This window comes from Planktothricoides sp. SR001, from assembly GCF_001276715.1.
Classification (GTDB): Bacteria; Cyanobacteriota; Cyanobacteriia; order Cyanobacteriales; family Laspinemataceae; genus Planktothricoides; species Planktothricoides raciborskii.
On sequence record NZ_LIUQ01000022.1, the window covers coordinates 1 to 57,671 of the forward strand.

Sequence of the window (57,671 nt, forward strand, 5' to 3'; positions counted from 1 at the left end):
GGTAAAATCGTCAATTTTTATCCGCGAATGCTTCGCCCAAATATTTGCCGATTGATTCCGAAATTTTCTGCCCGGTTTACCCATTGTAGGGGCAAAGCATTCGCGCCCAAATTTCTCGGTAAAATCGTCAATTTTTATCCGCGAATGCTTCGCCCAAATATTTGCCGATTGATTCCGAAATTTTATTTATGGGTTACAGGGCGAAGCATTCGGGTAGATAAATTGTCGGTTTTTCCCGGATATTTTTAGCCCGAATGCTTCGCCCCTACCCAAACAACAAACAACCAACAACAAACAACCAACAACCAACAACAACCAACAACCAACAACCAACAACCAACTAATCAACCACATCCACTGGGGCATTATTGACCAGGAGGTTTTTGCCGTCGGTGACAAGACGATCGCCCGGTTTTATTCCCTCCAGAATTTCTTGTTGAGAAATGCCTTTAATACCAATAGTAACTGGGCGCTGTTCGACAAATTGTTTGCCGTCTTTTTCTTGGACAACAAAGACGAATGGTTTTTGATCCCGGTAAACGATGACATTTGCAGGAATCACGGTGGTATTTGCCGCTTCTTTTACGGCAATCCAGGCGGAAACACGGGCGCCGTTGCGGAGGCGAGATTGCATCCGCAACGCTCCGCGATCGCGTTTTTCTGGGTTAATACGGTTAATTCTGACTTTAACATTCACCGCCCGACCCCCAGGAGTCACCGAAGGACTAACAGAAAACACCTCGCCTTCAGCACTGGCAACACTAATCAGAGTTTCGTTATTCAAAGAATCGCGATATGCGCTATTTAAGTCCTCATCCAAGACCACAAAAGCGGTTTGACCGGGGCTGACCTGGGTGCCGTCAAAAGCGGGCAGTTCGATTTGGACTTCAAACTCGTTGGGGTCAATCAAAATAATTGGCACCGTTTCCACCACATTTTGCGCCGTCTGGCTGCTTAACTGTTGCGGCGACCAATAATCCCCTTCCCGAATATTCAAAAAAGCCACCATGCCGTCAAAGGGCGCTCTAATTTCCGTATCTTCTAAGGTGACATTAGCGCGATTTGACTGCGCCCGGGCTGATTCAATTCCCGCGCTGGTGGCATCAACTTGGGCAGCAGCGGCGGCAATACTGCCCTGCACGGCTTCCACCTGGCTTTCCGCTGCCCGCACCTGGCTTTCCGCTGCCCGCACTTGGCTTTCCGCTGCGGCGATATCTTGTTCGGTGGCTTGAATGTTACTCTCCGCTGCGGTTACTTCCTCTTCAGCGGCTTGAATGCGGCTTTGGGTGGCATTGACCGCAGATTTAGCGTTGTCGAGTTTGTTTTGGTAAACGTCGCGATCGCTGGCGGAAATCACCCCTTCATCATAAAGTTCTTGTCGTCGCCGCAGTTCCACCTCTGCTAAGTCGCGATCGGCCATTCTCGCTTCCAGATTAGCTTTCGCTTCCCGAACATTGGCGATGCTGGCTTGTTTTCTGGCCTCTGCTTGAGCCAAACCCGCCCGAACTTGCCCTAATTTTGCCTTTGCTTGAGCCACATTCGCTTGTAGTTGTTCCACCGTGGCTTGGGCTTGGCCTAAATTAGCCTTCGTTTGAGCTAAATTTGCCATCGCCACGCTTTGTTGTTCTTGGGCTTGCCAGATAGCAGCATTGGACTGAACCAAATCCGCTTGGAGTTTGCGATCGTCGATTTGGGCCAAGAGTTCGCCCTCATAAACATAATCTCCCTCCCGCAAATCCCGGCCATCGACCTTTTTAATATAAGTAATCGTTCCTGGCACTTCAAAGCGCAAATGTTTGCCCCGGACAGCAGACACAGACCCATCACTATGCACCCATTCCTGAATCGCCCCTGACTTAGCTTGCACCACCCGCACAGGTAGGGGCGATCCGTTGCCGTTGCTTGCCCCTGCGGGAATGGTGACTGGGGTGGGTTCTGGGACTGCCACTGGGTCGGAAATGCGCCGAGACGCAAACACGCCAATACCCAGGGCGATCGCTAATAATGGCAAAGCCCAGAGCATTATTTTGAATACAGAAAACTTTTTAGCCGCTGGTTTTTCTGATACTTCAAAGGGGCGATCGTCAACAGTAAAAGTCTCTTCTATATTGACTGGATCGTCGGTTAAATCTGTAGGAAATTCGCTACTTTTTGTAATCAATTCAGTGGGATAAGTCGCAATTTTACCCGAACCATTTCTCTCATGGCGGGCTTCATCCACCATCAGATAATTATGGATATTTTTGCTGGAACCATTCGATGATAATTTTGGGGGTGATTTGTGGTTGTTCATAGTTTTGATGATTGTTCACTTTAGTCTATTGATAATTGATAATTGATAATTGATAATTAATAATTAATAATTGTTTTGCCTGCTCGATTGGCGGCCCCTCCGCTCCTCTGCTCCTCTGCCGACGGCGGGTCCCTCTGCCCCCCCGCTCCTCTGCTCCTCTGCCGACGGCGGGCTCCCTGTTGCCTCGTTGCCAAAAATGACCGAACCGTTCAGTCATTTTTTTAATCATAAGCGAAAAACTGGGTACTGTCAAGATTTCCCGAACCGTTTAGTATAGGAAATGACAAGAGTCAGAGAAAAAACATGGAAAGTTTACAATCACTCGATTTAACCAGCCCCAAGGCTTGTCAAATTCTGGAAGGGGCAAGAAGCGCCTTCTTGGAACTCGGCTATGAGGGCACAAGCGTCGAAGAAATTGCTCGCCGCGCCCAAGTCTCTAAAGGCACAATCTATAATTATTTCCCAGATAAGCAGACGTTGTTTATCGCCGTGGTACATGGGGAATGCCAAAAGCAAACCCAACGGATTTTTAAGGTAGATCAAGATACGGAAGACATAGAAACTTTATTGCGTGATATTGCCCTTCATTTTGTGGAATTACTCCTGTCTCCTTTTGCCCAAAATATATTTAGAATTGCGATCGCGGAAACCCCGCGATTTCCTGAACTCGGTCGGGCATTTTATAATTCTGGTTCAGAGGTGGGCAGAAAGCGTTTAATGGATGTGATGGCAGGGGCAATGGCCAAGGGAGAATTGGCGATCGCGGATTTAGAATTAGCCGCTGACCAATTTATTGAACTCTGTAAAGCCGACCTCTTTTATAAACAATTGCTGGGCATCAAAACCAATCCGACAACAGCGGAAATTCAGCGAGTTGCGGACGGGGCGGTAACAACTTTTCTTAAAGCCTTTGGCAAATAAAAATCCATATATCACCAAGCAAGCGCTGTAATGGCGAATTTGGGTTTACACCGTTGTCAAAATTACCAAAATTACGGCTATTTTCGATTAAATTGAATAAATTACAGATATTGGTCGTTTTTAACGCAGCAGATTGTAGGGGCGATAGCCGTCTCGCTTTCAGATAATTTATGAGTTAGAAACGTAAATTTTTTACGGAAAAGCTTCGCCCCTACAAAACCCTACAAATATTTGTGGTTTTCTAATCAGAAAAAGGCTGCTAAAAACCAGTCTTTACTTTTATTTAAGTGGTTTTAAGACTGGTTTCTGCTGTTTCTGCTTCTCCGGGAACTGGTAGGTCTAAATTTGGGCCTTTGCGAATAATTCGGCTACCAAAAAATAAGGCGCAAACAAACAAAATCGAATAGACCACCGCAAAGAGAGTTAAAGAGGTTAAAACATTCGTTGGGGGCAAATTGCTGGCCGCATCTACGGTGCGGATTTGCTCGTAAAGTGTCCAAGGTTGGCGTCCCACACAGCGAACAATCCAGCCAGATTCTACGGCAATATATCCTAAAGGTGCGGCAAAAATCCAGGTTGCCATTAACCAACGTTGTTGACCAATTTTATCTTCAGCTAATTGACCGCGTATCCACTGCACTACAGTCCAAAACATTAACCCGACTAAGAAAAAACCGATCGCCACCATAATCCGAAAAGAATAATAGATTAATCCCACCATGTGCGGGCGATCTTCCGGCGGCCATTCTTTCAAACCCCTTACAGGTTCTGAGAGGGTTGGTTTCAGTTCCAAAATATAGCCCAAAGCGTTAGGAATGGCGATTTCCCAATCATTTTTTTCAGCGGTTTCATTGGGGAGAGAAATCATACTCCAAGGGGCAGCATTGCCAGCGGGAATTGTTTCCCATTGGGCTTCCATTGCGGCGAGTTTTGCCGGTTGATGTTGATAGACTTGTTCGGCACTTAAATGGCCAATATAAATTTGCAATGGGGCAACAGCGATCGCGGCAGCTAAAACAATTTTGAAAGACTTACTGAAAAACCCTTGATGGCGACCTTTGAGAATATACCAAGCGCTAATTCCGCCAATCACAAATAACGAAGTCTCCAAGGTGGCAAAAAACATATGGAGGACGCTATTCAGCATAAAAGGATTAAAAATTGCTTGAAAATAATCGCTAACCACAAATTTGCCATTCACCAGTTCGCCACCAGCGGGAGTTTGTAGCCAAGAATTCGCCGCAATAATCCAAAATGTTGAGAGATTAGCGCCAAAAGCTACCATAATTGTAGCAAAATAATGAATCGCTGGATTGACTTTTTCCCAGCCAAATAGCATAATGCCTAGAAAGCCCGCTTCTAGCATAAATGCCATAGAAGCTTCAAAGCCCAAAACACTGCCAAAAAAGTCCCCAACTGCTTCAGAAAACGGCGCCCAATTCGTGCCAAATTGAAATTCCATCGGGACTCCAGAAGCTACCCCAATGCCAAAGTTGAGCACATATAGTTTTGCCCAAAAACGGGCATGATGATAGTAGTCAGGATTCCGAGTTTTTAACCAGAGTCCTTCGACAATTACCAAATAAATGGCCATACCTGTAGTCAATACAGGCCATAGCATATGAAAGATAGCCGTGAGTGCAAATTGCATCCGCGAAAGCACTACGGTGTCTGAGAGAAAGTCCATAATTGCCTTGATGATTTAGATCAACATTTATGGATTATACTACATATATAAGGAAATGGGAAATTAACAGAAAATTTGTCTGACCGAATTTGTGGGCAATGGGGTTTAGGTTCGCCATTTTCTGCCCAAAGCTTTGGGTAAAGGGAAAGGGGACAGGCTATAAATAATAATAGATAATATATAGATATACTAGAGATATATTTTGTTAGCCATGTAATTTTCTGGGATATTTTTTATAGGCTTTGAATTTATTTTTTTGATTTAAATAAATTTAATATTTTTTTAATGATTTAATAAATCGCAAATTGCTAGAATTATTATAGCATTCACGACTAAATACGCGATCGCCCACCATGCAGACATTCACAAACTACATCAAAGCCATTGAAACTTCACTTCAGTCAGGAAACGCCACTGAACATACTTATCGCCCTGGGTTGAAAACTTTACTGGAGTCTTTTAATTCGGGGATTATAGCGGTTAATGAACCGAAGCGGATTAAATGCGGTGCCCCGGATTTTGTCATTACCGCTGGACAAATTACCCAAGGACATATCGAAGCCAAAGATATTGGGGTGTCGTTGACTAAAGAAGCGAAAAGTCAGCAACTTAAGCGCTATTTTAACGCCTTACCTAACCTAATTTTAACCGACTATTTAGAATTTCGCTGGTATGTGAACGGAGAATTGAGGTTAACGGCAAAAATTGCTGAAGTTGGCAAAAAAAATCAACTGCAACCCAACCCAGCAGAAATCAATAAATTGGCGCAACTTTTGACCCAATTTTTGCAAATCACTACGCCTCAAGTTAGCAGTCCCAAAGAGTTAGCCAAACGGATGGCTAGTTTAGCCCAACTAATTCGCGATGCGATTAATACCGCATTGGCAGAAACAGAGAAAGGGGGAATGTTGCGGGATCAATTAGAGTCTTTTCAGAAAGTTTTGATTAAAGATTTAACTTCGAGTCAGTTTGCGGATATGTACGCGCAGACCATTTGTTATGGGCTATTTGCCGCACGGTGTAATATTGATAATCCGGCAACTTTTTCGCGAGAGACTGCCGCGTTTCAGCTACCGAAAACTAATCCTTTTCTGCGGAGTATTTTTGGCCAAATTGCCGGACCAGATTTAGATGACAGAATTGTTTGGGCGGTGGATGATTTGGCGACGATTTTGCGATTAACGGATATGGCGGAAATTCTGAAAAATTTTGGTCAGCGAACTCGGCAAGAAGACCCGGTGGTGCATTTTTATGAGACGTTTCTGGCAGAATACGACCCAACAATGCGGGAGTCACGCGGGGTTTATTATACTCCTGAACCTGTGGTGTCTTATATTATTCGTAGTGTTGACTATGTTCTGAAACAAAAGTTTGGCATTAGTCGGGGATTAGCAGATGCGCGGAAAATTAAAGTATCTAATGCTAATGGAGAAAATCCTACAGAAATCCATCAAGTATTAATTCTGGATCCGGCAGTGGGAACGGGGACATTTTTACATGGGGCGATCGACCATATTTATGAGAGTTTTAAACAGCAAAAGGGGATGTGGTCGAGTTATGTGAGTCAGCATTTATTACCTCGGTTATTTGGGTTTGAGTTGTTGATGGCACCCTATACGGTTGCTCACATGAAATTGGGGTTGCAGTTGCAGGATTTGGGTTATGATTTTAGTTCTGATGAACGGTTAAGAATTTATTTGACCAATACTCTGCAAGAAGCGTTTCAATTATCAGACCAGGTAATTAATTTTGGTTCCCGCATCAAAGAGGAAGCTGAAGCGGCGAAAGAAGTTAAACAAGAGCATCCCGTGATGGTGATTATCGGTAATCCTCCTTATTCGGGACATTCGGTGAATAAGGGAGAATGGATTAAACAGCTTTTGAGAGGAAAAGATATTACCTCTAATACACCGACCGAGAATTATTTTGAAGTTGATGGCGAACCTTTAAAAGAACACAATCCAAAATTTTTGAATGATGATTATGTGAAATTTATTCGGTTTAGTCAATGGCGGATTGAGCAAACTGGTTATGGAGTGTTAGCATTCATTACCAATCATAGTTATTTAGATAATCCTACATTTAAAGGAATGCGTCAAAGTTTGATGCAAACCTTTGATGAGATTTATCTGTTAGACCTACATGGAAATAGTAAGAAGAAAGAAGTTTGTCCCGATGGTTCCCCCGACCAGAATGTGTTTGATATTCAGCAAGGGGTGGCAATTGGTATTTTTATTAAATCTGCCAATAACCCCGAAAAACTGGCAAAGGTTTATCATGCTGATTTATGGGGAACGCGAGAAATTTATCGAGAAATAGAGGAAGGGAAAGAACCGATCGGGGGAAAATACCACTGGTTAGCGGAAAATGATATTAGTTCCACAGCATGGAAAACAATAAAACCCAAATCACCCTTTTATCTCTTTAAAGTGCAAAATGCTGAATTATTACCAGAATATGAAACCGGATGGAAAATAAATGAAGTGATGTCAATTCACTCTAATGGATTTAAAACTCATCGCGATAATTTTGCTATTGAATTTGATGCAAAAGTGATTTATCAAAGATTTCTGGAAATGCGTGATTATAATCTTAATGATAGAGAGTATGCAGAAAAATACCAAATTAAAGATACTAATAGTTGGAAATTAAATACGGCACGCACAAGCATTCGTAATGATGAGGATTGGGACTCAAAAATCATATCTTGTTTATATCGACCATTTGATACTCGTTATTGCTACTTTAGTACAGTAGCAATGGATAGACCTAGACGAGAGTTGCTCGATCATGTCGCAGGAAAAGACAATTTATGTTTATTACTGATTCGGCAAATGCAAGATGCTACCCCATACTCTCATGTGTTAGCTTGTACATCTCCTGCAATTGATCGGGCTTTTGCTTGTTCAAGAGGTGCATCTACTTCTTTCCCTCTCTATTTATATCCGACAAATCAAACCACCCTTTTCGACCTAGAAACCTCTAATGCACCAGGGCGACGCTATCCTAACTTGGCAGAGAACTTTACCCAAGACTTCGCAACTCGCTTAGGATTAGCATTTATCCCTGATGGTAAAGGAGACAAGCTAAAAACTTTTGGGCCTGAAGATATTTTTCACTATATTTATGGGGTGTTTCACTCTCCAACTTACCGCGAACGTTACGCCGAATTCCTGAAAATAGACTTTCCTCGCGTTCCATTAACTTCCCAAATTGGTCTATTTCAAGGACTATGTGAAAAAGGTGATCGCTTAGTCAATTTGCATTTAATGAAAGCAACGGGTTCTTTACGGGTGACATATCCCGAACCGGGAGATAATCAAGTAGAAAAAGTCTTTTATACTGACCCGAAAAACAATCAGCCCGGACGAGTTTACCTTAACAAAACTCAATACTTTGAGGGAATACCCCCAGCAGTTTGGCATTTCTATATCGGTGGCTACCAAGTTTGTCAGAAATGGCTGAAAGACCGCCAAGGCAAAATCTTAGATTATGACGATTTAACCCATTATCAAAATATCGTCGCGGCTTTGGCAGAAACCATAACTTTGATGCAAGAAATTGATGCGCTAATTAACGAATATGGCGGTTTTCCGATTAATTAATAATATAGTCATTTCAATTTAACGTGCTTGATACAAAACATTAGGGGCGCTTGGACGTAGCCAGGGGCGCAAGCATTGCCACGAAAAAGCCCCTAAGATCGCCCCTGATGCTTTCTCTCAAGTATTATTGAAATAGCTATATCAGGGGAAAAATTAATCGGCTTGAATGGGTAATATAATCGTAAATTCAGCCCCATTTCCAGGGGAGGAATGACAAATTAGTTGCCCGTGGTGTTTTTCTACGATAATTTGGTGGCTAATTGATAAACCTAATCCTTTGCCGCTGCCCACAGGTTTGGTAGTAAAAAATGGTTCAAAAATTTTCTCACATAAGGCTTGTGGGATGCCCGGGCCATTATCCCGAATTTTGATGGAAATCGAGTCTCGATCGATTTGTTCAGTGGCGACCAAAATTGTTGGCATGGTTACTGTCTGGTTTTCGGAGTTAATCTTCTGGTTATTGGTTGGAGATGCGGCTAAACTTAAAGCATAGATAGAATTGTCTAGAATATTGAAAAATACTTGATTTAAGTCTCCAGCGTAACACTGGACTAAAGGCAGTTTGCCATATTGCTTAATTAAGTTAATATTATTTAATCGATGCTGTAAAATCATCAAGGTGCTGTCTAGACCTGTGTGAATGTCAATCCGTTTTATTTCCGCTTCGTCTAACCGAGAAAATGTGCGTAGCCCCAGGACTACATCACGAATGCGATCGCTCCCGTTTTTCATAGAAGACAAAATTTTGGTCAAGTCTTCACTTAAATATTCCAGGTCAATATCTTCGATTTTTGCTTCAATTTCCGGTGGAACTTTGGGGAACTTGGTTTGATAAAGGTCTAAAAGTTCTAACAAGTCTTGGATGTAATCATTGGCTGGGTCTAAATTAGCGGCAATGAAATTAATGGGATTATTAATTTCGTGAGCAATTCCGGCCACCATTTGACCGAGAGAAGACATTTTTTCTGTCTGAATGAGTTGAGCTTCAGTTTTTTGCAGTTGCTTCAAAGTGGCTTGTAACTCCTGGGTTCTCTGCTCGACTTTTTGTTCTAAGTTATTGTTATAATCTTCTAACTGCTGATTGGCATTGGCTAAATTGCTATAGAGGCGAGCATTTTCTAAGGAAATCGCGGCTTGAGATGATAACAATTGTAAAACTTCTAGGCGATCGCTGGTAAAAGCCCCGGTGGTTAGGTTGTTTTCTAAGTAAAGTAAACCGATCGCCTGTCCTCTGGCACTAATCGGAATACATAATACAGACTTGGGTTGGTGCTTGAGAATATAGGTATCATTGGCAAGTATTTCTTCATCAATGGCATTATTGACCACCAAACTTTGCTGCGTTCTTTGCACATAATTTAAGGCTGACATTGGTACAGTGTCACTCATTTCTTTTGGGCAAGACTGCAACACCCTGATGCGATCGCCATCCACTTCCCCCATAACGGCGATCGTCAAGTTATTGTTGTCATTGAGCATGAGAACCCCTTTTTGAGCGCCACTATTTTGTAAAAGAATTGTCATCAATTTTTCCAGCAAATTACTCAGGACAATTTCACTGGATATCGCCTGGGCTGCTTTCATCACCGTGGGTAAATCTAGCAGATTTAAACCTGTAGGCGCTGTGGTTCTGGTGCGAGTGATTTCAGCGCTTTGACTGGGGGAGATAGCAATTTGTCCCAGTATTTCTGGATATTGAGTTTCCAGTTGTTTAACTTTGGCGATCGCCCCCCAGCGAAGATAACCTTGATGGGCTTCGGTTATATAAAAACGTCCCATATTTTCCCGACCGCGAGACAGATGAAATTCCCCGGCTAGTTCATTAGCGAGGGCTTCTTCTTGGACATAACCTTGCTGACGGGCTCCAGCGATCGCCTTTTCATAATGAGCGATCGCCTGAGTATCTCTCCCCCGGAATTTAGCCCTTTCTGCCTCCACTAAATCATACTTATGCTGAAAATTTTCCGGGCAATGTGCAGCCCACAACTTCATTTGTTTTTGATTGGCTGATATGGTTTTCAAATAGCGTTGTTTGCTCGGTACATCAATCCGCTTTAAATTAGCCAACAGTGCCAAAGAATAGTAAAAATTGTGAGCATAGTATTGAAACAATCCTACCCCACCTTTTTTATATTTATCGGTTAATTCGCCAAATTTAGCCGCTGGCTCATAAATTTTAAATAAATAAGCCAGTATGGTTTTATAATGATTAAATATTAGCAATAAACTAATGTTATTTTCTCGCTCAAATACCTGAACAATTTCGGCTTCTTTATGGCTTGATTCGCCTAAACAAAACGGTGATTCTGAAGCATGAATTAAATTAAACACCATTTGATAAGATAACTGGCCATAAGAACCATGAAACTCTAGCTTATATTTTTTAATTAATTCTAAGTAATGCTTTTGTTGGATGATTAATAAATTGAGCGTATGGCCGCTAAAAAACATATAATTTGTGTGATGGACAATGCAATAAAAGCCATATTCTAAATCTCCGTCATTCATGCCAATTTCCCAGGCTTTAAACAACGGTGCTATAGTTTCTTTAAGATGCACATGAACGGGAAGTATCAAGGCATAAATAATGTCCATCACTTTACAGCGAATTTTCGACTGAGAATCCTGGTATCGCTCCATCACAGCGAGGGATACCCGAGCAAATTCATAAGCTTTTTCCAGTTGCCCGTAAAATCCCGACAATATCATGGCATAACCGACATAAGCATAAGTCGCTAATGGTGAATTACCGTTAACAACACAAAGCTTAACCATTGTCAAAATCGCTAACTCTAAGAGCAAAGAATTCACATGAAAAGCTGCTCCAGTAACACTTTGGAGAATTCTTATGGCTGCTAACTGATAAGGATCGGTCATTTCTGGCAAGTTGATTAAATCAGAAGTTGCCGGAAGTCTACTGGATAATTCTTGCTTTAGCGACCGAATCTCTTTTAAAATCTGTGATTTACTATTGGGAAATTGAATTTTTAATTGAGCCAAAATATCCTCAGCAGTTTCTAGGGCTTTTTGTTCCTGAGACTGATTCACATAGAACTGCATTTTTACTTCATAAATCGGAATGATATCTAAAATTGACTTAGCTTCCGCGATCGCTACTGCCGCTAAAAAATTTCCTCGCTCTGGATTCGCACTTAAGTATTCGATTTCCCCCGCTTGCACATAAAGATTTAAAGTTAAATCGTAATACCGATCCCAGCTATCTGCTTCTAATAAATTTAAGCCAATATTTAAATAGTTCAAAGCCGCTTTATATGCCGTGGCTGACTTAGCCTTTTTAGCCGCCATGATATTTAAAGCAGCTAACTCGTATTTTTCTGATGAATTTTCTATTAAGTCAATGGCCAAATTTAGTTGAGTGACTAAAAGAAAAATCTGATTTTTTTGCGTCTCAGGAGGTAAATTTTCCAGCAGCAAACGACCGATTTTTAAATGAGTGAGTTGTTTTTCCGATTCAGGAATCAGAGAATAAGCGGCTTGCTGTACTCGGTCATGTAAAAATTTGTAATCAATGTTTAAGCTATTTTGGCGATCGCCCAGGATTGTTTCTCGATAATTTTCTGCCCACTGGTGCTCTGGAATTAACGGACTATCACTGTCTAAAAGCATGGTAATTTTATATGCATCACTCAAAGGCAGGACTAGCCCCAACTCCAGCGCATTCCACAGCTTTAAAGCGGTTTCAGTGGTTGATTGCTCATTGACAATGGCCAGAATATCTAAATTAAACTGGTTGCCAATACAAGCCGCAAACTTTAAAACTTTTTGGGTATCTTCGGGCAGTTTACTTAAGTTACGGGCAATCAGTTGGACGACATTATAATCGGTAATGCCAATCCCTTGAATTTTCGCAATATCCCACTGCCATTTGGCTAAGGTTAAGTCATAATTTAATAATTTTTCTGTCGCGAGAGTTTTCAATATTTGAGTTAAAAAGAAAGGATTTCCTTGGGTTTTATTCTCAATCAGTAATGCCAACTGACAAATATGGTGATTTTCTGGATCGGCCTTGAGGGTATCCGCAATCAATTCGCGAATATGCTGATGAGATAAGGGTTTTAATTCAATATTATGAATGAATGTTCCAGAAGCCTTGATGGTTTCCAAGGTTTGCATAGTTAAATGCGTGGGACTGACTTCATTTTCTCGATAAGCCCCAATCACAAATAGATATTGATGGTCTGGGTCAGTCATCAAAAATTCGAGTAATTTTAAAGTAGCGGGGTCTGCCCATTGTAAATCATCTAAAAAAATCACCAAAGGGTGTTCGGATTGACAAAATACATTAATAAATTCTCGAAAAACCCGATGAAATCGATTTTGCGCTTCATAAATACCCAATTGAGGGACGGGAGGTTGTTCCCCTAAAATGAGTTCGAGTTCGGGAATGACATCAATAATGACTTGAGCATTTTGCTTGAGACTACCTAAGATTTTTTGTTGCCAATTCTTCAGATTTTGCGAAGGTTCCGTTAACAGTTGTCGAATTAATTTTTGAAAAGCTTGAATAATTGCTGCATAAGGAATGTTGCTGTCGTATTGATCGAATTTACCGGCGATAAAATAGCCTCTGGTTTTGACGATGGGTTTATGAATTTCATAAACTACTGAGGTTTTACCGACCCCAGAATACCCACTCACAAGCATTATTTCGCTGGTCCGTTTGCTGACTCGTTCAAATGCATCTAATAGAGTCTGAACTTCTGCTTCTCTTCCGTATAGTTTTTGCGGGATGAGGAGGACGCTGGCTCGATCGCGCATTCCTGGGGGGAACGAATTAATCATCCCGGTAGTTTGTAACTCAGATAAACAAGTTTCTAAATCCGCTTGCAGTCCCGCTGCGGTTTGATATCTATCTTCTGCGGTTTTACTTAAAAGTTTCAGTATAATCGCCGCAATAGTGGCATCAAGTTCGGGTCGATGTTGCTGTGGAGAAATCGCTTCAACGGCTAAATGGCAGTGAACCATTTCCATCGGATCCGTGGTGTTAAAAGGCAATTTACCTGTGAATAGTTGATAAAATGTCACCCCCAAAGAATAGAAATCCGTGCGATAATCTAAAAAACGATTCATTCTGCCCGTTTGTTCTGGGGACATATACGCCAGAGTGCCTTCTAATAAATTGCCATTAGTCAAGTCAGTGTTTTCTCGATCTAGGCGTGAGGCTATACTAAAGTCTGTGAGTTTGACTTCTTTATTGTCCGGGTTAATAATAATGTTAGACGGGTTAATATCTTTATGAATAATCCGGGCTTGATGTAGCTGTCCGACAATTTTAACCAGGGCGATCGCAATTTCTAACCCTTGCTGAATTGTCACCGATTGATTAGCGATCCATTCTTGCAAGGATTGTCCGCCAAAATCCTCTAAAATTAACGCATAACTATTTTGGTAGCGTTTCAGTTCATAGGCTTGAACAATTCCGGGAATATTCACGGAATGCATCAAGGTATATTCTTGTTTGAGTCGGGTAATTTCTTCTAAAGTGGGATTGCTAGAGGCTAATGTTTTAATAATCACCGGGATTTGACTGCTTTGTTCACTGCTTTGTTGACTGATTTGTTGAATTCCTCGATAAATGAGATTTTTTTCGTTGGCGCTAATGGCCTCGGTAATCTGATATCCACTTAAAGAAATCATCATCGTCAACTCCTGTGAATTGGGGCTAATATTGAGGCTAAGAATTTGTCATCAGGGTAATTTTAGGTTAAATTATGAAATCCAACCACTTTCAGGCAGTTACTAAGTTATAATACCTTGTATCCTTAAACCATGTTCCATTAGTAAAAAATCTTAATAATTGATCCAATCAACAATCAACAATCAAAGAATCCCTACCCAACAATCAAAGAATCCCTACCCAACAATCAACAATCAACAATCAACCAACAATAAAATTATGGCAGAATTTCCTGATTTTAGCAAATACGGCTATCAAATAAAGCGCGAATTGGGTCGGAATGTGGCCGGAGGGCGGATTACCTATTTGGCCAACCAGATTTTAACCCAGAATTTATCAACTATTCAAGACAATTCAGAAAACTGGGTAGTGATTAAGCAATTTCAGTTTGCCACAACGAGCGCCAATTGGTCAGATTTTAAAGCCCATGAGCGAGAAATTAAAGTTTTGCAAAGCCTCGATCATCCAGGAATTCCTAAATATTTGGATTCTTTCGAGACGCCCACGGGTTTTTGTATGGTGCAGGAATATAAAGAAGCAAATTCTCTGGGGATATTACGCAGTTTTGAGCCAGAACAGATTAAACAAATTGCCCTAGACTTGTTAGTAATTTTAGTTTATTTACAAAGTTTAAACCCGTTGGTGATTCATCGGGATATCAAACCAGAAAATATTTTAGTGGCGGAAGATGCGGCAGGTTCATTAAAGGTTTATCTGGTTGATTTTGGCTTTGCTCAAATGGGCGGAGGCGAAGTGGCGATGAGTAGTATGGTGAAAGGTACTCTGGGCTTTATGGCACCGGAACAGTTGTTTAATCGCACCTTAACTCCCGCATCGGATCTTTATGGTTTGGGGGCGTCTTTAATTTGTTTGCTGACGGCAACTAAATCGATGGAAGTGGGTAAGTTATTGGATGAAAACTATCATTTTGAATTTAGAGAATTGCTGCCTAAATTGAGTCGGCGTTGGATTTCTTGGCTGGAAAAAATGGTCGAGCCAGATCCGAAAAATCGCTATGGAAATGCGGCGGAAGCTTTGGCGGCATTGCAACCAATTTATGTTAACCGAACCCCAGAGGTTAAGCTGAGTCCGTCTCCCATTGAGTTAGCCGCGTCCAAGGTTGGGGAAATGTTGCGGGTGCAGGTGCTAATAAAAAATTATGTGCCAGAAACCTTGCTGACGGGATGCTGGGAGGTGGCACCGCATCCGAACGATCCCCCCCAGCCCCCCTTATTAAAGGGGGAGAATGATCCCCCCCAGCCCCCCTTAAAAAAGGGGGAGAATGATCTCCCCCAGCCCCCTTTATTAAGTCATTCTTGGATTAGTTTTAGTCCGTCAAAATTTGCAGATAATCGCGTGGTTTGTGAGATTTTGATTAATACGCGCAAGCTGAGAACGGGTCAGGTTTACGATCGCCAATTGTTGTTACATACGAATGGGGTGCCGGAAACTCAGACGGTCAGCTTGACGGTGCAGACGGCGCCAGTGCCGATCGCGGTGCGAAAATTGCCTCGTCGGTTTTTGGGATTACTGTTTTTGGTGGCTGCCGGTGGTTCTGTGGTGGCTTTGGAGTCCATGATGACTTTGGTGACGGTGGCGATCGCGGGTTTTGTGACTTGGGCGGGTCTTTCGCGGATTTTGGGCAGTCGAAACCATTGGCTGAAAGTGCTTGTAGCTTTTTTGACTACAATGGTGGTGGCGGGAATTGCCGGATTTGGGATTGGGGTTGCACTTGGGGCGACTGCGACCGGGTTGTGGACAACGGCGATCGCTGCTGCGGTGACGGTGGCAACAGCGGCAACCTTGCTGGCAACTGCCACGGGAGTGCGAAAAAATTTCGGTACTGGGTGGGCGATCGCCCTTTGTTTGCTCACAGCAATTTGCGGCATTACTTTCGGTCTGGGTTTAAAATTACAATTACTAGCCTCTCCCTGGCTGTTAGCACTTGCCACCACTGCCCCGGTGCTCGCTTTAATTCTAATTTTGCCCGCGAGCGATCGGCGACGCCTTGCCAAATATCGGCAATCGGAGCAACATTTAATTGAATCTTAGTTATTTGTTATTTCTTATTTATTATGCATTTATTATGCAAATCTGCAAATAACAAATAAAGAATAACCCAAATATACAAGCTATTCATAATGAACTTCCCTGATTTTTCCCAAAAAGGCTACCACATTATCGAAGAACTAGGCCATAATCATGCCGGTGGTCGAGTCACCTATTTAGCATCAACTTTAGCATCAACTGATACTGAAGAAAAAGTCGTCATCAAAGAATTTCAATTTGCTAAAAATGCTGTAAATTCTTGGGCTGACTATGACGCTTACCAAAGAGAAATAGAAGTATTGCAGGGATTAAATCATCCGGGTATTCCTCGGTATTTAGACTCTTTTGAAACCGCCCAAGGTTTTTGTTTAGTGCAAGAATATAAGAATGCCCAACCTTTATCGCTTGAGAATGCTTGGGTAGCCAAAGATATTAAAAAAATTGCGATCGCTATCTTAGAAATATTAGCCTATTTGCAAAATAGAATACCTCCGGTATTTCATCGGGATATCAAGCCAGAAAATATCCTAGTAGATGGGGAACTAAATGTTTATTTAGTCGATTTTGGGTTTGCCCATATTGGTCAGGGAGAAGTGGCCATGAGTAGCATGGTTAAGGGCACCTTGGGCTTTATGCCACCGGAACAGTTATTTAACCAAGAATTGACCCTGGGGTCAGACCTTTATGGAGTCGGGGCAACCCTGATTTGTTTGTTAACTAAGACCAAATCTGTGGATATTGGCAATTTAATTGATGCTTACTATCGGATTAATTTTAAATCTAAAATTAAATCTAAAATTCGGCGGATTAATCCAGATTTAATTAACTGGCTAGAAAAAATGGTGGATCCGAAACCGAAAGAGCGTTTTCCTGATGCTAATACTGCCTTAGAAGCCCTGAAGCCCCTAGAAGTGCGGCCAACGCCAAAAGTTAATTGTAGTGTTCAAATTGTTGAAGTCACCGCTCGTGAATTTTCAGAGCAATTGAACTCTCAGATCGTGATTCAGAATCCGATTCGGGGGACGATGCTCACGGGTCGATTACAAATCGCGCCCCATCCTAACGACCCAAAAGTAAAGCCCCCCGGTCATGCTTGGATTCACATCAGTCCTCGTCATTTTAAACAGAATCAAGTTGAGTGTAATCTTACCATATCTACGAAAAAATTACAAGCAGATTCAACTTATGAACGAGAAATTTTATTAATCACTAATGCTAGTAATGAACCATACCGAATTCCCCTGAGAGTGAATACGGCGTCATTGCCCAAACAAAGTCAGCTACCCTACGGCCATATCGCCACATTATTTGGCTTGAGTTTTCTTTTCTGTGGGCGAAGTTTCTTGGATCTGTTCGGGGCTATGATATTTTATGGAATTTTTCGTACTTCTGGCTTTTTATTGGTATTAATTATGATGGTATGGCTGACCCTGGAACAAAGATTAAGTCAAGAAAGACAGGGGAGAAAAATTGGTGCATTGACCGGATTAGTAATGGCCGCCGCGATCGCCTTGGTGACAGGTAATCTTGCTTTGAATAACCTTAATCAAGGTATGGTAATGATGGTATTGGCAGGTTATTTGGGTGCTAATTCCGGGGCAATTACAGAAATAGTTAGTTGGCGGTTTAACCAAACTCCAGCCCCGAAAATCGCCAAGGTATTAGCTGGGGCGATCGCCGGTACAATGGCGGCACTTACTGTGTTTTTCTCTGACATAAAACATGACACATATTACATTCCAGTAGATATCGGAATTCCACTCTGGTTAATTCTGGGAATGTTGGTGAGCGCGTTTGCGGGGATAGTGGTGTGTGATTTGCTCCTAGACGACTTTACTCCTCCCTGGTCTGTGATTTTTTCTTTGTTAACTATTGGTCTGGGAATAACACTGGGTATGGTCTTCCTCTGGGGCTGGTGGTCGATGTTATTTTCGGCAATCATTATCGCCGTTTGTTTGGGTAAAATGATTTCTCCCACCACTAAGCGATCGCGCTTAATTAGAACCTATCAAAAAAATATATTGCAGTTGATTAAACCCTAGGGTAAAACCTGATATAATCAATAGTCATTCAAATCTGCCGTCCATAAGTTTATTTCAAATAAAACCCTAGAAGGAGAATTTTGATCTATGAAAAACCGCGCAACTTTTTGGCTTGTTTTTCCCTTAATGCTTGGCTTATTTGCCTGTTCAAATTCCGGGGAAAGCGATCGCACGGATGCATCAACTTCGCCCCCTCCAGCCGCAGAAAATCCGGTCAGTAACCCATTACCCGTTCCCACAACTCCCCCGGCAGATATGGCCAATCAGCGATCGGCAACTTCCGGAGCAACTTCCGGGGAATCCGCAGCAGTGTCCCCGGAAATTCGCCAGCAAATTTTAACGGAACTTTATAGTCAGCAAAAGGCATTAAATCTCTGCGATGGTTTCTTGGATCAAAACTATTCCCAAACCGAATCACAAGTCTTTGCTTTAGACGCAGAAACTTATTTAGTGCATTTACAATGTAGTTTAGCCGCTTATCAAGCTAGTTTTGAATTTTTGACCTATCAGAAAAAAGCATCGGGGGGTGAATTTAAGCCAATGACTCTGACTGTATTTAACGAAAACCCATCGGGAAAACCGACTCAAGAGAATGTGAGAACTGTAGGGGGAATGCCGACCTATAATCCAGAAACGCGATCGCTGACTATTTTTACCAAATTTAGAGGAGTGGGTGACTGTGGATCTTTGGCCAACTATCAACTAAAAGACGGTGAATTTCAACTGGTAAAATATCAAGCGAAATTTGCCTGTGATGGCAATGCGATCGACCCAGAAAAATATCCGCAAATTTTTCCGTAAATTTTTCCGTAAAGGCAGATAGTCACGGGATATTTTCGGAAATCAAGGGCGGCGTTGCATTCCGGCATATGAATTATTGCGAGAAACCCGGAATTTATTGCGGTCATGCAACGCCCCTACAAAATTCGGATAGAAAACGGGGCAAAAATTATCGCCCAAACCCGGTTTCTGGCGTAGCAATTTAAATATCCCATTTAAATATCAATTTTCACTTCAACCTGTGAATTGGTTAACCCAGAAACCTTTTCGCTATCTTCTGGATCTAAGCGAATTTTTACCTCGACCACGCGCACATCCACATCAGCGGTGGGGTCTGTATCTAAAATATCTCGTTTGCCAATTTTCCAGCCAATTTCAGCTACAGTTCCCTCCAATTCAGAGGCGATCGCACCACTGGTAATTGTCCCCCGTTGACCCAGACGTACTTGGGAAATATCTGTCTCATAAATTTCCGCCACCACATACATTTGATCGGTTTCCCCAATCTCAACAATCCCATCATTACTAATTAACTCACCGGGACGAGTAAAAATATCCAAAACCCGGCCATTAATCGGGGATTTAATATAGGTTTGATCCAGGTCTACTTGCGCTTGGGAAACAGCGGCGATCGCTCGATCCACTTCCGCTTGCGCCACGGTGACATCCACGGGGCGAACTTCCATTAAACTATTCAAAATCGAACTAGCCTGATTAACTTGCTGATTGCCGGTTTCTAAAATTCGTTTAAAGTTGGTTTGGGCTTGAGCGATTTCGGCGTTAGACGTGGTTTTAATTCGTTCTAAATTTGCTTTAGCTTCTTCGATTTGTTTATTACCCGTTTGCATAATCCGGGTTAAGGTAACTTGTGCTTCATTAATTTTTTCCCGACCTGTGGTGAGCATTTCCTGGAGTACGGCATCAGCTTCTTTTAGTCTTTCCTCACCCGTTTGGACTGCTAGTCGTTTCGTATCAAATAATGACTGACTAATAGCCCCTTCTCGATACAGTTGTTCGTGACGCCAATATTCGGTTTGAGCATTTTCTAATTCAGCATTTAAGCGGTCTAGGGTCGCTTGTTGGGCCTGAACATTTCCCTCTAGTTCCGCTTCTAAACGTTGAATTGTCGCTTCTTGGGCGGCGATATCGCCTTTGAGTTGGGCTTCTAAGCGAGCGATCGCCGCTTCCTGGGTCAGATCATCTCCTCGTCGTTGGGCTTGGAGACGAGCGATCGCCGCTTGTTGCGCTTCCAACTCCCTGGGAATTTGAGCTTTCAGTCGGGCAATTTCTGCTTGTTGGGCATCAATGTCACCAGTTCTTGTCCCCGCTTTTACTTTGTCTAAATTTGCTTGGGCAATTTTTACTTGCTGTTTGGCTACTTCCAAAGCTTGTAAAAGGCGATCGCGACTATCCAAAATAGCGATTACTTGCCCTTCTCGGACGCGATCGCCCACTTCCACAAATAATTCTTGTAACTTATCGGAAGGTTGACCCATTCCTTGACCCCCTCGCGCTGACAATTTGATCGTTTCTCCCTTGGGTTCAATTCGCCCCAAACCAGAAACGGATTTGTCAGAGATTAAAGGAGGTAAAGTTTCTGGGGTGGAAAAGAACTTTTCTCCCAGAGTTGATCGGGAATTGATCAGAATATAAAGAGAAAAAGCGCCAGTGGCGATCGCACCCAAGACCACCAATACAATCAGCCAGGTGGGGATTAAACTTCTGCGCTTTGTTCCGTTAAACAAAACTCCTAAAGTTTTACCAGCATCGGATTGGCTGGATGACCAAGCAGTTGAACTCGGCTGTTCCTGAGTTTCTGGTGTTTCTGGCCGATTGCTATTAAATCCCTCACCCATAAAATCTTAAATATGATTGAATTTATTACTTTAGTTTGTCATAGGCGGCCATAATCAGTTTTTCCGTTTCCTCCCAGCCAATACATTTATCCGTCACCGACACCCCATATTTTAAATCCTTCAAATCCTTGGGAATACTTTGATTGCCTTCAAACAAATTTGATTCTAACATCATGCCCACAATTGAATCATGGCCATCTAAAATTTGCTCGATCGCATTCTCAAACACGGCTGTTTGTTTCCGGTGGTCTTTATTAGAATTGCCGTGGCTACAATCAATCACAATTCTTTGCGGTAAATCCGCCGCTTTTAAGCGTTCTTCCGCAAACTTGACCCAAGCCGCATCATAATTAGGCTTGCCACCGCCGCCCCGTAAAATAATATGACAGTAAGGATTACCCTTAGTTTTAAACAAGCTAACTTGTCCTTGTTGATTAATCCCTAAAAAACTGTGGGGTTCTTTAGCAGATTGCATCGCATTAATCGCCACTTCAATGCTGCCATCGGTGCTATTTTTTAAGCCTACCGGCATGGAAAGTCCGCTAGTCATTTCCCGGTGAGTTTGTGATTCAATGGTACGAGCGCCAATGGCCGCCCAAGAAATCAGTTCACCAATATATTGTGGCACAATCGGATCCAGGGCTTCCGTGCCAGCGGGTAATCCTAACTCAGCAATTTTTAGCAACAATGTCCGCGCCAGAATCAAGCCTTTATCAATATGGAAAGAATCGTCCATATCTGGGTCATTAATTAATCCTTTCCAGCCCACGGTTGTCCGAGGTTTTTCAAAGTAAACCCGCATAATTAGCAGCATTTTATCCCGGACGTGATCGGCTAATACTTTGAGTTTTTGCGCGTAGGTTTCTGCCGCATCAATATCGTGAATAGAACAAGGGCCAACTACAATAAATTTGCGGTAATCTTGGCCGGAAATAATTTTTTTCAGTTCCGAACGATAGGCTAAGACTGTTTTTTCCGCCGCCAGAGTTAACGGTAACTTTTCTTTAATTTGTTGGGGAGTGAGTAAAACTCGTGAACTTTCAATATGTGTGTTGAATATTTCTTTAAGCATAACATAAGGCGTTTTTGTACTTCGGTCAACTTATCATTATATCGTCTATGGGCTAGTATGGGCTAATATGAGCTAAATTTTGGCCGGATAGCCGATCGCTTTCTGGTTCCGGTTCGCTTCTCCGCGATCGCCCACCACTGAAGACCGAGAGTTGAACATACTTTCAATTGCCTGTGGATCTACCCCCCGGTGGGCGATCGCTTATCCTGCCAAAATTTTAGCCACCTTTTCGTTAAGGTTTCTTGACAATTTCCCAGAGGACGAGGGGCTGATGCCTAGGGAATCGCTATTGAATCAATATTGCATCAAGTGACCACAAAATAAATCCGCCTCTGTCCGCCTCTGACTGAATTTTTCTGATTAAATTTTTCCGACTTTTTCTTTTCTTTTCAATTGATTTTTTCAATGATATCTCGGTTATTTTTATATCCTACGGACTCGATATGAAAATGTTATATTAACTTTACCATTATATAGTTATTATTTTGCATAAAAAATCCAAATTTTTAAATATTAATTTTAAAAAATTTTGCTAGAATTACGAATTTAATTTAGTCGCAATTTTTGCGAACAAAAAGCATGGCAAAAAAATTAAAATCAAGATATAAAATAAGGATTTTTACCACAAAAAAACTCACGACAAAATTAGCTTTTTTAGGGGGTTTTGTGGGATCAAAACGGAGCCATTAGGCCAACCACCGCTTCACCTTGCTTTTCTTTTTCAGCTAGTTCTTGATTCAGGTTTAATAATTTCTCTAAAATATTATCCTCGGCAGTAAAGCGGTATGCTTCCATGACTAAGTTATCCAGGTTTTGGTGCAGTTTATAAAGTTGACTGGCGGGTTCATTAAAATAGGTGTTGTAAAGTTTGGTAATCCCCCATTGTTTTTGCTCCATAATTTGACGGCGATATTCATGGAGGCTGACGGCAGCAGCGCGGATTTTTTCTACCAGTTTAAGTTTAGGGGATGGTGTTTGCGGAAAGGGAAAGGTTTCAAAGCAAGTATTATGGGTGTAGCGAGTTGTTTCTCCTAAAGTAGAACTTTGCGCTTTTACCCAAAGTCTGTGAACTTGAGATGTGAGAATCCCTAGTATATAAAAGTCATCGGAGGCACAAACAATATTTAAATCACCCGGTAGCCAGTCGATCGGGGCAGGAATAAATATTGCCCATTTGGAAACTCTGGGAACGGTGAAATAATGAGAAAGAGGGGCGATCGCTTTTCTCATTGAGGGTCGTTCTTCTCCATATTTCCACCAGTTTAATTGAGTAACTTTTCGCCGATTTTTATCTCGTTCTGGCTTAACATAAGTTTTTACCCATGCAAAGGGTAAAGTATAATCACTAGCATCCTCAAGACTCATCTCATTAAAATCTATAATCCAACGATCTGGTAATCCGTGAGGATATTGGGCTAAATTTGCCCCCATTGAAAATAACTTTAAAACTTCCTGATTTTTCGGGTCAGCCTCAATCCATTTTTCTACCTGTTCTGCGGTGATAATAAAATCTTTGCCTACCGGAATCACTCCCTGAAAACACTTATTCTGATTTGCCAATAGTCTCACTGCCTTAGAAACATCTGTTAAAGAAGTTAATGCAGAATTAATCTGTTTCACGGGTTTATTATCTAAATAATAAGCCGTCGGTTCCTGATAAATCCAATTGACAATACTCACATGAACTTTTGCTTCCCCAGACCAAGGCTGAGTGGAGATGGCTTCGTGAATATATCCGCCATTTTGGGTAATATAATCTAAACTGGCGATTCTACTTTTCCCTTGGCTAATGGAATTTGTGCCGACTAAACCAGCCCGACCTTTTTGTTGAATGTGATCGTGGGCTTTTCTAAACCAATAAGTACAAAAATCTACGGAATCTTTTACTTCTGGATATTGCTGAAAAATGCGATCGACGTAATCATCGCCGAGGTTTAATCGGATATGCTTGCCTCCCAAAAATGGCGGATTGCCAATAATCGCATCGGCTTCTGGCCATTCGGTGAATAATGCATCTTTACAGACAATATTTTGATCTAATATATCCAATGGTAACGCCGGGTCTTTTAACCCTAAGCGGTCGATCGCTACTTTGCGGGCAATCATTAATGTTACTCGCGCTAATTCCACCGCAAAAGGATTACTATCAATTCCATAAAATTGTAACGGTGTGACAAATCCGATCTGCATTTGTTCCCGAGGCGATCGCCGCCGTTCGGCTATTTTATCCAGCAGTTTTTGTTCAATTTGCTTTAACTCTTGATAGGCGATATAAAGAAAATTACCGGAACCACAAGCGGGATCTAAAACTCGATAATTTTGTAATTCTAGGGTTAGCGAATTTAGTTCAGCAATGGTATTTGCCGCCTCAATTCGTTCTTCCCAATACCGAGAAATGGTCGGGCGAACGATTTTCATAATATCCGCTTCTGAGGTGTAGTGTATGCCATAACTATGCCGTTCCTTAGATGCGATCGCTGCCTCAAAAATATTGCCAAAAATTGCGGGGCGAATCTGACTCCAGTCTAGTAATGCCGAAGTTTCCAGAATTTTCAACTCTTCTTTATTCAGTTCCAACGAATCGACCGTAGCAAACAATCCCCCATTAAAATATTCCACCACTTTAAATCGTCCGGATTGGGTCTGACCGTGACGATTCATTTCTTGAAACAAACCCCGCCCAATTACATCATAAGAACTTTCCCCATTTAAACAATCTTGGACACAGCGAATAAATAAACTATCGGGCAAAAGTCCCCGGTCTTCGGCAAACATTGCCAGAACACATTGCAACACAAACCGTTGCGCCACCAAATCATCAATCTTGCGTTTTTTTAGGGATAGCAAAAGTTCACCCATGCGCCGCGCTGCTTTCTCAGTGACTTCCACTTGATTATTCTGGAAAATCGGGTTTTGCTGCCGCTTTTCCATAAACCCAAACGCACTAACTTGATCGGGCAAATTTTTCAGTAAAATTGTAGCGATCGGGGTATCAATTTGGGTATCAAAATCGTAAATCCAAAACTGGTCAAAATTGCATAGCAACACATAGCGGGGACGGTTGGGGACAGCCCGTTGCCAATAGTCAAAAGCTTGAGAATAATGCTTACTGAGATCCGTTCCGCGCTTTTTCATTTCAATTAATACGCGAGGTTTCCACACCAGATCCGCAAATCCGGTTTTTCCTTTTTTACTGCCTTTTTGAATCCTTTCTTCAAAAGTTGCCCCAGCTTCTAATACTCCTTCGTGACCAAATGCCCGAAAAAAGCGATCTAAAAATGTCTGGGTCTCTCCTTTTTCATCCCCTTTAATATGTTGCTGACAAAACTGGACAAAAATTTGCAGGCTTTCTGAGGTGGAGGACATAGATCGAAACCTTGGTTGAAACTTTCTCAGAAACCCGGTTTCTTGGAGAAACCCGGTTTCTTGAGCACAGACTTAATTTTCTCATATTTTTGGCTTGTTAACGACAGAAACCGGGTTATTCGGCGAAACCGGGTTTTTAGTAATTTCTTCGCCAAATAAACCCGGTTTCTGATTGCTTCTCAGCCTTCATTAGGACTATATGAAACGCGATCGCTCTTTTTCTCATCCCCAATGCATCTTAGCAACCTCGCTCTTATTACTGCCTTACTCTTAAACCTTTTATGGATGGGAATCATACCCCTGAAGGTGAATATCTAAATACCAGATAAACACCCGCCGATTGGGAAACAAGCGCCTCGATTTTTCCCATTCCTGAATAATTGATAAATCTGCCATACCCTTCCCTTGGGTTGCTGAATTTGGGAAATCAGTCAACCTTTTACTTCATCCAATGTGGGAACCTGCATCACCGTCCAAGGGGTTTCCCCAGCGATCGCCATTTTAACTTGCTTGACAAAAGATTCAGCACATTGTCGGCGAGAACGACCATCACTGATATGAGCAATATGATTTCCGGTTTCATAAACAACAGCCATTGGTAACAGCAAATGGGTTCCTTTTTCCAAAAAATCCCTAAGTTGTTCCATGACTACTCCTCGCTCATCATTCAATTTAGGAATATTCAGAACATTACAGAAAACCGAAGTATCGACAATCGAAACATCCGCCATTACTGAGCCCCCACCATCGAATTAAGCGAAGTCAACCAGTCTAGGGCCTGTTGTTTTTTGATCTCCGATCCTGGATGCTGTTTGACAAAACGTTCTAACAGTCCACGAGTCATTAAATGACCCACTGAACCCTGAGCAATTAGTTCCGGGTAATCGGGAATATCTTGCAAACGAATTAACTGACTTGACCCATCATCAGGGCTGCGATAACAAAATTCAGTCTCAGGAATTGCCTCATCAGGAAGCGCATCTAATAAAGCAGGATTATGACTACTAATCAGAATACGGAGGTTACGTTTTCGAGCAATTTCAGCCATCCGAGACAGTAAAGCACTCGCACGACTGGGGTGGACACCATTATCGATTTCTTCAATAACTACTAAACTTTCTTGGGGTGCAGAAAGTAATACCGCTGCAATGGATAAAACTCGAAGAGTTCCATCAGACAATCGTGCGGCATCATAAGGAGTCGCTAACCCGCCAAAAGTTTCAGTGAGTTGTAACATCACCTCACCACGAGGTGTTTCTAGGAAACTAATATCCTCAATATTCTGTTCTGGGAGACTACAAACAAAGTCTAAAACCGCCTGCTTAGAGGTCTTGGATTGGCATAAATTATAAATAACTCCCGATAATTTTTGCCCTTTCTCTCGCAAAATAAAATCAGTTTTGTAACCATACTCTCTCATCAAGCTGGGTTCTGGCTCTAAGAACACAATTCCACTTAACCACCGCACATATTTATCGCAAACTTTGGGGATAATTTCTCGACTTTTGGTATTTTCTGGTCTAAATCTAATTTCACTTAAAATTTGGGTAAAAACTGCCATGTGACTACTACAAACCCGGCTCGTTTTTTTGCCGCCTCTAGCAAAATTATTATAACTCACAAAAATATCACTTCCTGCCCCTTGCGGTTCACTGGTGATTTCATACAACGGAACTTTAGAAGTTGAACTGGTAATCCGTTCTTGTGTGACCTGCAAATGGTTGGATGAACTGAGTACGAGTTGAATCTCAAAACGTTCCCAATCTGGATGATTTGTCAAGCAAGCTAGTTGAAAATTCTGCTTTCCTCGGTATCCCAAATGTTCGACATTACCTCGAAAGAAATTATCTCCTTTTTTTTGCGGATTTCTGAGCAATACAAGTCTTTCCCCAGTGGCGATTCGAGATAAAATCCTCAAGGCTTCAATGACATTACTTTTACCGGAGGCATTGGCTCCAATTAATACGGTGAGTCGCCCTAAGTGCAATGTCGCCGATTTATAACTTTTGAAATCTTTTAACTCTATTTCTGTAATCATCGTATTTGACTCCGTTGGCAATCTAAAATATTGACTAATTGACTAAAGGTGGCAGGTCAATAATAGCTAATTTTTGCCAATTATATGATAAATTTTCGATATGTTTCCACAGCATAAAATGTCCAGTCACATTCCAGTCACATACTGACAATATTGTAACAAAATATAGGACTTTTGCTAGGCGCGATCGCTCTTTTTCTCATCCCCAAGGCACCCCAGCACCGAAAGCCACCCCCCTCGCGAGATTAAGAAACCCGGTTTCTTCAAGAAACCGGGTTTCTGGTGAGGACGGGTCTGGTATGCTGAATGTTGATATTAATCTAAATAGCGATCGTCACTTAAATTGGTGACAAGGTAGAGTAAAAATGAACTCATTTGACGCAAATTTTATTGAGCGGCAGCCAATCACACAAACGTTGCTGCAAACCATTCGTTTACTTGGTGAATATAAAGGTAAGCAAGAGTTATTCAAACAACAATCCCCGCAATCCTTAGCAACTCTCCGTCAATTGGCAATCGTCCAGAGTACCGAATCATCAAACCGAATTGAGGGGATTACTGCGTCATTAGAACGAATTAGAAAACTGGTGGCATAAAAGACTATTCCCCGCGATCGCTCCGAACAATAAATTGCCGGATATCGGGATGTATTAAATACAATTCATAACAGTTCAATGCACATTCCGTTCACTCCGAATATTGTGCTACAACTGCACCGGGATCTGTATCAATTTTCTGTAGGACAAGGGGGACGCTGGAAAACCCTTGATAATGAAATTACTGAAACTCGGCCTGACGGCACCCAATTTATTCGGTTTAAACCCGTAAGTGCGTCGGCTACTCCCGATGCTATGGCTCATTTGCATCAGCGGTTTAATTATCTCTGGGAATCGGGTCAAGTCGAACCTTTGTTACTAATTCCTAGCTATGTTTTGGATTTTTTATGCATTCATCCTTTTTTAGATGGAAATGGGCGGATGGCGAGGTTAATAACGCTGCTATTACTTTATCAAGCAGGTTATGAAGTGGGTCGGTTTATCAGTTTGGAAAAAATTGTAGAAAACACCAAAGAAAGTTACTACGATACTCTCTACCAGTCCTCACAAAATTGGCACCAAAAACAGCATAGTTTATTACCTTGGTACTCATATTTTCTCGGAGTAGTCTTGTTGTCGGCTTATCGGGAGTTTGAACAGCGTGTCGGATTGGTGGCTTCATCCAAAGGCGCAAAAACGGCAATGGTGTTAGAAGTGATTAACCATCTGTCTGGAGACTTCTCGATTCGCGATATCCAGGACAAATGTCCTACCGTGGGCATTGACCTGATTCGGCGAATTCTTCGCCTGGAAAAGGATGCAGATCGATTGGTATCTCTGGGGCGTGGGCCTAATGCTCGTTGGCAAAAGAAATAGGTACTATGCCGATTATATAGGTACTGAACCCCCCATAGTACCTATATAAGAATTACTAATATATTGTTAGCGCCCGGTTTGGCAGCGATCGCCTTTGGAACAAAGAAACCCGGTTTCTGGTGATAACTGGTCTGGTATGCTGAATGTTGATTCAACATAACTACTAACCATGTCTGCGATATTGCCCCGCAACGCTACCGCGAACGCACCTAGCACTACAATCACCACGTTTCCCCTGGCAGCCGTTGTCGGTCAGGAAGCCATCAAACTAGCGCTATTATTGGCAGCGGTGGATCCGGGTTTGGGAGGGGTGGCGATCGCTGGGCGGCGGGGAACCGCCAAATCCGTGATGGCCCGTGCTCTCCATGCCCTCCTGCCCCCCATAGAAGTGGTCAAAGGTTCTATTAGCAACTGCGACCCCGAACGCCCCCAAGAGTGGGACGATCGCCTCTTAATGGAATTGGGACTAAATGGCCAAAATGGTCAGACTATCGGCGAAGTCCCCACCGCAGTCATTCCCAGCCCTTTCGTACAAATTCCCCTAGGCACCACCGAAGACCGGCTAATTGGTTCCGTAGACGTAGAACAGTCCGTAAAACTCGGTGACAGCGTATTTCAGCCCGGTTTACTTGCCCAAGCCCACCGAGGCGTCCTTTATGTAGATGAAATTAACCTGCTGGATGACAACATCAGCAACTTACTCCTAACGGTACTCACCGAAGGTCGCAACCAAATTGAACGGGAGGGGATTAGTTTCCAGCATCCCTGCCGACCGATTTTTATTGCCACCTACAACCCGGAGGAAGGGCCGTTAAGAGAACATTTGCTCGATCGCATTGCCATTAGCCTCTCTGCGGACGGGGTTTTGGGCATCGATCAACGAGTCCAAGCCGTAGACCAAGCCTTGTCTTACAGTTCCTCCCCCCAAGACTTTCTCGAACAATATGCGGAAGATATCGAAAGTCTGAAAACCCAGATTATTTTGGCGCGGGAATGGCTGAAAGATGTAGAAATTACCAAAGACCAGATTAGCTACCTGGTACAAGAAGCCCTACGGGGCGGGGTTCAAGGCCATCGCGCCGAACTTTTTGCCGTCCGAGTGGCCAAAGCTTCCGCCGCCCTGGAAGGTCGCACCACGGTGAACGCCGATGATTTACGCAATGCGGTGCAACTGGTAATTGTGCCTCGCGCCACAGTGATTCAGACGCCGCCCGAAGAACAACAGCCGCCACCGCCACCCCCACCGCCGCCACCGCCCCCAGAGGACAACTCCGACCAAGACCAGGAAGAACCGGAAGACGAACCCCCGGAACAACAAGAGGAAGAAGAAGCCACCATCCCAGAGGAGTTTATTTTCGACCCGGAAGGGGTGATTATGGATCCGGAAATCCTCTATTTTGCCCAACGCGCCCAACGGCAAGGGAAGTCTGGCAGCCGGACGGTAATTTTTTCCGACGATCGCGGACGGTATGTGAAGCCCATGTTACCCAAAGGCAAGGTAATGCGGGTGGCGGTCGATGCGACTTTACGGGCGGCGGCGCCTTATCAGAAAGCCCGCCGAGAACGGCAACCCAACCGCAAGGTAATTGTGGAACGGGGAGATTTGCGATCGAAGCGTTTAGCCCGAAAAGCCGGTGCCCTGGTGGTGTTTGTGGTTGATGCGTCGGGTTCAATGGCCCTTAACCGGATGCAGTCCGCCAAAGGTGCGGTGATGCGGTTACTCACCGAAGCCTATCAAAACCGCGACCAAGTGTGCGTGATTCCCTTCCGAGGGGAACAAGCGGAGGTCTTATTGCCCCCCACTCGTTCCATTACTACGGCGCGGCGACGGTTAGAACGCTTGCCCTGTGGCGGCGGTTCCCCCCTAGCCCACGGGCTGACTACAGCGGTACGGGTGGGACTCAATGCCATGCAGTCCGGGGATATTGGTCAGGTGGTAGTTGTGGCTATCACCGACGGTCGGGGGAATATTCCCTTATCCCGTTCCCTGGGTGAACCGGATATTGATGGGGAAAAGCCCAATATTAAGGAAGAATTGCTGGAAGTTTGCGGCAAAATTAGAATGTTAGGCATCCAGCTTTTAGTAATTGATACGGAGAATAAGTTTGTTTCCACCGGATTTGCCAAAGAAATGGCGAAAAATGCGGGCGGTACTTATTATCATTTACCCAAAGCGACGGATCAGGCGATCGCGGCTATGGCCCAAAGTGCGATCGCGGATATCAAATCTCGGTAATTAATTCGGGAAACTCACCACAAAGACACGAAGAACACAAAGTTATCTCTTCTTTGTGGTCTTTGTGTCTTTGTGGTTTTAATATGCCCTGAAAATAACCATGAAAATTTAATTAGGCCATTCTCACGGCGGATTCCCGCCTTTACCCCCGCGAAGGCCGCCATCGGCGGGAATGACAGTTTTTTTTGTAATTCATAACTATGAAAATTGCTATAACAATGAGCCTAGTTTTTTGACACAATGACCCAAAAGAGCAAAATAAACCTAGTTAGCCATTAATTGAATGGTTATCTTTATATCCTTTGTGTTCTTTGTGTCTTTGTGGTTTTTTTAATCCGCCTTTGATTAGGATTAAAAGTATCCTAAACTAAACAGAAAAACGGTCAATTTATTCTAATGAGTCAGATGACGAAACAGCAGTTGAAAACTCAAACAAGCGCGCTCGCTAAGACTAAAGCCAAAAGCGAGCGCCCATCCAGTCTGGTGCTCCTTTTCCCCATAGCTTTGTGTCTAGGCTTAATCGTCTATGCATGGCGCTGGTTAATTGTATTTGGGGTTTTATCCGCCCTGGGAGGACTGTGGAAATATTATGAACAAAAACAGCAGGAACGCCAAGAGTGGTTAAATGTAATTTTCTATCAAACCTTACAAAAACATCAGGGTAAAATTACTACCTTAGATTTGGCGATCGCGGCGAATATTACGGGAGTGGAAGCCCAAGAATTTTTGCAACAAAGGGCGAAAGAATTTGGGGCAGAATTTGATATCACCGACGCTGGGGGAATTCTCTATTGTTTTACTTCGATTACTATGTCCCAGTCTCAGTCCCAAGCGGAAAACAATCATTCTGGGAATAATGAATCGTGGGGATTTCGTGAAAGCGGATCGTTCCGCGAACCCCTTCAAAACACCCCCAAACAACTCCCTGCCCAAAGTTCCGCCTCCAGACTTTCACCCGTGAACCAATCCCAACTCGCGGAAAGGTTAGGAGTGCATAGTACCACCATCAGCAAAAACAAAACCAAACCAGATTTTATCTCCTGGACTCGGAAAAAGGATCCCGCTGGAGTTGCCTGGACTTACTCCCCAGAAACCAAAGAGTTTTTTCCTCTAATGAGCAAATAAACTATCAATCAAGCCGGTGGGCAAATGCCCACCGGAAAAGTATTTTCTAACGGTTAATTGGCCTCAACGCATCGCCTATATATTTCGATGTATTATCCTAAGTATTATCCTAATTGACTGGCAAAAAAAATCTGTGCTACATTCAGTCAGGGCAATTAATTGTTTCATTTCAGGAGATTTGATCATAAAAATGTTTTCAGCAATACAAAAGTTATTTCCTCATCAAATCATTGGCACAGTTTTATTTGTGGCGGTACTGTTGGTGCTAAAAACTGAGGCTCCCGCGAATGCTGCTGCCGATCGCAATGGAATTGAAGCAACTGGTCAAGTGGAAAATATCCAGGCTGAGGAAAATACTCAAGCCTATATTCCAACTCCAGGTAAACATCGGATTTCATTACCCATTCTCAGGGAAACCGATCCGATCATGGCGCAAGATGACGCTGATGATGACGCGGGTGATGACGCTGACGCGGGTGATGACGCTGACGCGGGTGATGATGATGACGCTGATGATGACGCTGACGCTGGTGATGACGCTGATGATGACGCTGACGCTGGTGATGACGCTGATGATGACGCTGACGCGGGTGATGACGCGGGTGATGACGCTGACGCGGGTGATGACGCGGGTGATGACGCTGACGCTGGTGATGATGATGAAACTGCGGAGTAGTAGTTAGCTAAATCATCCTTTATACGATATATAGCGTTTTGACTGGAAATGTAAAATGCTTGGGGTGAGAACCTCATCCAACCCTCCCGGCTCCAGCAGGGAGGGTTGGCTTTTTCTTGCGTATTTTTTTCAGGGTATGTATTACTAGGGCGTGTGCTGTAATACCAAATCCGGTTGTCAAAACCCGTTTATAAGGTCATCTGTCCCGAACCGCTGATGGCTGCCCCCCGCCTTCCCCCCCTAAGCGCACTTCCCGCAGACTTCGCGCCTTCGCGGGGGGAGGCTGCATGGGGGCAGGCTTCGCGGGGGTTTACTTCCTGCGGGAATCCACAAGCGTTTTAGGTGATGATCATAGTCAGTCTATCTATGACAACCGTATTTGGTATAAATAGTGAGTTTTATTTAAGTTTTATTTAATTTTGCAACAATCATCCATCCTTTATCTCACATAAGTTTAAAATTACTTGAGTGAGTTTTTAAAAATGCAAAAAGCCGGGGTTATGTTCACTTAAGTGAGCATAACCCCGGCTTTTTTAGGTAATTCTGGTTTAGTTCAAAAGGTTGTACTTTGGCCCAAGAGATCCAAGAGATCGTGGGCCAACTAGACAACCATAAAGGAAAGAGAAAATGAGGATAAGCTTGAGTGGTGCCCATTTTTAAAGGCAATTTTAAAAATCCACAAAAAGTTTGCTTTCAGGGGCAAACTAATCCTCATTATCATCCCCTTCGTCAAAATCTCCACCTAGTTTTTTATCTTCATCCACTTGGATTAAGTGAATATGCTTGTAGCCCAGTTTAATTTCAAACTCATCACCGGGCTTCAAGTTCATCGCGGCGGTATAGGTTGAGCCAATCACAATTTGACCATTCTTGTGAACGCTGACCCGATATGTGGGTTCACGCCCGCGACCATCTTTGGCTCCTTCTGGGTCTAAAGCAACGCCCTTCGCTCCTAAGACCGCATCATAAAAATCGGTCAGGTTGACGCGAGTTTGGCCGCCTTTTGTGGTGGTGTAGTAGCCGCAGCGCTTTGCTGTTTCACGCCGTGGTAAATGTGATAGTTCTTTTACTTTTTGAAGCAGTGCTTTACCCGTTAGGGGTTGAGTTGTAGTTTCAGTCATTGTCTTAGTGAAGTTACTTCACTCTATAGTAATGTAATTTGAGTCCGATATTCATTTTCGGCCTTGTAAAAAATATACCCTTAAATTTGTCAATTTGAACAAATTTTTTGAATATTTTTAGATCGAAGGCTGACATGAGTTAATTTTATTGGTCTAAGGTCGGGGTATCTGCCTGACAAAAGTCCCTAAAATCAGCCCTTTTTGGCATATCTCCGTATAAAAGACCCCAAATAGATTGATGGACATCTGCGGAAAGAAAGCCGATCGCCTATCCGGGGAAAAAGAAAATTTCTCCGGTCTGAGCATTGGAGAATGTCCGAGGAGGAAAATCTCACTGCTCAGAAAAGAACTGCGATCGCCAACGGAGGGGTTTTATTGCCGGGAAAATTGCCGGGAAAATTGCCGGGGAAAATTGCCGGGGAAAATTGCCGGGAAAAATTGCCGGGAAAAAATAGGCGGAATTGTTGCAGTCAGAATCCAACGGATCCGGGTCAAAATTTTCCGCCTCTCCCGTGGGCTTGGGAAAATTGCTGACGAATCGGCGGAAGAAATCTGTGTAATTATCTCCCTTCAAATTGGCTCAAGCCGGAATGATTATGGTTTACCTAGGATTTTTTGGGACTTTGCATAGAGGCGGACAATTTTCCGAACGATCGCCCAATATGCCCAAGATTATGCCCAATGTATAGATTAATCATGGGATATCTAGTTTGGGTGATTTATGTTTGGCACTGAGGGGGTGAAAGACTGGGGTGAATACTGGTGAACGCTCGAAAAGTTAACCCCCAAAACCCAAGGGAAAGGATTTAGGTGCGATCGCTAAAGTGGCGTTTCAGTTGCTTAAAGGCTTGATAAATTTCCGGCAACCGATTGGAGATTGCCACAGTTTTCAGCCAAACTTTATTGGGAATTGCCGGATATCCTGAGACGATCGCCCCAGAGGGAACATCGCTATGAATTCCTGACTTGGCGGTAGCGATCGCCCCTGAGCCGATTGTGACTCGATTAGCCACACCAACTTGACCCGCGAGGATAACATTATCTTCGATTTTAACTCCCCCGGCTAACCCAACATGAGCGGCCAAAGCACAGTTTTTGCCAATCTGACAACCGTGACCAACTTGGACTAAATTATCAATTTTTGTATTGGCACCGATCCGAGTTTGTCCGACAGCAGGACGGTCAATTGTACTATTACAACCCACCTCTACACCATCTTCTAAAATTGTGTGACCCGATTGTTCCATTTTGATCCAACCTGTTGGGGAAGGAACAAATCCAAATCCTTCGGCACCAATCACCGCCCCACTATGAATCACACAATTTGAACCAATCGAAGAGCGTTCATGGATCGTGCAGTTGGCGTGCAAAATTGTGCGATCGCCAATGGATACCTGGGGATAAATTACCACATTGGGGTAAATCTGTACCCCTTGTCCAATGGTGACTCCAGGGGCGATCGACACATTTGCACCAATATAAACATCTGCACCAATTTGGGCTGATGGATCGATCGCTGCGGTGGGATCAATTCCTGGTTTTGGTCGCCAAGGTTGATATAAAAGACTAATCACCTTAGCAAATAATAATCTAGGTTCTTCACTAGCAATCCAAGCCATTCCTCTGGCACTGGCTTGTGTTTGCAGTTCTGGAAGCATCGGCAATATTAAAGCACTCGCATCCGTGGTAGCAACAAAGGGAACAAATTTGTCACCTTCGATGTAACTAAATGTTCCATTTGTGGCATCATCAATGGGAGCCACTCCAGTAATTTCTGGATTGACAGCCGGATCATTCCTCAAGCTATTACAGTTGGCCGCATCGCCTAATTTTTGTAAAATTTCGTTAAATTTCATTATCTAAGTCTTTTTTCATAGGATCCTTCGACCAAAAAAACCTCTAGATCCAGGAATTTGACCTAAAAATTCTGATTTTTTTCAGCAGAAGGGGGGCATGAGGTGGGCATCACAGAAACCAGCTTTCTCTAAGAAACCGGGTTTCTCGGGAAATTGGCAAAAAGTCACCAATGGTCTTACTTGAAAAGAAAATAAGCCCTTGGTGGACGATCAGCAAGATGATGGCAGTCAATACTTACTTAAAATACCACTTTTATTAAAATAAGAAAAGATCGTTAAGATTTGACTCGGATAAATTTTCTGGGTTTACTCCCAGGGGATTGGGGTGATAGGCTGGGGGCTAACTCTTGTGGTGACACTATTAATATATAGAGTCAGCAGCGATAAATTTTTTACTTCTATACAAGCCTGCGACTACGGTAGCAACCATTGAGGGGTTCTGGTTTCCATCCGCTCTCTCCTTTAGAGGGGTTCTGATTTCAATCCGATCCAACTTTTCCGGGGACTCTTGATGCAGAAACCCGGTTTCTTGAAGAAACCGGGTTTCTAGATCGGCAGGATTTGGCCTTTGAACTATTCTATGGGAGTGGTTTCCACATCGACGGTAGGATTGGTGGTGGGATTTTCTGATTCATGGACACCAGGAACTTTATTGTTCCCCAGGGGACTCTGACGGGATTTAAAGTATTCGATCGCCATCTGGGATAGTTCAGAAATCAGTAAAGTCGCCAAGGCAATATCATCAATTTGTCCCACAATTGGCAGGAAATCGGGGGAAATGTCAAAGGGACTTAACAAATAAACTACGGTAGCTAGGACAACCCACCAACGGTATTTAGGATTGCGGACTGTGTTGCGATACCAATTGTAAAGAGACTGGATAGAAAAGCTCATCAGTATTACCTCGACTTTTTCTAATCGTGGCAAATTTTCCGCCAAGTTGTCAGGGGAGATATCCTCCCTAAATTAGTCGGGAGAATGCTACTGGGGAGTTTCGGTAAAATTAATTGCTGCCGGTGGATCGCTGCAAAAAAGCCACGGATTCCACATGGGAGGTTTGGGGGAAAAAGTCCGCAGGTTGTACGCGAATTAACTGATAGCCACCAGTACAGAGAGTTTTCAAGTCTCGGGCTAAGGTTGAAGGTTTACAACTTACATAGACAATGCGTTCTGGTTGAGTTTTTAACAGGGTTTCTATTACGGCGCGATCGCACCCTTTTCGGGGCGGATCCAGCAAAACCACATCGGGGTTAAGCTGCAATTCCGGCAACAATGTCTCGACTTTACCTTGATAAAACTTAACGTTACTCACCTGATTTAACTGAGCATTTTTCTCCGCTTGTTCCACCGCTGCGGATTGCCATTCTATACCAATGGCTAACTGCACTTGTGAAGCCAAAGGCAGGGTAAATGTGCCAATTCCACAGTAGGCATCAACCAACAGTTCATGGCCTTGTAAATTTAATTCTCTGCGGATAATTGGCAATAGGGCTTCGGCGGCTTCCGTATGGATTTGAAAGAAGGTATCGGCCTTTAAGTGAAGCTCTAAACCGGCATATTTCTCTTTTAAGTAAGGCAATCCGGCCAAACAACGAGTTTCCGGGCCAAAAATGACATTGGTACGACTAGAATTCAGATTCAGACAAACTCCGACTAATTGGGGATAGCGTTGCAACCAGGTTTCCGCTTGGGCTTTGATTCCGGGCAATTTCTCACTGTTACTAACTAAAGTGAGCAGTTGTTCCCCGGTACGTCGCCCAATGCGGATACATAAGTGACGCAGTAAGCCGGTGTGACGGGCTTCGTTATAAATAGACCAGCCTTGTTGCTGAATGTCTTGTTTGATTTCTGCCAAGAGGGGATTGAGGCGATCGTCTTGTACCGGGCAACGATTCAGATTAATCAAGGAGTGGCTGCCTTTTTGGTAGTAGCCCGCTTGTACCTGACCTTGAGCGGAAATACTCAGGGGATAACTGGCTTTATTGCGATAACCCAGAGATGCCAAGGGGGAACCATCGATCGCTTCCGTGAGGACGGGATCGACTGGGGGTTCCGCAATGCCGCCAATGCGTTGCAGCGCTTGAATCACCAGGTTTTGTTTGGCTTGCCGTTGATAAGCCGCGTCGATATGCTGCCACTGACAGCCGCCACATTTGTCCGCCACAATGCAATGGGGACGGCAACGGTGGGGGGAAGCTTCAATGAGTTCGTGCAATTTGCCGTCGCCATAATTCGCTTTGACTCGCAGCAGTCTGACCCAAGCGCGATCGCCGGGGACTGTATCCGGGACAAAGACCACTCGTTCCCCGACTCGACCCACTCCCTCACCGCGATCGGTCAGATCCGTGACCGTCACTTCCACCAAAGCACCCTGTTGCCAATCTGCTTGCCCAGATGCTTGCCCAGATGCTTGCCCAGATGCTTGCCAATCTTGATTTTTACTGTTCATTTGTGTTGATTCGTGATTTATTGTTCGTTATTTGTCATTAATTATACGTTATTTAATTTAGTTTAAGTAACAAACAACAAATAACAAGCAACAAATAACCAATAAATAAAAAAAATCTCAGATTCTCTGATTTACTCTTTCTTTATGTTCCCTAGAATCGGTAAACTACATAAGATATCTTTTAGACCTCATCGATAAATTATGACTGTAGTTAGCCAAGTTATTCTCAAAGCAGATGATGATCTGCGTTACCCCAGCAGTGGGGAACTCCAAAGCATCAAAGACTTTTTTAATACCGGCGAAATGCGGCTAGAGATTGCCATGATGCTTGCGGAAAACGAAAAAAAGATTGTCGATCGCGCCAGTAAGAGTCTGTGGAAAAAACGCCCTGACTTCATTGCTCCTGGGGGAAATGCCTACGGGCAAAAGCAGCGCAACCAATGTCTGCGGGACTTTGGCTGGTATTTGCGTCTGGTGACTTACGGTCTAATTGCCGGTGATACCGATCCCATTGAAAAAATTGGTTTAATTGGCGCACGGGAAATGTACAATGCCCTTGGCGTCCCCATGCCCGGAATGGTGGAATCAATCCGCTGTTTAAAAGACGCATCCTTACAACTACTGAATGAATCCCAAGCCGCGATCGCAGGCCCTTATTTTGACTATATTGCTCAGTACATGTCTTAACATTTTGTAACGACATGACCCGCAGCCCCCCTGGGAATTTCCTGGGGGGTATTTTTTTCCGCTGACTTATTAAGTATATTTGCTTATGGTGCTTTTTGAGCAGTTAGGAGGCGATTACTGAATATATTTCAAAATGTCATTAATCTTTACAAAACTTAAAATTTTGAGCCAGTTTATTTTAATTTCTGCTACGGAAAGCTCACTGCTTTTTTTGTCATGCGATCGCCGAGAAATGCCCAGAAATGCCCAGAAATTCTGATGAATTGATAGCATAATTAATATCTTTTCCAGGCAAAAAATCCTGATCGGGAAAAAACTGCCAGTTAATGTAGGCAAAAGATTTAATTAAATTGCTATTAAATCATTTAGCCATAGTCAGGAGATCGTTTCAATGAAACAATACTTATATGGACTCCTTGGAACCAGCTTTGCTCTGATCAATATAGCCGCTTTCCAGATTCAACAGAGTCAATCCGGGGCAGTTCCCCCTGTCCAAAATTCCGAAAACTTGTCCTCAATTCAGCTAGTCGCCCAGCAAACCATTCTCTATGTCGATCCGAAGCGGGGGATTGACTCAGCCAGCAGCGGAAAAGACCAGAATAATCCTTTAAAAACGATTACCGCTGCTTTGGAACAAGCCCAACCGGGGACAGTAATTCAACTAGCCCCCGGACGCTATAGTGCTGGAGAAATGTTTCCTTTAAACCTCAAACCTGGGGTGATACTTCGCGGCGAGGAAACCAATCACGGAGAAGGCGTGGTGATTACGGGAGGTGGGCAACATATTAGCCGGTCTTGGGCTGCCCAAAATGTGACGATTTTAGCCGATGAAAATACAGAAATTCGCGGCATTACTGTCACCAACCCTAACACCAGAGGCACGGGAATTTGGGTGGAAAATACCAATCCGCTGATTCGGAATAATACTTTTGTCAATAATAATCGCGAAGGAGTTTTTGTTTCAGGAACCGGGGCGCCGGTAATTGAAAATAATCAGTTTATGTACAATGGCGGCAATGGCATCTCCGTCACTCGTCAAGCCAGTGGAGAAATTAAAGGCAATATTTTTATCGATACTGGGTTTGCTCTGGCAATTGGCCATGATTCTACCCCACTAATTTTAAATAACCAAATTCGGCAAAACCGCATTGGTTTGGTAATTACGCAAAATGCTCGGCCAACTTTGCAGGGTAATTTGATTGAAAATAATAGCGAATATGGTATGGCAGTAATTGCCCAAGCGGAACCAGAAGTAGCCGCTAATAACATTTTTCGCAATAATGAACGGGAAAATTGGCTAGTGTCTCGGCAACCACAAGGAATGCCCCCGTTACCAGAAGCAAACGGCAGCACAAACGGCACCACAAACAGTTGGAACGGCACTACAATGACCACCGCTGCGACTTTTTTTTCTTGTCAGCCTTATGGGGATGGATTTGCTACCATCGCTCAAGGGTCAATGGCATCAATTCCTCAGCCAATGATCATCTGGAAAACCTATGAATTTGATGCTCCAGAAAATCGCTGCATCCAAAGTACGGAAAAATTAAATCAGTTAGTGGTTGCTAATGGCGGAAAATTAGACAAGATGATGTTTGCCACCGGACGAGTGAATAATGATAAAGCGGTGTGTTTGGTGACAGATGTTTATGAAAGTTGTCAGCCGAAAAATATGGTGTTTAAACTGAGTCAGCAAAATGCCGATAATTCTGCCGAAGTTTTGAGACGTTTGATTGGTTTTACTATTCAAGGAGGTGGGAATCCGGTGCAGGAGGTTGGCCCAGAAGCGATCGCCCCTCTGCGTCCAGTCAGTGAAAATTTACAGCCAGAATTAGGTTTATGGTTTGTTGAATTACCGTAATTTTTGTTGATTGTTGATTGTTGATTGTTGATTGTTGGTTGTTGGGTAGGGATTCTTTGATTGTTGGTTGTTGATTGTTGATTGTTGATTGTTGATTGTTGATTGTTGTTGGTTGTTTGTTCAACAACCAAAGAATCCCTACCCAACAACTAACAACCACCGACCACCAAAAGAATCCCTCCCCACCAACAACCACCAACTAAAAACTAACAACTAACAACTAACAACTAACAATCATCAACTAACAACTACCAACTAACAACCACCAACCACCAACCAATAACCAACAACCACCAACCAACAACTAATCACAAAAATGCTTCAATCGCTTTTACGTTTTTTACTGAGTACCACGGCGGTATTAGTGATTACTTTACCGCCGATTAAAACTATCGCTTTGACTGCGACAGAAGTAGAAGCGATCGCGTGGCAAGTTTCCGTATTAATTAGTCCGAATTTGACCGCGAAAGGAGATCGATTGTTAATTCCGGGTAGCAAAACAGGCAGTGGGGTGATTATTGGTCGAGAACGGAATTTAAATGGCGATAATTATAGCAATACTTATTATGTATTGACCGCATTGCACGTCGTAGCCAAAAAAGGGGGATTTCATGCGATCGCGATGCCCGATGGGGCGGTGTATTATGTAGAGGCAAATCCCATGAGTGATCGGATTATTCCCTTGGGAAAATTTGTTGGTGAGTTGGGTCAAACTATTGAGGGTTTAGATTTAGCCATTCTCAAATTTGTCAGCGATCGCGATTATGCGGTTGCCCCCATTGCCACAACTCCACCCAACCCCGGAGAACCAATTTTTATTAATGGTTGGCCAAACCCATTAAACTTAGGTAATATTCAGCGCGATCGCCTGTTCAATTCTGGCAATTTGCGTCAAATTGTTAATCCGCCTCAAGCTGATGGCGGTTACAGTTTTTTATATACCAATGAAACCGAATCCGGCATGAGTGGCGGGCCAATTTTTAACGGCGATGGAGAATTAATTGGCATTCATGGCAGAGGACGCGGCATTGAAAATCGTTGCAGCAGTCCAGAAATGAATTTAAACCACAGTTGTGGAATGCCAATTTTCCCCTTATTGCCGCAAATTGCTGCCCAAAAAATCTCTTTACCATTAAATCAAAATCCTGTAAGTATTGAAATAATTCAATATGGTTTACGGTATCGCGGGCAGAGCGATCGCATCCAGGGCGATCGATGGCCATTAACAGTTTTAGGAACCGTAATTAACCCAAATTTTGATGCAACCTTAGCATTGCCTAATCCCGAAACCAGCATCAATTCTACCTCGGTTAATGCGGCAAATAATGACAGCGGCAATCCGATGAACGCAGCAGCGAATGCCCAGAAATCCTCGCCTGTTTATTATGTCAATCCCCAGACCGGAACCAATCATGCCACGGCGGGGAAAACTCCAGAAACTCCGGTTAAAAGTATTAGCTATCTGCTGCAAAGTTCATTGCTACCGGGTACAGTAATTAACTTAGCCCCAGGGATTTATAATAGTAGTAATGAAACCTTTCCCCTCAAGCTACCCACAGGGGTGATTTTGCAAGGCAATATGCCAGAATCCGGGAATCAAAATCAAGATAATCGAGAAGCTATCCGAGAAGTTTTAATTGTTGGGGGTGACTTTACTACGACTCGGAGTTGGGGTCAGCAAAATGTGACCATTGTCGCCAGCGATCGCAGTCAAATTAGTGGCGTGACGGTGAGTAATCCTCTGAGAAATGGCACAGGTATCTGGGTGGAAACAGGCAATCCCATAATTCGTGATAATATTTTCAGTAAAAATAATCGCGAAGGAATTTTTATTGGAGATAACGCCAGTCCAGCGATCGCCAATAATCAATTTATTGACAATATCAGCAATGGAATTTCTATCAGCAATGAAGCCGGTGGAGAAATTCATGGCAATATATTTAAAAATAGTGAATTTGGGGTGGTGATCGCGGGCAATGCGGCACCATTTTTCACCCAAAACCAGTTTGACGGCCATCGCATTGGCTTGATTTTGACGGAACAAGCTCATCCTAAATTAAACAGTAATATCATTGAAAATAATCGAGAATATGGCGTACTTAGTTTGTCTGCTGCTGACCCAGAAATTGCCAGTAATAATCAAATTCGGGGCAACCCCCTAAGTAATAAATTAGCCGTGAAAAACCATGAATGGGGTTTACCATTACCAGCGGAATTATCCCCATCTTTAGTCTTTGGTTGTTTAGAATATGACGCGGGTTTAGCCACTTGGGTAAGCAATGGCAACACCTCCATTCCGCAACCGATGATTCTGTGGCCACCGGAATTACTCCAACCCACGAACCGTTGCCAAAGTGTAGCGGGTAAGTTAAATGGAATTGTTGCCCAGGTGGAAAATCCTTTAGACAATTTATTCTTAAAAACTGGTCGAGTCAATAATTCCCTAGTGGTTTGTTGGGTGTCCGACTGGCAGTCTAATTGTCAAGCGAATAATATGCTATTTCCCCTGCAAATAAATCAGGAGAGAATTAATCGGATTCAGCGACTCCGGGATTTACTGGTTTTTCCCATAGCCCAACAAGGAAATCCGGTGCAACAATTAGAAGAAGAGGCGATCGCGCCTTTGCAATTTCTCAGTGAACGGTTACAATCACCCCCAGGGTTGTGGTTTGTCAAACCATAATTTATCTTAACTATGATTTTTATATGCCTGTTTTATTACTCAAAAAGCATTTACAAAGCATAATCATTTATCCCCGAATTAGAGGTAAGCTGACCGTAAATGTCGTACCCAATCCTACTTCACTTTGAACGCTAATCTTTCCGCCTTGCAATTCCACTGCTTTTTTCACAATCGAGAGTCCCAAACCATTCCCCTTAATTTGCTGCACATTACTGCATCGATGGAAGGGTTCAAATAATCGCTCAATGTCTGCTTCTGGAATGCCGATACCACTATCCTGAACTTGGATAATTAGTTGTTCATAAATGCTATTTTTATGAGAATCATCAGGATTAATTAAACTGGAAAAATCTGCGGTTGTAGCCACTTTTTCCAGATAAAATACTAAGGAGATATTACCTCCATCAGGAGAATATTTAATGGCATTGGAGAGCAAGTTGGTGAGAATGCGATCGAGTAATTGCTTATCTAATAATAGATGAGAAGAAATATCCGGGGCGATCGCCAAAATAATCTGAGACTCTTGAGCGGGACTTTGATCAGGGCTAATTTGCAGTTGCTTGATGAGGTTTTGGCAGAAAATTTCTAGATTAATAATTTGCCGTTTTACCTGAAAATGTCCACTTTCTGAACGACCTAGAAAGAGCATATCCCGCACCATTTCTTCCATGTTCTCAGCGGCATTTTGAATAAACTGAAGGTATTGAGCTTTTTTGCGATCGTCAAATTTTTCGTGGCTTAACTCTAAGGTTTCTGCGGACAGCAGAATTTGGGAAATGGGTTGGCGCAACTCGTGAGAAATCATAGAAATGTACTGATTCTTAAGTTCGACGATTTCTTCCGCCAGTTTACGGGCGGATTCTGAATCAGCCAAAGATTTACGAATTTTATCTTCTGCTTGATATTTATTTAAAGCAATTTCAATGGTGGTATTTAACTGTTGTTCGTCAAAAGGTTTAACAACATAGCCATAAGGATCGGTGGTTTTAGAACGATTTAAGGTTTTTTTATCCCCATAAGCAGTGAGATATACAATCGGGATTTGTTTATGTTGGCGAATGGTTTCCGCCGTCTCGATCCCATCCATATCCCCAGCTAAGACAATATCCATTAGCACTAAGTCCGGGGGATTATTTAACACAGAGAGAATCGCTTCTTCTCCCGATTCAACGATATCCGTGACTTCATATCCTAAACGTCTTAATCGTCCCGCAATATCTTCTGCTACCAACATTTCATCTTCAACAACTAAAATTTTTGAATTAATCATTTTTAGAGATTCCTAAGAGATAAGTTAGACTGAGGTTAAGAAATACTTTTGGCGGATCTTTGTTGAACTTTTGAAAAGTTTAAAATAATTTTTGTTCCTTTTTCTGATACAATTCTTAGCTCTCCTTTCAGTTTTCGAGCCAAAGCACGGATTACCTGCCACCCTAATGTTTGAGTATTTTCAACATTAAAACTTCCCGGTAATCCGATGCCATTATCTTCAACAACTAACAACATTTTACCAGAATCTAAAAGATAAAGTTCTATTTTAATTTTAGCAGATTGTTTTTCAATAAATGCATATTTAAAAGCATTTGTTAATAATTCGTTCAGAATCAAGCCGCATTGAATCGCCGTGTCAAGATTAATAAAAATTGTCTCTGGGTGAGACTGAATCTGCAAATTTTTTGAACTATAGCCGTAAGAAATACATAAATTTAGAGAAATTTCTCGGATATATTCACTAAAATTTAAATTTCCCAGGTCATTAGACTGGTAAAGAATTTCGTGAACCAGAGACATGGAACGAATGCGTGCCTGACTTTCTTTGAACATGGCAATCATTTGTGCATCCCGACTAAACTGAGACTGGAGTTCTAGCAAAGAGCAAACAATTTGTAAGTTATTTTTGACTCGATGGTGAATTTCTTTCAGTAGCACTTCTTTTTCTTCTAAAGATGCTTGAATTTGCGCTGCTACTTTTTTTTGCTCCGTAATATCCCGACCGACAGCATAGACTAAACCTTCTTCGGGAAAGGGAACCGTACTCCAAGCGATCCATTTACAAGATCCATCTTTACATAAATAACGATTTTCAAAGTAAGCGCTGCTAATTCCTTGTTTTAATTTTTCAAATTCAGCCAATTTCGCAGCCCGATCGTCGGGATGAAAAAATTCAACAAAAGGTTTGGCTAAAAGCTCTTCAATGCTGTAGCCTAGGGTAGTCGTCCAAGCGGGATTGAGCCGCTTAAAATAGCCATCAAAACTGGCAATACATAGCAAATCTAAAGATAAACTAAAAAACCGATCGCGTTCGGCTTCCGCTTGCACGCGATCGCTAATATCTCGTCCGACTCCTTGGAATTCCAGCAGGTCTCCCTCTGGACTGAAAAAACCGCGAATATTCCACTGTTGCCAACAAACTTTACCGTTCGGGTGATTCAGGGAATATTCCAGAGTTTTAATCGGATTTTCGGGGGTAATTTCCGCTAAACTTTGTTGATGAAGTTGCAGTTCGGCATCGGGAAGTAAAGAAAAATAACTGGTGCCGATTAGTTCATTATAAGACTGATGAAAATAATTGGCATAAGCATCATTCACAAATATTAAGGTGCCATCGAGGAAAAAGCGACAGACCAGTTCTGTTTGGTCTTCCACGATCGCCCGATAACGACTTTCGCTATATTCCAGGGCAAATTCCGCTTTGCGGCGATCGCTAATATCTTGGACGACTTGAATAAAATATTTCGGTTGCCCAGAAACGTCCCGGACGATAGACACCGTAATATTTGTCCAAACCACCTGACGATTTCGATGGAGATAACGTTGCTCAAACGAGTAAGTAGAAATCTCTCCCCTGACCATTGCCTTGATTTGATGTTTTCCTTTTTCTACATCTTCATTATAAACAAACTTTAAGAAACTTTGCCCTAACAATTGCTCCTCGGAATAGCCTAAAATTTCGCATAACTTTTGGTTAACCTGCAAATATTGTCCATTTAAACTAACTTGGGCAATGCCAATAGCGGCTTGGTTAAAAATGCTGCGAAATCGTTGATCGCTTTCAGACAAAGCTTCTTCAATCGCTTTGCGATCGGTAATATCCGTATTACTTCCAATCAGGCGATCGGGCAAAAGTTTGTCCCGCTTAATCGCGCTGCCCCTCGATAAAAACCAACGAATTGTGCCATTTTTGTGAAACATTCGATATTCCACTTCAAACTGGTCAGTTTCACCCAAGCCATAGTCAGATAAAGCACCATAGAGGCGATCGACATCTTCCGGATGAATTTTTGCTTGCCAATCATCCCAATTATTGCCGATTTCCTCATCCCGATAACCCAGCAAAGACTTTAATATCGGATCCATGTAAATTATATTTTCCTTTAAGTCCCAATCCCACAAACCTACTCGATCTTTATAACTACTCAGATTGAATTGCTCTGCTTGAATATCCAAAGCAATTTGAGCTTTTTGTAGTTCAAAAATTGTTTCCCATAGTTGTTCATTAGCAAGGCGCAATGCATAAGTACGGTCAGAGAGAGCCTTTTCTAAATCTTGGTTATTTTGTTGGATTTTTTTAATTGCTTGCTGTTGTTCTGTAATATTAGATATGAAGGCAATCACATAGTCTTTGCCACCGGTGTTGAGTGCTGAAGGATGTTCAGTTGTATTCAAATTCACCCATTCTGACAATTCACTGCCCATACCGGGAATTAATCTCACTTCATAGTTTTGTGGTGTGGGGTCAAAACCATGTAATCTATTTAAAGAATATCGCAGTATTCTTAATTGCTGATTTTGACTCATCAGGAATATCTCTTTTAAAAGTTCTTGCCAAATGCTTTCGGGAAATAAATGCGAAATCGATAACCCCAAAAAATCCCTGGGTGATATGGGCAGATCCGCCTCATTTTCTAGATAACAGCCAATAATTTTGCCATCCAGGTTGAGTTGGAAGCAGAGATTGGAAATTTGGGAAAAAAGTTTTTGCGCGATCGCTTTCTTCGCTGAGATTTCTGACTGTTGTTTGATCATGTCTGAACCTGTTTATGGGTTGTTTTGGGTGATCGCTGTTTTTTGGACTAACCGTGTGAATAACCGTGTGAATATTTTCTGCAATTGAATGCTGAACCTTAGTCAAAGCCAAGATTTTTTAATTTGATTGGTTATGCTTCCGTAAGTGGTTGATATAACCATCCAGCCAATCCAGATTTTTCCGGGAAGGTTTAAGCGATCGCCTGAGAATTGCTTGCTTGAATTATTAGTTTAGATTATACTTAATTTTTTTCTGAGCAAATTTTATTGAATAGCGGTAGTTATTTTCTGTGAATCCTTGTTTTTACAAGAGTGCGGCAATTTTCCCAACGGCACTGATCTGACTTGGGTTGTTTGTACTCTAATAGCCTCGAAACTTAAGCTCGAAACTTAAGCTCGAAACTGTTGATAATTGGCTAATTTCACTCAGCTTAACCTAATTTTAAGCATAACGAGTTAGATTAACGGGTAGACTGATCGCCATTTTCTAGCATCTTAGCAAATTTGAAGCAGATGACTTAACTGCCTGAGATCGACAACGACTTTCACAGACCCATGACCAGTTCCAGGGATCCACTGATATTCTTACTCATATTGGTAAAAAGACTCTCTTAAGGAAAAACGATCGCGCTACGGGCGCCGGGAGGTGGCTTTTATTCTTGATCGCGGCTAAATTGCTCCGGGCGACATTATGACCGTGACCGCATCAGGTTTCTGGTCTAGCTATTAATTAACCAGAGAATGTTTGATATTTGATTGAATCTATAAATTAATCAATAAATTCCAGGAGTAAAAATGATTTTTTTTATTTATTCTGCCAATAATATGGTATAATAAAGAGGCTGACAATAGATTATTTCGGTAAAAATAGCGGTTATTTATAGATTGCCCCAGGGTCATAAATTAGGGAAATTTTAACAAACAATCTAGGGGTTCAGGTGAAAATACTAGATCATCGGTAAAGCCAGCCTAATTAAAACGGTGTATATCGGTCAAATCATGTAAATATTAAACCATTCGCTTAATGAATATGAAAAACGTCACCCAAAACAACGCAAAAACATTAGGAGACTGGGCTTATTTAGCCATTGAAAAACATTTTTACAAAACCATCAAATATGAAAACGATGTCCTTAAAGACCAAGATCCAGAAAATTTGCATCAAATGCGTGTGGGAATGCGCCGTTTGCGTTCCGCTGCCACCGGGTTTGCCCCAGCTTTAGAATTGCCAAAACCGGCTCAAGAAAAAAAGATTGGTCAAATTGCCCGAACTTTAGGAGAACTGAGAGACCTGGATGTGCTGATGGCAGCATTAACCGACCAATATGCACCCATATCGCCGAAAAAAGAACGCGCCACCCTTGAGGCGGCTTTGACAACTTTGGCAAAACATCGTAGTACCATCTTTAAAAAAATCAAGAAAACCCTAAAAAGCGATCGCTATTTTCACTTTAAAGAAAGCTTAAACCAGTGGTTGAAAGAACCCACATATAAACCAATGGCGGTAATGGATATATATCATGTGTTGCCAGATTTACTCTTACCAGAAGTGAATCGGTTTTTCTTGCAACCAGGTTGGATGGTGGGAGCAACGGTGACTCCTGGAGACGGTGGTTTTCATGTAGAACTCGATCAGCAAAAAGTCGAACAAGCGTTAACCGCTGAAGGCAGAAATCTGCATAATTTACGCAAGCAAGCGAAACGAGTTCGCTACCAAATGAGCCTATTTACGGAGTTTTACGATCCAGATTATCAGGCATATTTGGCAGATATGAAAATGATTCAAGATACTTTGGGATATATTCAAGATACGGAAGTTTTAGGGGCAACTTTGACCAATGTGTTAGGAGAAAAATTTGACCTGGTTCTGCCCAGTTTAGCGGCACAATTGGCCGCTACTCGTTATCAGTTATGGCAAGATTGGGCACCGTTGCGCGATCGCTATCTTCAGCCGGAAACTCGTCAAGGATTTCGGCTAACTTTGCTTCATCCTAACTCAGCGATCGCCAACCATCAGCAGAATCATACTGCTGTCGAAAATACGACCCCAGAGGAATCTCTGGAAGGCAAAACAGAGAATGCCGATGAAAGCGATCGCCCATCGGAAACCCCCGATTAAAAATAGCCCCAGGAAAATTAATTGGTAATTTCCGAAAAATTGCTCAATTTTAGCCCAAGGGTAATCGAAAGATTACCTGGGCTTTACCTTGGGCGGTTAGATATAAGTCAAGTTTGCTTGACCTTATCTAGATCGACAACCAAAACTATGACTCCTAGTTTAACCACACTGATCCCTCACACTCACTTGAATCGTGAAGAACGCCGATTACATTTTTATGCAAAAGGCGAAAATATTCCCACCGGATCTCAAGGAGTTTGGCGCGTTTGTCAGGGAATTGTACAATTAAGTACCTTGTATCCCAATGGGGAAGAAGGTTTGCTAGGGTGGGTCGGTTCTGGGATGTGTTTTAGTCTCTGGTTAACGAGTTTGGAGACTTATCAAGCCAAAGCTCTCTCCGATGTTTATTTAATCTGGTATTCTATCGGGGAAATTGAAAATTCGCCTACTTTGGCCAAAGAAATATTGCCTCAGTTGACCCGAAGACTCCGACAAGTAGAAGGAATGTTGGCGATCGCGGGATACCGAAGAGTCGAAGAACGTTTGCGGCAACTTTTATTATTATTGCAGCAAGAAATCGGCCAAAATGTTGCCGAAGGGACTCGGATAATTGTGCGTTTAACCCATCAAGATATTGCCAACGCGATTAACACCAGTCGCGTCACCGTCACCCGACTTTTGGGACAATTCAAGAAAAAAGGTGTGATTAGTTTTGACAGTCAACGTCATCTGATTATTCGACATGGAAAGTTAAGCCTTTGTATCCCATCTTCTGATTTTGACCCATTCCAATCCAATGCGAGTTAAGTCAACCATTATTTGTCAGCGATCGGCGGGTCAGGAATAGGCTTTTATTTACTTGTAGGAAATATACCAATGTCGGGGCAATTTACAGCAATTTTCTCCGCGAGTAAACCACAAATACCTGTAGGGGCGTGATCTTTCCGGCAGTGTAGGGGCGAATGGCCATTCGCCCCTACAATACTGAAAATATTAAATTAAATACCGCTTGGACTTCGCCCTAGGGTGGTTTAGTAATCTGAAAACCGCTGTAATAATTGCCCCGATCGCCCATACGGGAAAAACTAATTAAAAAACTAATTAATTCCTCACAGCGGGCTGTTGTTGGGTAATACAATGAAACGCACCGCCCCCGGTTAAAATTGCTTTGGCAGAGAGTCCAATTGTATGACGAGTGGGGAAATATTCCGCAATTAATTGAACAGCTTTGCGATCATGGGGAGAACCGTAAATCGGCACAATTACCGTAGTATTGCTAATGTAAAAATTCAGATAGCTGGCGGGCATAATTTCCCCGTATCTGTTCAAAATTTTCCCAGGAGAAGGAATCCGGTGTACCACTAAAGACCGTTCTTTGGCATCGGTAAAACTGGCTAAATCTTTGGCAATTTCTTCCAGCACATCTCGGTTAGGATCGTCCGGATCAACTGCCTGCATACAAAGCACCACCCCAGGGGCGACAAATCGAGCAATGGTGTCAATATGTCCGTCGGTATGATCGTTAAGTAACCCTTGATTTAACCAGAGAACTTTGCTAACTCCAAAAGCGGATTCTAAGGTGGTTTCTATCTCCTCTTGACTCACCCCCGGATTCCGATTTTCGTTCAGTAAACATTGTCGAGTGGTTAAACAAGTGCCTTGACCATCTACTTCGATCGCCCCTCCTTCCAAGTAAATAGGAAAATACATTTCGGGGAAATTTAACTCTTCGATAATATTGCGGGCAACTCCATCATCTCCCTGCATAATATATTTGCCACCCCAGCCATTAAAATTAAACCGTAAAGCGGCTAATTTTTTTTGCTTAGTTTTGACAAAAATTGGGGCAATATCCCGCAGCCAAATATCCCCAAATGGCATCAGATGTAATTTGGCGTTAATTCCTTTTAAGGCTTTTTCGGCGGTATTTTTCACCGCTTCATTCAAGACCAGAATTTCTAATCGTTCACTTTGGTAATTGTTTTGCATGGTCGCGGGATAAAAAATCAGATTTTTCTGTTCAACAGGTTGACCAGCGATCGCACAACATAAATTGATAAATTCCTGTTGCGCTGGTTCCAAATCATTAAGCCATTCTTTTTCGTGACTTGGCCATGCCAACCAACAAGCATCATGGCGTTCCCATTCCGCCGGTTGATGCCAATGATTTCCTGTTAATTTTTCACTGATTTGATGGTTTGGGGTAGTCAATGATTTCCTCCTTTTTTGAGCGATCAATAATCCGTAATAACGTAATAAATAGAGAAGCAACCCGTTAATTGTGCGGATTGCTCTCTGCCGATCTTGGTTTTCCCTAACTAAAAAATTGTTGGGTTCGGGATGAGATTGGGGATGAGATTGGGGATGAGATATTTAAGTTTACTGCTGCCACTGTTCCACCGCTTTTTGTACTTCAGGATAAACTGCGCTATCTTCAGGGACTAAACGTGCAGTTTGAATGGCTAAATTGATTTGTCCATTACGAGCGCGATCGCTGGCAATTTCCCAAATCCGCTGACTCCACCATTCAATCCGCGCCCGAGATTCAGAGTAAAGGGGTTGTCCTGCTTTGATTTGACGAAGACTGGCGATCGCCTGAACGTAAGAAGACGCATCTCCTAACCTGACACTATTATCCGCTTGATCCAACAGTTTTTGATAATTATTTTTCAAAGCTAATTGCTCAGTCAAATAACCCTGCAATTCTTGGGCTTGGGCATAAACATCCGAGGCATCATTGGGAACCATTTTCACAGCGGCGATCGCCTCCGCAAAATTCCCCTTAACTGCCCGCACTTTAGCAATCTCTAAAATCACCTGACTCCAACCCTTAATTTGATCTTGTGCTTGTGAATAGTTCGGATCGCTGGGACGAATTTGCCGCGCTTGCTGAATAGCGGCCAAAAATGTTGAGGCTTGAGCATTAGAAATCGCCACCATCCGATTATTATCTGGCTGTTTCACCTCAGTCACCGATGGCGTCAAGTTTACCCCATTTGCCACCAGCGATGTCTCACTCTCACTATCACTCTGTTCGGTGGCTATTGCCGCCCCTGTTGCCTCGATCTTTCCTGGTGTAGGCTGAGTCGCGGCAGAACCCCCCGATCCAGACGCCTCCGACACTAACTGATTCGCGGGTTCCGTGGTATTGTTCCCAGACGGAGCCGTTTGGGGGTCTTTTTCGTCCAAATATTGATTCAACTTGGCTAAACCAATTCCCGCCGCCAAAATAATCACCACCCCCACAACCACCATCGGCAGCCATAATTTGCTTTCATCATCCCAAAGACTCTGTGACTTCTTCCCACGGGGAACCGTATCAGAAGTGCTTGGGGAACTGACTATTTCATTCTTGGCTTCCCGCGTGGTTGTTTCGTCTCTTGTTTCTGCTTCTGAGGCTGGTTCTAAGGCTGGTTCTAAGGTTGGTTCTAAGGCTGGTTCTGAAGCTGCTTCTAAGATTACTTCTGAGATTGCTTCTGAGGTTTGACTGTCTGGTATTTGCGCCTCGGTTTCACGGGTTTCATCGGGTTGACTCGGTTGATTGGGGGCGATCGCCTCTGACATATCTGCTGACATCTCTGGGTTAAATGCTTCAACAAAAGGAATTTCTGCCGGTATTTCTGCCGGAATTTCTGCCGGAATTTCTGCCGGAATTTCTGCCGGAATTTCTGCCGGAATTTCTGCCGGCAAAACCGCTTGGGCTAACTTCCCTGGCGGATACACCACCCATAAAGGATTTTGTCGCGGTCGAAAATTTTGTTCACTTAATTGAGGAAGATAATTAGTTAAATACTGTTCTAAACTTTCCAGAGTCTTAGATCCGGTTTGCAATGCATCCAAAAGAGCTCTAGTAAAAAATCCCAATTTCAAAGCAGCGGTTTCGCGGGAAAATTGGTCAATTTGACAAGAAAGCACCGTGGGAATTTGCAACTCCTTGGCTAACTCAATAGTTCGTTGACCCATTCCTTCCCCATTCACACAGCCCGGAGCCCGGTTAACATCCAAAAGCACAAACACTTCTGCCCCGGATTTTTTTAACGTTTCTAAAAGCGATCGCATCCCATACCCAGTCTCTCGAATATCATTGGGATTGCCATCGATCAGCATTAAATAGTCTTCACCTTCCCAGGTCACACCATAACCACTGAAAAAAAACCACAACACATCACCGGGTTGCAACTGATGCCGACAAACATGATCGATGATCCAACCAAGATTCGCTTTCGTGGGATAGGTGGAGCGATCGACCAAATTTGGTGAAGTTTCCGTCATTTCTACACATAAATCCGACGAAAAACCCCCCTCCTCAACCAAAAATCGATGTAATTCCTGGGCATCTTGTTGTGCAAAACTTAAAGGTTGTAAAAATTGATAATGATTAATCCCAATAATTATCCCTGCGTGATGTTTCATTGCCCCTCCCTAAACCAGACGGATGTGTTTTCCAAAGATAATCACACATAATATAAACTGATTGGGGACAGTCGAGGATTTTTATCATTATTTATCATAAGTCATAAGTTACTTGTGATTTGGAGGGCGGGCAAAATCTTGTCCGCCCTCCAAACCTGTTGGTTACACTGATTGATGATTAATACTTCCCAAATTCCAGGAATCACCAATCACTCATCAACATAAACTACCACAGAGCCCGAACTGGCTGAGGCGCGGGAGCCGGTCGCGCTGGCTCCACTCTCACAGGTTCGCGCATGGGAATCGGCGTCGTAGCGGGGGCAGTCTGGACGGGCTGAGTTCGCATCTGCTCCATTCGCATTTGTTCTAGCTCCCGTGCGGCGGCTTCACGACGTGCTGCCTCTTCCTGTTCCAAACGGCGGAAAGTCTCAGCGATGCGATCGCGCAAGCCTCCATCATCACCCATCGCTTCCATGTTTTCCACAGGAACCGTCACCGTCCCATCTTCACAAACCACCAACTCATTCCCTAGGGCCACTCCCAGCAATGCTTGTTGGGTACGGGGAACATTCAGCAGTCTTCTTTCCCCATTGGGCATTTTGATCGCCACCCGGTCATTATTAATCCGAACCACGTTCCCTCGGTAGGCTTCTGAGCAATTTGCTCGATTCATCGGCGGTCTTTGAGCCAACTGCATTTCTTGAGCCATGCTCGCAGGGGAGCCGATCGCGCAGAGCAGCAGAAACAAACTGCTTCCCGTAAAAACTTTCAGTGTTCCAAACCGCATATTTACCTCACACATATTTTGATTGAAAAATAGACGAAGACACTGATTTCACGTTGTTATAGAATTGTTCTAGCAAAAACCGAGTGTCTCTTGAACCGGATGCACTGACAAGACTCTTCACAAAATAGCATAAAGAGTTTCGGCTTGGTGTTTAGAAGTCCAAAGAATTACTAGAGAATTACTCATATCTCCTTGCCTCTCTACCAGAAACCATCATTGAGTCCCATCCGCGATCGGTTCTGGAACCACAAAAAAACAGCCTAAGCGTATATACTATATAATCCAGCAAAATCCGCCGAAAATAGGCATCATCTTAACATTCAACATTTCTTAACAAATTTTAAATCAGGAAAAGTATTTGACGAAAAATTAAACTGATTGGCTTGACGATCCCAAATCTGCACATAACCCCGCTCGACCCGCTATAATATTCCATATCTAATCCTTTGTACAATTACGGTGGCCAAGAATCTTCCCATGATGCGGCAACTCAAAACGAAATCGCAATCGCTTACTAAACGCCTCATGCTGGCGACCTCTAGTATTTTGATGTTTTTGTTGTCGGTCCAGCAACTCTCTCAAGCATCGAGTCCTCAGCCGGTCAATCCCATCATACCGATCAAAGTCTCAGCAGACAACGCAGTCCGACTACCTCCCCTAGGCAGTTTAGAAAACTATATTCCTCTGCATCAAGTTGAACCAGCACCGATTACTCAGAGCAAATATTTGGTCATTTCTTTAAGCGATCGCCAAGTTCATCTCTATGAAAATGAAGAATTAAAAATCAGTTATCCAATTGCGATCGGTAAAGAAGGCTGGGAAACCCCCACAGGTCAATTTAATGTTTTACAAATGCTGGCAAATCCTTATTGGGAACATCCCTGGACGGGAGAAATTGTGCCCCCCGGAGAAGATAATCCCTTGGGAACTCGTTGGATAGGTTTTTGGACTGATGGCACCAATTTTATTGGCTTTCATGGCACCCCCAATGAAGACCTAGTTGGGCAAGCTGTATCCCACGGCTGTATCCGCATGAAAAATGACGATGTAGTGGCCTTATTTGAACAAGTCGAAATCGGCACTACTGTGATTGTGAAAAATGAGCCAATAGCAGAAAAATAAAAGCATCAGCGAATGTTTCATCTGCTTAGGAGGCTAATGAAAATTTACCACAGAGGCACAAAGTAACACAGAGAGGAAAATTTGTCCTAATTTTCCCAGGTTAGAGCTACAAAGCCCCCCCTTTTTAAGGGGGTTTGGGGGTATCTCTAAGGTAGGAAAGCTTTCTTTTCTAATCGATTAAATCCGGGTATTTCTGGTGACATAGGGAGACTAAAATTACAGCGATCGCTGATACTTTTCTAACAATACCCCAAGATGATCGAAACCATCTACGCCAATCACCGAAATAAAGTTTTTCCGATGTTCTTGCAAAAAATCATTAAAAGCATTTGCTCCAGATTGACCTTGTAAAATTGTCAGCAAAGCAGCCGGTTGTCGCCACTCATTAGAGCCAATTTGTTCTAACATATACATCCCTAAAAATCCCGTCACCATCGCCGGTTCAAACTGGTTCAAACTCCAATAAGTTTGAGCCAAATAAGCGTAATTTAAACCCTGTAAATATAAATCTCCTGAAAATTCAGCCGCTTTAAATCCGACTACTAAGTTTGGCAGCGCCTTTTGGGGTTTATCTAATAATACATAAGCAATGCCTAAACTACTGGCACAAAGTGCCTCGGTCTGCCGATAAGTAAAAGCGTCTGCCGGTAAATCCGCCAAATTTGTAGATAATTGTAACCCTTGTTCTAAATACCCGATCGCCGTTTCATAAGTTTCATAAATATCCGCATCCACTTGTGTCATTTCTCGCGCTTGAAACACTTGGCTATAACCAAGATTGGCCAAAGCATTCGCCTGTCCCAAGCGATCGCCTCCTTGTCGAGCCAGAATTAAAGCCCGCTGACTCGCATTAATCGCCTCCTCATAATTTTTCTGCCCTAAATAAGACCGACTCAAATGATTTAAATTAGCAATTTCACACAGAGAATCCCCGGCTTTTTGGGCAATTTCCAACGCTTCTTGGTGCAACTGAATCGCCCGGTTATATTCACCAAACGAGCGCAGGGAATAGCCTAACATAGTCAAAATTCGGGCTTTTTCTTCAGTGCCTTCTACTCGGCTTAATGGCTCATCTAAATAGGACAAAGCATTGCGTAAATATTCGCCCCCAAACAACGCAAAAATTCCGCCATATAAAGGAAAATATGACTGCTGAGAAAAAGTCCGCAAAATTTGTAACGTCCCTTGAAAACAAGCATCGCTAAATAAGCGTCCTTCTGAAGATTGATTAAACCCATTCGCCAATTGCGACCAAATCACCGCAAAAGTTAAAAACGTAGAAATTGATAACTTAGCCCCCACTTTGGCATCATAAATTAGTCGGTCAAACCAAGTGACTAAACCCCGCTGTAAACACTGTAAAATCACAGTAACTTCTAGTAAATCACTGATTTGAATCGCCGATGTTTGTCGAGTCAAATCAATCACTGATTGATTGTTTGCAATCGTTTGAAACAAAGTTTTTGCCCAAGACGGATCTAATTGTTTTGCCCAAACCCCCCAAGGGCCTCCCTGTGCTGAAGTCCCTTCAAATCCCAGTGGCGATCGCCCTTGGTCATAAATCCAACTAACTAAATCAGGTGCCAATTTTTCCCAGGATTTTAAACCCCTTTGAATCCCTTCTACCAGTTGGGCAATTTCTGGATCCGTTTCCGTCTGATTAATCTTGGTATCCGCCAAATTTTTCCCCA

The 57,671-nt window shown here is 42.9% G+C and carries 37 protein-coding genes (1 of these 37 running past the window's edge); 18 read left to right on the plus strand and 19 right to left on the minus strand.

All coding sequences use genetic code 11. From position 1 onward, the window contains the following. Nucleotides 1–249: hypothetical protein (locus tag AM228_RS35265; RefSeq protein ID WP_231636801.1), on the plus strand; the 249-nt coding region annotated here is incomplete at its 5' end. 91 nt (nucleotides 250–340) lie between these two features. Here the strand turns inward: AM228_RS35265 and AM228_RS14370 are convergent. Beyond that, nucleotides 341–2,293, minus strand: a complete 1,953-nt coding sequence (locus AM228_RS14370; protein ID WP_054466801.1) for an HlyD family efflux transporter periplasmic adaptor subunit — start codon at nucleotides 2,291–2,293, stop codon at nucleotides 341–343. A gap of 303 nt (nucleotides 2,294–2,596) precedes the next feature. Here AM228_RS14370 and AM228_RS14380 point away from each other — a divergent pair, with 303 nt between their 5' ends. Then, nucleotides 2,597–3,214, plus strand: coding sequence for a TetR/AcrR family transcriptional regulator (locus tag AM228_RS14380; protein ID WP_054466803.1), 618 nt, complete (start codon nucleotides 2,597–2,599; stop codon nucleotides 3,212–3,214). A 283-nt stretch (nucleotides 3,215–3,497) separates the two neighbouring features. Here the strand turns inward: AM228_RS14380 and AM228_RS14385 are convergent, their stop codons facing one another. Next, nucleotides 3,498–4,901, minus strand: a complete 1,404-nt coding sequence (locus tag AM228_RS14385) for a cytochrome ubiquinol oxidase subunit I (RefSeq protein ID WP_054466804.1) — start codon at nucleotides 4,899–4,901, stop codon at nucleotides 3,498–3,500. Nucleotides 4,902–5,254: 353 nt separating this feature from the next. Here AM228_RS14385 and AM228_RS14390 point away from each other — a divergent pair, with 353 nt between their 5' ends. Further along, complete coding sequence (locus AM228_RS14390; RefSeq protein ID WP_054466805.1) at nucleotides 5,255–8,506, plus strand: type ISP restriction/modification enzyme; 3,252 nt, start codon at nucleotides 5,255–5,257, stop codon at nucleotides 8,504–8,506. A gap of 153 nt (nucleotides 8,507–8,659) precedes the next feature. On the opposite strand, the gene AM228_RS14395 is transcribed toward AM228_RS14390, so the two are convergent. Then, complete coding sequence (locus AM228_RS14395) at nucleotides 8,660–14,167, minus strand: ATP-binding sensor histidine kinase (protein ID WP_072160777.1); 5,508 nt, start codon at nucleotides 14,165–14,167, stop codon at nucleotides 8,660–8,662. Between the two features lie 256 nt (nucleotides 14,168–14,423). Here AM228_RS14395 and AM228_RS14400 point away from each other — a divergent pair, with 256 nt between their 5' ends. The 3 genes from AM228_RS14400 to AM228_RS14410 all read left to right on the plus strand — a co-directional run bounded on the left by AM228_RS14400 (nucleotide 14,424) and on the right by AM228_RS14410 (nucleotide 19,096). After that, complete coding sequence (locus AM228_RS14400) at nucleotides 14,424–16,256, plus strand: serine/threonine-protein kinase (protein ID WP_054466806.1); 1,833 nt, start codon at nucleotides 14,424–14,426, stop codon at nucleotides 16,254–16,256. A gap of 89 nt (nucleotides 16,257–16,345) precedes the next feature. Further along, nucleotides 16,346–18,295, plus strand: a complete 1,950-nt coding sequence (locus AM228_RS14405; protein ID WP_054466807.1) for a bifunctional serine/threonine protein kinase/MFS transporter — start codon at nucleotides 16,346–16,348, stop codon at nucleotides 18,293–18,295. 87 nt (nucleotides 18,296–18,382) lie between these two features. Next, entirely contained in the window at nucleotides 18,383–19,096 is a 714-nt protein-coding gene (locus AM228_RS14410; protein ID WP_054466808.1) for a DUF1176 domain-containing protein, read from the plus strand. Between the two features lie 194 nt (nucleotides 19,097–19,290). Here the strand turns inward: AM228_RS14410 and AM228_RS14415 are convergent, their stop codons facing one another. The 5 genes from AM228_RS14415 to AM228_RS14435 all read right to left on the minus strand — a co-directional run bounded on the left by AM228_RS14415 (nucleotide 19,291) and on the right by AM228_RS14435 (nucleotide 27,407). Next, nucleotides 19,291–20,931 carry an ABC exporter membrane fusion protein gene (locus AM228_RS14415; RefSeq protein ID WP_054466809.1) on the minus strand — a complete coding sequence of 547 codons (1,641 nt, stop codon included), beginning with the start codon at nucleotides 20,929–20,931 and terminating at the stop codon, nucleotides 19,291–19,293. A 25-nt stretch (nucleotides 20,932–20,956) separates the two neighbouring features. Beyond that, on the minus strand, nucleotides 20,957–22,003 hold the full coding sequence (locus tag AM228_RS14420; protein ID WP_054466810.1) for a 3-deoxy-7-phosphoheptulonate synthase: 1,047 nt from the start codon (nucleotides 22,001–22,003) through the stop codon (nucleotides 20,957–20,959). A 672-nt stretch (nucleotides 22,004–22,675) separates the two neighbouring features. Further along, complete coding sequence (locus AM228_RS14425; RefSeq protein WP_054466811.1) at nucleotides 22,676–25,369, minus strand: DNA methyltransferase; 2,694 nt, start codon at nucleotides 25,367–25,369, stop codon at nucleotides 22,676–22,678. A 431-nt stretch (nucleotides 25,370–25,800) separates the two neighbouring features. Beyond that, the gene (locus tag AM228_RS14430) at nucleotides 25,801–26,100 is read right to left on the minus strand and encodes a hypothetical protein (RefSeq protein WP_231636802.1); all 300 of its coding nucleotides are present in this window, start codon (nucleotides 26,098–26,100) and stop codon (nucleotides 25,801–25,803) included. Further along, entirely contained in the window at nucleotides 26,100–27,407 is a 1,308-nt protein-coding gene (locus AM228_RS14435; protein ID WP_054466812.1) for an AAA family ATPase, read from the minus strand. Before AM228_RS14435 ends, AM228_RS14430 begins: the two co-directional genes overlap by 1 nt. A 365-nt stretch (nucleotides 27,408–27,772) precedes the next feature. On the opposite strand from AM228_RS14435, the gene AM228_RS34260 reads away from it, so the two are divergent. The 5 genes from AM228_RS34260 to AM228_RS29715 all read left to right on the plus strand — a co-directional run bounded on the left by AM228_RS34260 (nucleotide 27,773) and on the right by AM228_RS29715 (nucleotide 32,856). Next, nucleotides 27,773–28,003, plus strand: a complete 231-nt coding sequence (locus AM228_RS34260) for a hypothetical protein (protein ID WP_197285306.1) — start codon at nucleotides 27,773–27,775, stop codon at nucleotides 28,001–28,003. A 78-nt stretch (nucleotides 28,004–28,081) separates the two neighbouring features. Continuing rightward, entirely contained in the window at nucleotides 28,082–28,819 is a 738-nt protein-coding gene (locus AM228_RS14440; RefSeq protein ID WP_197285307.1) for a Fic family protein, read from the plus strand. A gap of 169 nt (nucleotides 28,820–28,988) precedes the next feature. Continuing rightward, the gene (gene bchD / locus AM228_RS14445) at nucleotides 28,989–31,055 is read left to right on the plus strand and encodes a magnesium chelatase ATPase subunit D (protein WP_054466813.1); all 2,067 of its coding nucleotides are present in this window, start codon (nucleotides 28,989–28,991) and stop codon (nucleotides 31,053–31,055) included. Nucleotides 31,056–31,460: 405 nt separating this feature from the next. Continuing rightward, the gene (locus AM228_RS14450) at nucleotides 31,461–32,180 is read left to right on the plus strand and encodes a hypothetical protein (RefSeq protein ID WP_231636803.1); all 720 of its coding nucleotides are present in this window, start codon (nucleotides 31,461–31,463) and stop codon (nucleotides 32,178–32,180) included. Between the two features lie 190 nt (nucleotides 32,181–32,370). Beyond that, on the plus strand, nucleotides 32,371–32,856 hold the full coding sequence (locus tag AM228_RS29715; protein ID WP_156331795.1) for a hypothetical protein: 486 nt from the start codon (nucleotides 32,371–32,373) through the stop codon (nucleotides 32,854–32,856). 704 nt (nucleotides 32,857–33,560) lie between these two features. Here the strand turns inward: AM228_RS29715 and AM228_RS14460 are convergent. Then, on the minus strand, nucleotides 33,561–33,977 hold the full coding sequence (locus AM228_RS14460; protein WP_054466815.1) for an AbrB family transcriptional regulator: 417 nt from the start codon (nucleotides 33,975–33,977) through the stop codon (nucleotides 33,561–33,563). A gap of 238 nt (nucleotides 33,978–34,215) precedes the next feature. Here AM228_RS14460 and AM228_RS32705 point away from each other — a divergent pair, with 238 nt between their 5' ends. After that, nucleotides 34,216–34,608, plus strand: a complete 393-nt coding sequence (locus tag AM228_RS32705; RefSeq protein WP_156331796.1) for a hypothetical protein — start codon at nucleotides 34,216–34,218, stop codon at nucleotides 34,606–34,608. 175 nt (nucleotides 34,609–34,783) lie between these two features. Here AM228_RS32705 and lpxD read toward each other — a convergent pair whose 3' ends face one another. The 3 genes from lpxD to rlmD form a co-directional block, all read right to left on the minus strand. Beyond that, a complete protein-coding gene (lpxD, locus tag AM228_RS14470) occupies nucleotides 34,784–35,833 on the minus strand; it encodes a UDP-3-O-(3-hydroxymyristoyl)glucosamine N-acyltransferase (protein WP_054466817.1) in 1,050 nt (349 codons plus the stop codon). 573 nt (nucleotides 35,834–36,406) lie between these two features. Beyond that, nucleotides 36,407–36,727 carry a YkvA family protein gene (locus AM228_RS14475; RefSeq protein ID WP_054466867.1) on the minus strand — a complete coding sequence of 107 codons (321 nt, stop codon included), beginning with the start codon at nucleotides 36,725–36,727 and terminating at the stop codon, nucleotides 36,407–36,409. A 109-nt stretch (nucleotides 36,728–36,836) separates the two neighbouring features. Continuing rightward, nucleotides 36,837–38,282, minus strand: a complete 1,446-nt coding sequence (gene rlmD, locus AM228_RS14480) for a 23S rRNA (uracil(1939)-C(5))-methyltransferase RlmD (RefSeq protein ID WP_082348882.1) — start codon at nucleotides 38,280–38,282, stop codon at nucleotides 36,837–36,839. 201 nt (nucleotides 38,283–38,483) lie between these two features. On the opposite strand from rlmD, the gene AM228_RS14485 reads away from it, so the two are divergent. Beyond that, the gene (locus AM228_RS14485) at nucleotides 38,484–38,969 is read left to right on the plus strand and encodes an allophycocyanin subunit alpha-B (protein ID WP_054466818.1); all 486 of its coding nucleotides are present in this window, start codon (nucleotides 38,484–38,486) and stop codon (nucleotides 38,967–38,969) included. Between the two features lie 114 nt (nucleotides 38,970–39,083). Here AM228_RS14485 and AM228_RS32710 read toward each other — a convergent pair whose 3' ends face one another. After that, nucleotides 39,084–39,242: a hypothetical protein gene (locus AM228_RS32710; protein ID WP_156331797.1), complete on the minus strand. Its 159-nt coding sequence runs from the start codon at nucleotides 39,240–39,242 to the stop codon at nucleotides 39,084–39,086. A 118-nt stretch (nucleotides 39,243–39,360) separates the two neighbouring features. On the opposite strand from AM228_RS32710, the gene AM228_RS14490 reads away from it, so the two are divergent. Next, entirely contained in the window at nucleotides 39,361–40,830 is a 1,470-nt protein-coding gene (locus AM228_RS14490; protein WP_054466819.1) for a DUF1565 domain-containing protein, read from the plus strand. 316 nt (nucleotides 40,831–41,146) lie between these two features. After that, nucleotides 41,147–43,513, plus strand: coding sequence for a DUF1565 domain-containing protein (locus tag AM228_RS14495; protein ID WP_054466820.1), 2,367 nt, complete (start codon nucleotides 41,147–41,149; stop codon nucleotides 43,511–43,513). Between the two features lie 67 nt (nucleotides 43,514–43,580). On the opposite strand, the gene AM228_RS14500 is transcribed toward AM228_RS14495, so the two are convergent. Both AM228_RS14500 and AM228_RS14505 read right to left on the minus strand, forming a co-directional pair. Continuing rightward, entirely contained in the window at nucleotides 43,581–44,783 is a 1,203-nt protein-coding gene (locus AM228_RS14500) for an ATP-binding protein (protein WP_054466821.1), read from the minus strand. A 35-nt stretch (nucleotides 44,784–44,818) separates the two neighbouring features. After that, nucleotides 44,819–47,539 (minus strand): PAS domain S-box protein, encoded by a 2,721-nt coding sequence (locus AM228_RS14505; protein WP_054466822.1) that lies wholly within the window; start codon nucleotides 47,537–47,539, stop codon nucleotides 44,819–44,821. Between the two features lie 1,030 nt (nucleotides 47,540–48,569). Here AM228_RS14505 and AM228_RS14510 point away from each other — a divergent pair. After that, nucleotides 48,570–49,658, plus strand: a complete 1,089-nt coding sequence (locus AM228_RS14510) for a CHAD domain-containing protein (protein ID WP_082348885.1) — start codon at nucleotides 48,570–48,572, stop codon at nucleotides 49,656–49,658. A 147-nt stretch (nucleotides 49,659–49,805) separates the two neighbouring features. Beyond that, a complete protein-coding gene (locus AM228_RS14515; RefSeq protein ID WP_054466823.1) occupies nucleotides 49,806–50,465 on the plus strand; it encodes a Crp/Fnr family transcriptional regulator in 660 nt (219 codons plus the stop codon). A gap of 294 nt (nucleotides 50,466–50,759) precedes the next feature. Here AM228_RS14515 and AM228_RS14520 read toward each other — a convergent pair whose 3' ends face one another. The 3 genes from AM228_RS14520 to AM228_RS14530 form a co-directional block, all read right to left on the minus strand. Then, nucleotides 50,760–51,869 carry an agmatine deiminase family protein gene (locus AM228_RS14520; protein WP_199317261.1) on the minus strand — a complete coding sequence of 370 codons (1,110 nt, stop codon included), beginning with the start codon at nucleotides 51,867–51,869 and terminating at the stop codon, nucleotides 50,760–50,762. Nucleotides 51,870–52,037: 168 nt separating this feature from the next. Next, nucleotides 52,038–54,071 (minus strand): caspase family protein, encoded by a 2,034-nt coding sequence (locus tag AM228_RS14525; protein ID WP_054466824.1) that lies wholly within the window; start codon nucleotides 54,069–54,071, stop codon nucleotides 52,038–52,040. 226 nt (nucleotides 54,072–54,297) lie between these two features. Beyond that, the gene (locus AM228_RS14530; RefSeq protein ID WP_054466825.1) at nucleotides 54,298–54,858 is read right to left on the minus strand and encodes a hypothetical protein; all 561 of its coding nucleotides are present in this window, start codon (nucleotides 54,856–54,858) and stop codon (nucleotides 54,298–54,300) included. 459 nt (nucleotides 54,859–55,317) lie between these two features. On the opposite strand from AM228_RS14530, the gene AM228_RS14535 reads away from it, so the two are divergent. Beyond that, entirely contained in the window at nucleotides 55,318–55,980 is a 663-nt protein-coding gene (locus AM228_RS14535; RefSeq protein ID WP_231636804.1) for a L,D-transpeptidase, read from the plus strand. Nucleotides 55,981–56,196: 216 nt separating this feature from the next. Here the strand turns inward: AM228_RS14535 and AM228_RS14540 are convergent, their stop codons facing one another. Beyond that, nucleotides 56,197–57,671: the 3' portion of a tetratricopeptide repeat protein gene (locus tag AM228_RS14540; protein WP_054466826.1), read on the minus strand. It continues 424 nt past the right edge of the window; the window shows 1,475 of its 1,899 coding nt (coding positions 425–1,899); its start codon lies beyond the right edge, outside the window; its stop codon occupies nucleotides 56,197–56,199.

Coding starts and splice junctions, on each gene's coding strand:
- AM228_RS14370 (WP_054466801.1), bottom strand. CDS start 2,293: ATGAACAACCACAAATCACCCCCAAAATTATCATCGAATGGTTCCAGC.
- AM228_RS14380 (WP_054466803.1), top strand. CDS start 2,597: ATGGAAAGTTTACAATCACTCGATTTAACCAGCCCCAAGGCTTGTCAA.
- AM228_RS14385 (WP_054466804.1), bottom strand. CDS start 4,901: ATGGACTTTCTCTCAGACACCGTAGTGCTTTCGCGGATGCAATTTGCA.
- AM228_RS14390 (WP_054466805.1), top strand. CDS start 5,255: ATGCAGACATTCACAAACTACATCAAAGCCATTGAAACTTCACTTCAG.
- AM228_RS14395 (WP_072160777.1), bottom strand. CDS start 14,167: ATGATGATTTCTTTAAGTGGATATCAGATTACCGAGGCCATTAGCGCC.
- AM228_RS14400 (WP_054466806.1), top strand. CDS start 14,424: ATGGCAGAATTTCCTGATTTTAGCAAATACGGCTATCAAATAAAGCGC.
- AM228_RS14405 (WP_054466807.1), top strand. CDS start 16,346: ATGAACTTCCCTGATTTTTCCCAAAAAGGCTACCACATTATCGAAGAA.
- AM228_RS14410 (WP_054466808.1), top strand. CDS start 18,383: ATGAAAAACCGCGCAACTTTTTGGCTTGTTTTTCCCTTAATGCTTGGC.
- AM228_RS14415 (WP_054466809.1), bottom strand. CDS start 20,931: ATGGGTGAGGGATTTAATAGCAATCGGCCAGAAACACCAGAAACTCAG.
- AM228_RS14420 (WP_054466810.1), bottom strand. CDS start 22,003: ATGCTTAAAGAAATATTCAACACACATATTGAAAGTTCACGAGTTTTA.
- AM228_RS14425 (WP_054466811.1), bottom strand. CDS start 25,369: ATGTCCTCCACCTCAGAAAGCCTGCAAATTTTTGTCCAGTTTTGTCAG.
- AM228_RS14430 (WP_231636802.1), bottom strand. CDS start 26,100: ATGGCGGATGTTTCGATTGTCGATACTTCGGTTTTCTGTAATGTTCTG.
- AM228_RS14435 (WP_054466812.1), bottom strand. CDS start 27,407: ATGATTACAGAAATAGAGTTAAAAGATTTCAAAAGTTATAAATCGGCG.
- AM228_RS34260 (WP_197285306.1), top strand. CDS start 27,773: ATGAACTCATTTGACGCAAATTTTATTGAGCGGCAGCCAATCACACAA.
- AM228_RS14440 (WP_197285307.1), top strand. CDS start 28,082: ATGCACATTCCGTTCACTCCGAATATTGTGCTACAACTGCACCGGGAT.
- bchD (WP_054466813.1), top strand. CDS start 28,989: ATGTCTGCGATATTGCCCCGCAACGCTACCGCGAACGCACCTAGCACT.
- AM228_RS14450 (WP_231636803.1), top strand. CDS start 31,461: ATGACGAAACAGCAGTTGAAAACTCAAACAAGCGCGCTCGCTAAGACT.
- AM228_RS29715 (WP_156331795.1), top strand. CDS start 32,371: ATGTTTTCAGCAATACAAAAGTTATTTCCTCATCAAATCATTGGCACA.
- AM228_RS14460 (WP_054466815.1), bottom strand. CDS start 33,977: ATGACTGAAACTACAACTCAACCCCTAACGGGTAAAGCACTGCTTCAA.
- AM228_RS32705 (WP_156331796.1), top strand. CDS start 34,216: ATGGACATCTGCGGAAAGAAAGCCGATCGCCTATCCGGGGAAAAAGAA.
- lpxD (WP_054466817.1), bottom strand. CDS start 35,833: ATGAAATTTAACGAAATTTTACAAAAATTAGGCGATGCGGCCAACTGT.
- AM228_RS14475 (WP_054466867.1), bottom strand. CDS start 36,727: ATGAGCTTTTCTATCCAGTCTCTTTACAATTGGTATCGCAACACAGTC.
- rlmD (WP_082348882.1), bottom strand. CDS start 38,282: ATGAACAGTAAAAATCAAGATTGGCAAGCATCTGGGCAAGCATCTGGG.
- AM228_RS14485 (WP_054466818.1), top strand. CDS start 38,484: ATGACTGTAGTTAGCCAAGTTATTCTCAAAGCAGATGATGATCTGCGT.
- AM228_RS32710 (WP_156331797.1), bottom strand. CDS start 39,242: ATGCTATCAATTCATCAGAATTTCTGGGCATTTCTGGGCATTTCTCGG.
- AM228_RS14490 (WP_054466819.1), top strand. CDS start 39,361: ATGAAACAATACTTATATGGACTCCTTGGAACCAGCTTTGCTCTGATC.
- AM228_RS14495 (WP_054466820.1), top strand. CDS start 41,147: ATGCTTCAATCGCTTTTACGTTTTTTACTGAGTACCACGGCGGTATTA.
- AM228_RS14500 (WP_054466821.1), bottom strand. CDS start 44,783: ATGATTAATTCAAAAATTTTAGTTGTTGAAGATGAAATGTTGGTAGCA.
- AM228_RS14505 (WP_054466822.1), bottom strand. CDS start 47,539: ATGATCAAACAACAGTCAGAAATCTCAGCGAAGAAAGCGATCGCGCAA.
- AM228_RS14510 (WP_082348885.1), top strand. CDS start 48,570: ATGAAAAACGTCACCCAAAACAACGCAAAAACATTAGGAGACTGGGCT.
- AM228_RS14515 (WP_054466823.1), top strand. CDS start 49,806: ATGACTCCTAGTTTAACCACACTGATCCCTCACACTCACTTGAATCGT.
- AM228_RS14525 (WP_054466824.1), bottom strand. CDS start 54,071: ATGAAACATCACGCAGGGATAATTATTGGGATTAATCATTATCAATTT.
- AM228_RS14530 (WP_054466825.1), bottom strand. CDS start 54,858: ATGCGGTTTGGAACACTGAAAGTTTTTACGGGAAGCAGTTTGTTTCTG.